44 protein-coding genes (1 of these 44 only partly in view) are annotated in these 52,838 nt (G+C 45.4%); 20 read left to right on the plus strand and 24 right to left on the minus strand.

Annotated features, from left to right (window positions below; all coding sequences use genetic code 11):
- The 8 genes from JGK36_RS04155 to JGK36_RS04190 all read right to left on the minus strand — a co-directional run.
- Positions 1-155, minus strand: partial view of a DUF4079 domain-containing protein gene (locus JGK36_RS04155; protein ID WP_293196150.1) — the beginning only. Its footprint begins 289 nt before the window's first position; the window shows 155 of its 444 coding nt (coding positions 1-155); it begins with the start codon at positions 153-155; its stop codon lies beyond the left edge, outside the window.
- A gap of 224 nt (positions 156-379) precedes the next feature.
- A complete protein-coding gene (locus JGK36_RS04160) occupies positions 380-1,141 on the minus strand; it encodes a WecB/TagA/CpsF family glycosyltransferase (RefSeq protein ID WP_293184416.1) in 762 nt (253 codons plus the stop codon).
- A 432-nt stretch (positions 1,142-1,573) separates the two neighbouring features.
- Entirely contained in the window at positions 1,574-2,947 is a 1,374-nt protein-coding gene (locus JGK36_RS04165) for an O-antigen ligase domain-containing protein (protein WP_293196152.1), read from the minus strand.
- Between the two features lie 213 nt (positions 2,948-3,160).
- Positions 3,161-4,288, minus strand: a complete 1,128-nt coding sequence (locus tag JGK36_RS04170) for a glycosyltransferase family 4 protein (protein WP_293178827.1) — start codon at positions 4,286-4,288, stop codon at positions 3,161-3,163.
- Positions 4,289-4,750: 462 nt separating this feature from the next.
- Positions 4,751-5,923, minus strand: a complete 1,173-nt coding sequence (locus JGK36_RS04175) for a glycosyltransferase family 4 protein (RefSeq protein WP_293178824.1) — start codon at positions 5,921-5,923, stop codon at positions 4,751-4,753.
- Positions 5,924-7,544: 1,621 nt separating this feature from the next.
- A complete protein-coding gene (locus JGK36_RS04180; protein ID WP_293196154.1) occupies positions 7,545-8,234 on the minus strand; it encodes a CPBP family intramembrane glutamic endopeptidase in 690 nt (229 codons plus the stop codon).
- Between the two features lie 351 nt (positions 8,235-8,585).
- The gene (locus JGK36_RS04185) at positions 8,586-9,044 is read right to left on the minus strand and encodes a hypothetical protein (RefSeq protein WP_293196156.1); all 459 of its coding nucleotides are present in this window, start codon (positions 9,042-9,044) and stop codon (positions 8,586-8,588) included.
- A gap of 1 nt (position 9,045) precedes the next feature.
- The gene (locus tag JGK36_RS04190) at positions 9,046-10,377 is read right to left on the minus strand and encodes an AAA family ATPase (protein ID WP_293189951.1); all 1,332 of its coding nucleotides are present in this window, start codon (positions 10,375-10,377) and stop codon (positions 9,046-9,048) included.
- A 77-nt stretch (positions 10,378-10,454) separates the two neighbouring features.
- Here JGK36_RS04190 and JGK36_RS04195 point away from each other — a divergent pair, with 77 nt between their 5' ends.
- Entirely contained in the window at positions 10,455-12,044 is a 1,590-nt protein-coding gene (locus tag JGK36_RS04195; RefSeq protein ID WP_293196158.1) for an Hsp70 family protein, read from the plus strand.
- A gap of 201 nt (positions 12,045-12,245) precedes the next feature.
- Here JGK36_RS04195 and JGK36_RS04200 read toward each other — a convergent pair whose 3' ends face one another.
- Together JGK36_RS04200 and JGK36_RS04205 are read right to left on the minus strand one after the other, a co-directional pair.
- Positions 12,246-12,767: a L,D-transpeptidase gene (locus JGK36_RS04200; protein WP_293178839.1), complete on the minus strand. Its 522-nt coding sequence runs from the start codon at positions 12,765-12,767 to the stop codon at positions 12,246-12,248.
- Positions 12,768-12,884: 117 nt separating this feature from the next.
- Positions 12,885-13,523 (minus strand): bifunctional 4-hydroxy-2-oxoglutarate aldolase/2-dehydro-3-deoxy-phosphogluconate aldolase, encoded by a 639-nt coding sequence (locus JGK36_RS04205; protein ID WP_293178812.1) that lies wholly within the window; start codon positions 13,521-13,523, stop codon positions 12,885-12,887.
- A gap of 54 nt (positions 13,524-13,577) precedes the next feature.
- Here JGK36_RS04205 and JGK36_RS04210 point away from each other — a divergent pair, with 54 nt between their 5' ends.
- Positions 13,578-13,895: a hypothetical protein gene (locus JGK36_RS04210; RefSeq protein WP_293178809.1), complete on the plus strand. Its 318-nt coding sequence runs from the start codon at positions 13,578-13,580 to the stop codon at positions 13,893-13,895.
- Complete coding sequence (locus tag JGK36_RS04215) at positions 13,888-14,151, plus strand: type II toxin-antitoxin system RelE/ParE family toxin (protein WP_293178806.1); 264 nt, start codon at positions 13,888-13,890, stop codon at positions 14,149-14,151. The genes JGK36_RS04210 and JGK36_RS04215 overlap by 8 nt, the downstream gene beginning before the upstream one ends.
- Before the next feature lie 67 nt (positions 14,152-14,218).
- Here the strand turns inward: JGK36_RS04215 and iscB are convergent, their stop codons facing one another.
- Both iscB and ftsH3 read right to left on the minus strand, forming a co-directional pair.
- Complete coding sequence (gene iscB / locus JGK36_RS04220) at positions 14,219-15,511, minus strand: RNA-guided endonuclease IscB (RefSeq protein WP_293178803.1); 1,293 nt, start codon at positions 15,509-15,511, stop codon at positions 14,219-14,221.
- 372 nt (positions 15,512-15,883) lie between these two features.
- A complete protein-coding gene (gene ftsH3 / locus JGK36_RS04225) occupies positions 15,884-17,722 on the minus strand; it encodes an ATP-dependent zinc metalloprotease FtsH3 (RefSeq protein WP_293178800.1) in 1,839 nt (612 codons plus the stop codon).
- A gap of 613 nt (positions 17,723-18,335) precedes the next feature.
- On the opposite strand from ftsH3, the gene JGK36_RS04230 reads away from it, so the two are divergent.
- Positions 18,336-25,064, plus strand: coding sequence for a glycosyltransferase (locus JGK36_RS04230; RefSeq protein WP_293196160.1), 6,729 nt, complete (start codon positions 18,336-18,338; stop codon positions 25,062-25,064).
- A gap of 87 nt (positions 25,065-25,151) precedes the next feature.
- On the opposite strand, the gene JGK36_RS04235 is transcribed toward JGK36_RS04230, so the two are convergent.
- From JGK36_RS04235 to JGK36_RS04245, 3 genes are all read right to left on the minus strand, one after another.
- Entirely contained in the window at positions 25,152-25,481 is a 330-nt protein-coding gene (locus JGK36_RS04235) for a type II toxin-antitoxin system PemK/MazF family toxin (protein WP_293178794.1), read from the minus strand.
- Complete coding sequence (locus tag JGK36_RS04240; RefSeq protein ID WP_293178791.1) at positions 25,465-25,662, minus strand: hypothetical protein; 198 nt, start codon at positions 25,660-25,662, stop codon at positions 25,465-25,467. The genes JGK36_RS04235 and JGK36_RS04240 overlap by 17 nt, the downstream gene beginning before the upstream one ends.
- Positions 25,663-25,771: 109 nt before the next feature.
- Positions 25,772-26,665: a CNNM domain-containing protein gene (locus JGK36_RS04245; RefSeq protein ID WP_293178788.1), complete on the minus strand. Its 894-nt coding sequence runs from the start codon at positions 26,663-26,665 to the stop codon at positions 25,772-25,774.
- A 246-nt stretch (positions 26,666-26,911) separates the two neighbouring features.
- On the opposite strand from JGK36_RS04245, the gene JGK36_RS04250 reads away from it, so the two are divergent.
- From JGK36_RS04250 to JGK36_RS04265, 4 genes are all read left to right on the plus strand, one after another.
- Entirely contained in the window at positions 26,912-27,829 is a 918-nt protein-coding gene (locus JGK36_RS04250) for a YihY/virulence factor BrkB family protein (protein ID WP_293178785.1), read from the plus strand.
- A 19-nt stretch (positions 27,830-27,848) separates the two neighbouring features.
- Positions 27,849-28,169, plus strand: a complete 321-nt coding sequence (locus JGK36_RS04255) for a hypothetical protein (RefSeq protein ID WP_293196162.1) — start codon at positions 27,849-27,851, stop codon at positions 28,167-28,169.
- A gap of 336 nt (positions 28,170-28,505) precedes the next feature.
- On the plus strand, positions 28,506-29,774 hold the full coding sequence (locus tag JGK36_RS04260; protein WP_293189962.1) for a glycosyltransferase family 1 protein: 1,269 nt from the start codon (positions 28,506-28,508) through the stop codon (positions 29,772-29,774).
- A 139-nt stretch (positions 29,775-29,913) separates the two neighbouring features.
- Complete coding sequence (locus tag JGK36_RS04265) at positions 29,914-30,915, plus strand: glycoside hydrolase family 104 protein (protein WP_293196164.1); 1,002 nt, start codon at positions 29,914-29,916, stop codon at positions 30,913-30,915.
- Positions 30,916-31,106: 191 nt separating this feature from the next.
- On the opposite strand, the gene JGK36_RS04270 is transcribed toward JGK36_RS04265, so the two are convergent.
- The 3 genes from JGK36_RS04270 to JGK36_RS04280 form a co-directional block, all read right to left on the minus strand.
- Positions 31,107-31,823, minus strand: a complete 717-nt coding sequence (locus tag JGK36_RS04270; protein WP_293178773.1) for a DevA family ABC transporter ATP-binding protein — start codon at positions 31,821-31,823, stop codon at positions 31,107-31,109.
- Positions 31,824-31,903: 80 nt separating this feature from the next.
- The gene (devC, locus tag JGK36_RS04275; RefSeq protein WP_293178770.1) at positions 31,904-33,088 is read right to left on the minus strand and encodes an ABC transporter permease DevC; all 1,185 of its coding nucleotides are present in this window, start codon (positions 33,086-33,088) and stop codon (positions 31,904-31,906) included.
- Between the two features lie 68 nt (positions 33,089-33,156).
- Positions 33,157-34,578 carry a biotin/lipoyl-binding protein gene (locus tag JGK36_RS04280; protein ID WP_293178767.1) on the minus strand — a complete coding sequence of 474 codons (1,422 nt, stop codon included), beginning with the start codon at positions 34,576-34,578 and terminating at the stop codon, positions 33,157-33,159.
- 114 nt (positions 34,579-34,692) lie between these two features.
- Here JGK36_RS04280 and JGK36_RS04285 point away from each other — a divergent pair, with 114 nt between their 5' ends.
- Entirely contained in the window at positions 34,693-35,301 is a 609-nt protein-coding gene (locus JGK36_RS04285; RefSeq protein ID WP_293178764.1) for a TetR/AcrR family transcriptional regulator, read from the plus strand.
- 266 nt (positions 35,302-35,567) lie between these two features.
- On the opposite strand, the gene JGK36_RS04290 is transcribed toward JGK36_RS04285, so the two are convergent.
- The 3 genes from JGK36_RS04290 to hpsU all read right to left on the minus strand — a co-directional run bounded on the left by JGK36_RS04290 (position 35,568) and on the right by hpsU (position 38,970).
- Entirely contained in the window at positions 35,568-36,722 is a 1,155-nt protein-coding gene (locus JGK36_RS04290) for a flagellar assembly protein H (RefSeq protein ID WP_293196166.1), read from the minus strand.
- Positions 36,723-36,786: 64 nt separating this feature from the next.
- Positions 36,787-38,190 (minus strand): mechanosensitive ion channel domain-containing protein, encoded by a 1,404-nt coding sequence (locus tag JGK36_RS04295; RefSeq protein WP_293196168.1) that lies wholly within the window; start codon positions 38,188-38,190, stop codon positions 36,787-36,789.
- A 102-nt stretch (positions 38,191-38,292) separates the two neighbouring features.
- Positions 38,293-38,970, minus strand: a complete 678-nt coding sequence (gene hpsU / locus JGK36_RS04300; RefSeq protein ID WP_293178755.1) for a hormogonium polysaccharide biosynthesis acetyltransferase HpsU — start codon at positions 38,968-38,970, stop codon at positions 38,293-38,295.
- A 44-nt stretch (positions 38,971-39,014) separates the two neighbouring features.
- Between hpsU and JGK36_RS04305 the strand changes: the two genes are divergently transcribed.
- The 5 genes from JGK36_RS04305 to JGK36_RS04325 all read left to right on the plus strand — a co-directional run bounded on the left by JGK36_RS04305 (position 39,015) and on the right by JGK36_RS04325 (position 43,873).
- Positions 39,015-39,878, plus strand: a complete 864-nt coding sequence (locus JGK36_RS04305) for a cation diffusion facilitator family transporter (RefSeq protein WP_293196170.1) — start codon at positions 39,015-39,017, stop codon at positions 39,876-39,878.
- Between the two features lie 144 nt (positions 39,879-40,022).
- A complete protein-coding gene (locus JGK36_RS04310; protein ID WP_293178750.1) occupies positions 40,023-40,247 on the plus strand; it encodes a DUF2281 domain-containing protein in 225 nt (74 codons plus the stop codon).
- Positions 40,247-40,651, plus strand: coding sequence for a type II toxin-antitoxin system VapC family toxin (locus JGK36_RS04315; RefSeq protein ID WP_293178748.1), 405 nt, complete (start codon positions 40,247-40,249; stop codon positions 40,649-40,651). The genes JGK36_RS04310 and JGK36_RS04315 overlap by 1 nt, the downstream gene beginning before the upstream one ends.
- 316 nt (positions 40,652-40,967) lie before the next feature.
- A complete protein-coding gene (locus JGK36_RS04320; protein ID WP_293178746.1) occupies positions 40,968-41,192 on the plus strand; it encodes a hypothetical protein in 225 nt (74 codons plus the stop codon).
- Positions 41,189-43,873: a CHAT domain-containing protein gene (locus JGK36_RS04325; protein ID WP_293178744.1), complete on the plus strand. Its 2,685-nt coding sequence runs from the start codon at positions 41,189-41,191 to the stop codon at positions 43,871-43,873. The genes JGK36_RS04320 and JGK36_RS04325 overlap by 4 nt, the downstream gene beginning before the upstream one ends.
- On the opposite strand, the gene JGK36_RS04330 is transcribed toward JGK36_RS04325, so the two are convergent.
- The 3 genes from JGK36_RS04330 to JGK36_RS04340 all read right to left on the minus strand — a co-directional run bounded on the left by JGK36_RS04330 (position 43,870) and on the right by JGK36_RS04340 (position 46,464).
- On the minus strand, positions 43,870-44,250 hold the full coding sequence (locus JGK36_RS04330; protein ID WP_293178742.1) for a hypothetical protein: 381 nt from the start codon (positions 44,248-44,250) through the stop codon (positions 43,870-43,872). The two genes, JGK36_RS04325 and JGK36_RS04330, sit on opposite strands and share 4 nt — an antisense overlap.
- Positions 44,251-44,438: 188 nt before the next feature.
- Positions 44,439-45,392, minus strand: coding sequence for a glycosyltransferase family 2 protein (locus tag JGK36_RS04335; RefSeq protein ID WP_293196172.1), 954 nt, complete (start codon positions 45,390-45,392; stop codon positions 44,439-44,441).
- A gap of 103 nt (positions 45,393-45,495) precedes the next feature.
- Positions 45,496-46,464, minus strand: a complete 969-nt coding sequence (locus JGK36_RS04340) for a glycosyltransferase family 2 protein (protein WP_293178833.1) — start codon at positions 46,462-46,464, stop codon at positions 45,496-45,498.
- Positions 46,465-46,898: 434 nt separating this feature from the next.
- Between JGK36_RS04340 and cobU the strand changes: the two genes are divergently transcribed.
- The 6 genes from cobU to JGK36_RS04370 all read left to right on the plus strand — a co-directional run bounded on the left by cobU (position 46,899) and on the right by JGK36_RS04370 (position 52,816).
- A complete protein-coding gene (gene cobU / locus JGK36_RS04345) occupies positions 46,899-47,447 on the plus strand; it encodes a bifunctional adenosylcobinamide kinase/adenosylcobinamide-phosphate guanylyltransferase (RefSeq protein ID WP_293178740.1) in 549 nt (182 codons plus the stop codon).
- Positions 47,448-47,725: 278 nt separating this feature from the next.
- Positions 47,726-48,148: a hypothetical protein gene (locus JGK36_RS04350; protein WP_293196174.1), complete on the plus strand. Its 423-nt coding sequence runs from the start codon at positions 47,726-47,728 to the stop codon at positions 48,146-48,148.
- 266 nt (positions 48,149-48,414) lie between these two features.
- A complete protein-coding gene (locus JGK36_RS04355) occupies positions 48,415-50,484 on the plus strand; it encodes an AarF/ABC1/UbiB kinase family protein (protein WP_293178830.1) in 2,070 nt (689 codons plus the stop codon).
- Between the two features lie 672 nt (positions 50,485-51,156).
- Positions 51,157-51,429, plus strand: coding sequence for a hypothetical protein (locus tag JGK36_RS04360; protein ID WP_293178736.1), 273 nt, complete (start codon positions 51,157-51,159; stop codon positions 51,427-51,429).
- 11 nt (positions 51,430-51,440) lie between these two features.
- Entirely contained in the window at positions 51,441-51,791 is a 351-nt protein-coding gene (locus JGK36_RS04365; protein WP_293196176.1) for a clan AA aspartic protease, read from the plus strand.
- A gap of 317 nt (positions 51,792-52,108) precedes the next feature.
- Complete coding sequence (locus JGK36_RS04370) at positions 52,109-52,816, plus strand: hypothetical protein (protein ID WP_293178732.1); 708 nt, start codon at positions 52,109-52,111, stop codon at positions 52,814-52,816.
- Positions 52,817-52,838 lie beyond the last annotated feature (22 nt).

Here is a 52,838-nt window from a genome sequence, read left to right on the forward strand (position 1 = left end):
TGAAAGGGACGCAGCCATTTTGGGCGTGGCTGTTTCGTGCTGCGGGCGGCAAACATCCACGTTCCAGTAACGGCCAACAACAGGTAAGCCAAAAGCGCCACACCCATTGACCACGCCGCTATTTTCCACAACCACAAGAAAGAAGGCAGATTCATGATTTAAATCCCGAGTTAGGGATTTGCAACAAAGGTTTCTTTCCGATTTTACCTGCACCTGAAACCAAAAATGAATATTATTGGCAGAAAGTGCGATCGCACTTTCCACAGATTCCATCTATCAGGACTCAATTCAAACGCCGGATATCACACTCAGATTCATTGACGTTATTGATTTGTAAATAAGAGTGTTTCCCAAGCGCCTTCCCTTCTAGCTTCGTGGTTTAACTGTCAACAAAAGGCATTTTATAAAACCCTAATTTTTGTTCTACGATCAAGCGGAAAAACGGCAGACCTTCTATCAAATATCTTCTCCACAACCTTCTCGGTTCGCTTAACAGTCGGTACGCCCATTCGATGCCGACTTCGCTCATCCATTTCGGAGATCTTGCTTTGCAACCAGCTTCAAAATCAATGGTTGCACCTACGGCCAAGAAAACTTTCACGTGTGTGAATTTACTCCTGTATTTAACCAGCCACTTCTCTTGCTTCGGCGCTCCCACTCCTATCGCCAGAACTGTAGCTCCTGATTTATTGATCGTGTCAATTATTGCTTCACACTCCTCCTCATTTTTTTCAAAGCCAAAAGAAGGAGAAAGTGCTTCAACAACTATTTCTCTACCAATTTTTTGATTGATTTTTTCCTGAGCTTTCCTGGCAATTCCTTCAGCCGCTCCTAGCAAAAATATTTTAACGTCCTCGTTATCCTTGTGATACATATAAAATGCCGGAAACAAGTCAGAACCCGAAATCTTTTCCTTGATAGGAGTACCCAAAAATTTTGAGGCATACATCAAGATTTGACTGTCGCAGACTCTATAACTAGATGTATTGTAAGCTTCATAAAAGTCGCGGTCATATTGCAACTTAATTAAGTGGTCTACATTGGGTGTAAATACGACACCACCTTCGTCATCTAGTTTTTCAAACAACTCTGTAATTGTAAAGTTATCTATCGCTACATTCAATAAATTAACTGTTTTCATTTTTTTATTCCCATCTAGCCTTGATATTCAACTACAACTCAAACCATAAACCCACAATACAGCAAGAGTGTTTTCACTACTTGGGCGTGGGTGTGAATATACTTTTTTTAGTATATCGCCCTACACCCTACCTGTCCAGTCAGAATGTTTAAAGATTGTGTAAAGAATCTGCTGCTTTTAGGAAAAAGTGTATAAAGCTAATTTGGTTTACAACTCGCAACACAGTTTTAATCAAAACACAATCCGGTGCTAATGTTTGAAACCTTGCCAATTAATGTCGATATTTTATTTTATTACATTAATTTTCAGCCAACTGAGAAAGAGATTGCAACTTCCCAACTAGATTTAATACAAACATAGTAGATTCTTAAATTTTTGTATCTAGAGAATGCAATATATTTTCAAGCTTTGAGCGCGCTCAAAGCTTGAAAATCATCCTGATTTTTGGTGAACCAGCGACTGTCTTCTTGGTGGCGAAGGCGAAATGGTTTTCTTGGCCTTCAGACTTTCTGGAGCTTTTAAAGCCAGACCCGATATTCCTCCAGCAATGACCGCAAAAATCGGGTTAGCCATAGCGTTCAAAACACAGTCAAACATATACATAGTTACGGCTACTCCCAGGGCCGCAGCGGGCGCTACTTTCGGATGAGACCAGGTTCTGGCGGGATACTTGAACGCAAAGACGACAACAGGAAGTAAAAATGAAGCAAATAAACTAACTAAACCGACTGCACCGTTGATGCCAAATGCAATAATCCACAAGCTATCGGTGACCGAGATATCTTTACCGTACCCGTCGTATACGCGGTTTCCGCCCGAATCCCCCCAGCCAAAAATAAATCTTTGTCGCGCTTTATCTCCTAATATCTCTTCCATGTCAAATCTAAACTTCAGAGAGGCGGCCCGTTCTTCGCCAAATATGGGATTGATTACGCTCATCACGTCGTGGCTCGAGAATTGACCAGATGCAGCTACGTACAGATAAAACGCTATATATCCAATTACGAATAGTAGTGGCAAAGAAGTGCGAAACCACTTGGCACAAAATAATATGAGTAACGCGATAAAAAATAAAGTATAGGCACCTGTAGAACGGCAGAGGAAAAAAGCGATAGTTAATACAATTGCTAGAGTCTTAATGTTTTTGCCCTGAAACTTTTTGAGCGTCCCAGTTTGCCAGAGCCAAATTCCGATTAAGGCTGCTGTCATCATCCACACGCCCACCATCAAACCGTGCTGCATAAATACTACAGGTCTCCACCCCCCCATGCGCCTTGCTTGACCCCAGTCCTCAAAGGCGTTGACGCCGTAAACCATTTGGTGCAGAAGTGGGCCCTTAACCCCTTCCAATAAAGTAAAAGGAACGTAGGCTAAACCACCTGCAAAAATCCCGATCGCCAATTGTCGCAGCCCGTCTAAACTACCCAGATACAACCGTCCAAAAAAATAAGGCAGACCCCAAGTAACGATTTGGTTGAAAGTCGGAGAAATTGGGCTACCGCCATTAGTAAGTTGTGAAATAATTGGAGACAAACAGCAAATTACGATTGGCACGTCCAGCCAGCCAGGCTTAAATTTGGTGAGGCGCTCAGTGTCGTAGATAATAACACCCAGCAAAATGGCGTAGCAAGATGCGGAAACTTTGGTATAGGCGGGCAATATGGGGATGGGATAAGAAACTTGTGGTAAAAATAGCCACGCTGCCACAAAAGTGATAATTACCGCCCGCTGAGTCGGAAACCTCACAAACAAGTAAAGAACGATCGGGATCAAACCGAACATCGTCAATGGGATTAATGCAGCCATAGGTTTTTTTGGCAGTAAAATGGTGGTAGAAAGACTACTTTATTTCCCGGATCTGAATTCTCGCTCCTACGATCGCCTCTTTACCCGATCTTGATAAAGCGGTTCTCAAGCGTGGTGAGGTATGCCCACGGAGACCTATGACGGAGGCCAATGCCCTATGCCCTATGCCCATGAGTACCTCATATGAAAGCTCGAAAGGCTATAAATAGATCTCTATTTGTACAGCTTGTCCGTTAATTGTGGCTGACGTTCGACTGCGGTGTACAGTGCAGCCTCGAAGATATCGGTTGCATCCTCCCAGGTATAATGTATCACCGTGTCCAAAGCAGTCTCAGACATGGCCCGCCATTCGGCATCTGACAACTGACAAATCTGCTCGATCGCTTTTGCCATATCCTCTGGGTCTTCTGGTTTCACAAGTATTCCACCCCCGCCAGCGAGGAGTTCCGGAGCCGCGCCAGCAGGAGTGCCGATCACTGGAGTGCCACAAGCCATCGCTTCTAAAATTGGCAAGCCGAAGCCTTCGGTTTGGCTGGCAAACAGCCAAGCATCGCATTTGCTGTAAAGTTCTTTGAGTTCGTCTTGACTAGGTATCTTGTAATACTCAATATTATGCTGCAACAAATCCGGAGGAGCAGTTTCGCCGGAACCAAAGGCAACTAAACGAAGATTAGGGATTCTTTTGGCCGCTAGATTGAAAGCTTCAATGGCAAGAGCACAGCCTTTCCAAGGAGCTATAGAATAGTACATCCCGACTGTGGGAACTGACTGCTTGCCCCGCGGCTGCCCCGATCGCGATCGGGGGTCGTAAAACTGTGTGGTGTCAACAGTGGGAGGCACGAGAGATACAGACAAATTACCAAATTCATCCCTAGCCTTGTCTTCCAGCCACTTAGCGACGGCAATTTTGTGCATCGGCAGCCGCCAAGTTGCATCTACTCGAGCTTTTGGTGTGTAGTCAAAAGCCTCGTAGTGTTGGAGAAAATATACTTTCGCTCCTTTGCTGGGGGAGAGTTTAGACACCCACTCGGCAGTTTCCCACCAAGTAGCCATGATAATATCGGCATCAGGTACGTCCCTGTCGGTAATTGGACGGTAGGTTTCGGTAACTCGACTTTCGACATCTATACGGTCAAAGTGAGACGGCCCTCTCGCCTGAGCGGGTTCCCAACCCTTACCTCTGACCACAGAGCGCAATTGTTGCATTAAAGTTGGTCGTTCGTGAGGTGTAGAGACGATACATATTGTGTGTCCTCGCTGTTGGAGAATTTGTGTGTAGATAGACAAAACCCTCATGCCACCTGTAAGAGCAAGGGTAGGAAGGACAAAAGTAATTCTCATAGTATAGGTAGATGTGAAAGATCAAAACTGGTCGATCGAACTTCTCCATCCTAATCCATTCGCACTTACCAGTCTCTTTTTGGGTTTGGCGCAGGGTTTAGGTCAATGATCGAGGCGATCGTTACTTGATGTCGAGCCGGCCGTACTTTGTCGTCAGGGACTTTTGCCAATGACAAATCAGGAGATGTGTGAGGATTAGACAAGTCTAACCTTTAACAGCCTGAGCTTTCAAACATCCGTTGAACTCGGGTTGAGATTTTGGCCGGCAGTAACAGGAAACCAGTATTTGAGGTAGATGCGGTCAGAATTAGTGTCGAAACTGCTGGGTATAAAACAGGACACCGCCGATGTGAGTTTTACTAGAAGCACCCTACCAAACGATAATTGAGTTCCTACGCAGAATCCCGCGATCGCTGGCATCACTAGCGCAGAATTTCAAATTGCCGCTGTTAACATCAAAGCTTAACTTTTTCCGGCGCCGGTGGGAACCGCGCATGGTAATGGGCCCCGCACATAGTAGGGAGAACAGGAAACTATGTTAACTTCACGCTGTTGAGATTTCTCTACAGCAACTTTCAATCCTGCTTCAAAATGCTCCGTGGCATCTTTCCAAGAGTAATTGGTCACCTTAGCATAGGCGGCTTCCGACATGGCTTGCCACTGGGCATTCGACAAATGACACATAGATTCTATGGCTTTTGCCATTTCTTCGGGATCTTCTGGGCTTACAAGTATGCCAGTACCGCCGCTCAAAATTTCAGGAGCAGCGCCTGCTGTGGTACTGATGACGGGAGTGCGGCACGCCATCGCTTCGATAATTGGCAAGCCGAAGCCTTCAGAGCGACTCGCCAGCAGCCACGCATCGCATTTGCTGTAATAATCTTTGAGTTTGTCTTGGTCGGGTCTAATTACATACTCGGCATTGGCTGGTAGCGGCAATTCCGGGGATGGGGCCTCTGTACCGAAGGCAACCAGACGCAGGTTGGGAATTTTTTCAGCGGCTAGGGAAAAAGCTTTGAGTGCGATGTCGGTTCCTTTCCAGTAAATTGCAGAGTACATCATGCCAATGGTAGGAACCGATTGTTTGTGGCGAGGGCAGGCATAAAATTGCTTGGTGTCAACGCTCGGAGGAGCTGAGGAAACTTGGCGATCGCCATATTTAGTCCGAGCTAGGTCAACTAACCAGTCAGAGATCGTAATTTTGTGCATGGGTAGCTTCCAGGTTGCTTCGACTCTACCTTCAGGTAGATAGTCAAAAACTTCATGGTGCTGGATAAAATAAGCTTTAGCTCCTTTGCTCGGGGAGAGTTTTGCTACCCACTCGGCGGTTTCCCACCAGGTGGCAACTACTACGTCAGCGTCAGGCACATCTTTGTCTTCTATTGGGCGCGAGCGATCGATAATTTTGCTTTCTACACTGAGATTATCGAAAAATGATGGCTCATTTTCAGGTGTGGAAATCCAACCCCTTCCCCGCAGCAGCGACTTGACTTGCTGGCGCAGACTCGCTTGCTCATGGGGTACAGAGATGACGAACACGGAGTGTCCTCGTTGTTTCAAGAGTTCTGCGAAAATAGATATTACTCGAATTCCACCAGTCAGACACAGAGTAGGAAGAACAAAGGTGATTTTCATGTTTAACTCCCGCTGAATAATCCGACTCGGTTTCGACGCTGCGATGAGCGCGCTTTGTGAGAGCCGACAGGAAAGAGGGGCGGGTGAATCTTAATTACCGCTTTCCCGGTGTGGGCATAGAATCAAACCTAGCGACTGTTCGCAACACCCCAGTATAGATCCACAATTTCGCTGTCATTCAATCTATAGTAATGATGGATTCGATTCACCAACAGTTCCCTGCGGGATATTTTTTCGGGTCTGCGAAAGTTACTTCTCAAGACAGATACGCGATCTAACATCAGCTTTTTTCGCCCCACACACGAAGCTCTACAACACTTCCTGCCTAACATAACATCATTTGCTGATCTTACCGACACAGAGTTACGGTTTACCGTAACTCTCCAAACTTTAGTGTTGGGGAAAGGTAGCCAGCGTAACAATATTCCGGAGATTGACAATCGCCGTCCGGAAAAATTTGTTATAAAATTCTATTAAATTAAATTATTAGTTATAAAATATTAATTCGCGATAGCTATCATCGCTAGAAATACTGATGCTTGACTGTGTGTTTTAAGTTACTATACGCTCTGTATCGCTTAAAAAATATATTATTTATTCTGAATTCAGAGATGTAATTTGCTCAAACACCTGCACGGACGCGAGCTGATTCTGAAAGGGAATCGCAGAAATCACAGTCATGGATAGGTTAATCAGGAAAAACTGGTTTTTTTTAACTATTGCTCGATCTTGTTGCCGTAAATGTCTTAAAAAACCGTTTGATGCGTCTGGACTGCTGAAAAAGGTAGGTTTGTCGATCGCTACAGAATATATAATTTGATTGGTATCAATTTAATTAACTGCCTGAGTTTTAAATTTTTTAATGGCAGGCGATCGCCTGAAAGTATCCCCAAAAGTGACTGCCACTTCTCCACCGAGTATGTAGCGTGCCCAACAGATGTCTAAGTAATTACCGTAAAATTCAAGTTCCCCCAATTACCTAACGATCGTGTAAATATCACAACAATTGTCATGGTGCAGTGATATAGATCGTGGCAACCTTGACTCTTAATTGGTAGCCGCAGCTTAGCGGTATGTATCAAGCGAGTTCGCTTACAAAAAAAATCCTGCTATGAAAAAATCATATTTCCTGAGTTGACGATTCCGAAGGACAATCGGTGTACTTTTGAGCGTTGTGGTGCCCAGGGTGGCAACGATATGGTTTGCCAGTTTTCACGCAGTAAAAATTATGCGATCGCCAGCGCAACAAAATCTCTAACTTTAAATAGATGTCTTCACACAAAGCATTTCTCGGTGGGAATACATGAACTTTCAATTGTTGTACAGCATCAGTCAAAATCCCAGCAGCGTCCAATACGGTTGAGTTAAGAGAGTCCCGCAGTCATAACGATTTGAAAAATAGACACTGAGATTGCTCTGGGGCGCGATCGCTGCGGACAAAAAGTGTTAGCCCAAGCGTATTGGGCTATAGTTTAATACGGTTCACTTAAGAAGATAATTGCTCAGCGCCCACCTGACTTAACCGAGAAATGTCATAGTCTCTGCGATTGCCGCGCTCGATCGCTCGCAATGACAAAAACGTTAAGTGAACCGTATTTGGCTATAGTTGCTAAAAAAGTGGCTAGTTAAAGAGGATTTGCCAAGCAATCATTGCGAGGGCTAAATCTGCGATCGCGTGGCTGATATAACTAGGCCACAGCGAACGGTAAGTTAGATAACAGTGCGACCAAATTATCCCGGCGGTGAAGACGGCGAATGAGCCTAAAATCACAGCGCGCCAGTCGCTGTAGGCTGCGATTACAAAAATGTGGTGGAGGGTGAAAAATAGTGAACTGAGAAATATGGCTGGTTTTCCTGGTATCAGAATCTGGCATTTGTTGCAGACAAACCACCGCCAAGTAAATTCTTCAATCAGCGAGTTAACTAGCACGAAATATGCTTCAACAATTAAGTAAATATTTTGGCTGTTGGTTCCCAATTGGCGAGCTTTTTCTTTGGCCGCTACAGGATCGATCCAGTGCTGGCCGAAAAGGCTGTAGATACCCACAATTACCGCAAACATGGCTATTCCCCAAATGGCTCCAGCCCGCAATTCTCGCCGCTTGGGGAGGGATAAATGCAGTTTTTGCCGATCGACTAAAACAGACCAGGCGATCGGGAAAAGGAGCAACCACACTTGACACAAGGCTGATACTGTTTTTCCCCAGCCTCCGGGGGCAATATACAAGCCTGTTATTATACCAATACTCGCAGCGGGGACGAGCAGTGTGAGAGCTAAGAGTGCTGTTTTGCGATCGCCAATTTCCAGCATTTTTTACGCCACCTTTGAAAATTTGGATTGACATCAAAGGTAAAAGCTTGGCCGGTTCCCAGAGGTGATACCAGTTTTACAAAAATTTAACTTTAGCCAAACCTGAAATTCTGATGCCGTCAGTCATGCCCAATATAAAATATAAAATATAAAATAGTATGATTTTTGTGCCACTTATCAAAGTGGTGCGTCTTTGTGGCATCGGAAAATTGGTATAATGGCGATCGCACTTCCGATCCTAATCAGGAATTACTCTAAATTAACTCAGTTGTCGGCTTTTTGAAATCCGAGCGATCTTTCTATTTCGGGTTCAGCACCATTTTGCAGCCAATCAAGAGGTTTTTCTGCTATTTAGGCTGGATTTACCCATATAATATCTTTAAGCTCATCAACCTCTACTGCTACTTTAGCAAAACATTGTCTGACTTTGTTATCAAGTGAAATTACTGTGCGATCGGTAGCGATCGCAGCTTCCACCAACCGCAAATCTTTAACCATTATTTCCCGCTCTTTATCGCTTTCGGCAATCGATTCAACTTGAGACCACAAATTATCATCTACCGCGATATCGCAGGGGCATAGTTTCTTCTTTGCCACCATCCGGCGCAGCCATATACGAGCGGATTTTGATTGATGCTTGTTCCACTCATCTCTAATATTTGGAGTCATCACAACTCTGTGAGAAATATCCAAGACAGCTTGGAGAAAATCGCGACAGTAAACGGATATTGGATAGGTAGCATCTTCTCCACCAGCAGCACGCGCAACTGAAGCATCAATTACCAGGCGTTTAGAAATTTTATCTGCCATGTTAATGCTTCCACAAAACAGCTTCGGCTGCATCCAAATAGCGGTTTTCTAGATGCAAAGAGACATCGCCAAAATCTTCCGGCCACTCTCCAAAAGCTCCTGTTTCATCTAGATCGGCACTGCTGACTTCTGTAACACCATCGTCGCGCCGTTTAAACCAGTGAAGTTTGACTAAATCAGGTAATATTTTACCCTCGGCAACTAACGATTGAACTGCTAAAAGCAGCAATTCACTGTGAGTTTCTAGAACTACTCGCACACCTCGATTTGCAGCATCAACTAATATCTCTGCTAAAGCAGCTTGAGCGCGAGGATGCAAGTGAATTTCCGGCTGTTCTAGGTAAACTAATTGTCCTGGTTCTGCTACAAGCAAGGCAACTAAAATAGGCAAAGTTTGCGATACCCCAAAGCCAACATCAGCAATACTAACCGTATCGATTGCACTCCCGCTGCGGGATAAACGACCTACCAGCAGTTCAATTTGTACGTCATTAATCTGTCTGGCTTCAACTTTCCAGTTGAGTCCCAGGAACTCTAAGGCTTGACCCAATTTTATCAGTCGATCGTCCTTGGTTTCTTGCCAGGAATTAACTATACTAGCAACATAATTTTCAAAAATTCCAGTAAATTCACTGCCAAATGCTGCGATATTATAGGTGCGTTCTGGATTGCCTCTCGATCCGGGAACATGAATTATCTGGCGAATATATTGTTGAAAGTTGATTGCCAAATGGGATGAATCAAAATGACTTTCACCAAGTCGTAAGTCTAAAAAACCTCGAACATTACTTACGCTCCATAGTGGCGGTTCTTCGTCAATATTGTCTAATAAAATATAGTAATTTTCCGCAAAGTTTTCTGGAAGAACCTCAATCACTTCTTGATGTCGCATTCCCGGATAAATAGTAATAATTTTATCATTGTCAGGAAAACAGTAAATTGCCTTGACAATTCTAATGCCAGGTTTTGGCTGCTTGCTGAAAACGTTTTTCAAAAAATTATCTCTCTCTAGATTAACCCTGACATAAAACTCATCGTTGTATTTTTCAGGTGACAGTTTAGACAATATCTGTTCTGCGGATGTAAACTTAACATTCGGCCCGTCAAGTTTCAAACCACCCGGATCGTAAGGGGCTTCTAGCGTTTGCTTCATCAGCAATAGCGGCTGCATAATGCTAGACTTACCAGAACTGTTGGCACCGGCTAAAATTGTCAGCGATCGCACTTCAATTTGGCACTCTTCATAAATAGACTTGTACCCGCATACTGCAATTTCACTAATTCCCGATACAGGCTCTTTGTTCTGTGTTGCAAAGGAAGTGGATTGAGTCATAATATTATGTTTGCATTGTCAGCTCTAAATACCATAATATTATAAGATAATCTTTAGTAGCTGTGTATTTTGGCCCAATGACGATCGCAATTGACTTTGGAACTAGCAACACCGTCGTCGCTCGCTGGAATCAGGCTCTCCAGCAGCCCGAAACTTTGAAATTACCGGGATTGTCGGCAATCTCGGTTCAAAATCCACCCCTAATTCCCAGTTTACTCTACGTTGAGGACGCTGCTCAAAATAAAGTCATCCTCGGTCAGCAAGTCCGCGACAAAGGCCTCGATCTGAGTGGAGATTCTCGGTTTTTTCGCAATTTTAAGCGGGGAATTGGCACTTTTGTGCAGGGTTTTGTGCCGGAACTTGACGGGCAAATTGTTGATTTTGAACGAGTCGGTGAGTGGTATTTGAGCCAAATTGTGAACTCAATTCGCGAATTGCCTTTGTCGGTAGATTCTTTGGTTTTTACTGTGCCGGTAGATAGTTTTGAAGCTTACCGCCATTGGTTGGGTAAAGTTTCTGAATCTCTGCAAGTGGAACAGGTGCGGATGTTGGATGAGCCTACGGCGGCTGCTTTGGGTTACGGTTTGGCCGATCGCGAAATTCTATTAGTGATTGATTTCGGCGGCGGCACTCTCGATATTTCATTGGTACGCCTCGATGTTAATGCCAACAAAAAGCCTTTGGGGTTTTTGCTGAAATGGGGCGAAAAGTTGTTAGCTGAATCTTCTGCACAAAAGACAAAAGTTGCCAGGGTTTTGGCTAAAGCCGGACAAAATTTAGGCGGTTCTGATATTGATAATTGGTTGGTTGACTATTTTGTTAAAACGAAAAAGTTGGCAAAATCTCCGATTACGACGAGGTTGGCAGAAAGGTTAAAGATTCAGTTATCTTTGCTAAATAATGCGGCTGAGGTTTATTTTGATGACGAAACTTTTGAGAGTTACGAATTAGAATTAGACCGATCGGGCTTTGAATCTATCCTTGCCGAACATCAGTTTTTTGAGAACCTCGACGAGTGCATGAATCAAGTATTGCAGCAAGCGCGGCGCCAAGGCTTAGAAATTGGCGATATCAATGCAGTTTTGCTCGTTGGCGGTACTGTCCAAATTCCAGCGGTGCAGCGTTGGGTGCAGCAATATTTCGATCCGGCAAAAATTCGGTGCGACAAACCCTTTGAGGCGATCGCCCAAGGTGCTCTACAATTAAGTCAAGGCATAGAAATCAAAGATTTTCTCTATCACAGTTACGGCATTCGCTACTGGAACCGCCGCGAAAATTGCCACAGTTGGCACAGTTTAATCAAATCCGGTCAGTCTTATCCGATGACCGAACCGGTAGAATTAGTCTTGGGAGCTTCTTTGGAAAATCAGCCCAGCATAGAATTAATTATCGGCGAATTGGGAGCGGAAACTGGTGGGACGGAGATCTATTTTGACGGCGACAGGCTAATTACTCGCCAACTCGCGGGCGAAAGATCCGTACAGCCGCTAAATGACAAAGACGGAGCTCGCAGTATCGCGCAATTGACGCCGCCTGGGTATCCGGGGAGCGATCGCATAAAAATCTTTTTCCGCGTTGACGAACAGCGCTTTTTGCGGATTACTGTGGAAGATTTGCTAACCAATGAAACTTTGTTAGAGGATAAACCAGTGGTGCAGTTAAGTTAAATATAGGACGTACGGTTGAAACCGCGTCTAGACAAAGGAAGTCCGCCTCCGCGGACTGAATGAAATCAAAAATTCCCACGCCCTTGAAGTGAATTTTGTCTCCATAAATGTAATTTTAACCGCTCACTCTTCAACCTGCGGAGGCAGGTTTTGTCTGTATAGACGCGGTTTCAACCGCCGTTTGATCTACGAACCTATTAGTTAAATTTCAGATTTGTGCACCACTACAGGCGTCCCCACCGAGGCCCAATTGAACAGCCATTTAGCGTGATTTACAGCTACATTTGTGCAGCCGTGAGTGACGGGATTTCCAAACAAATTGTGCCAGTAAGCGCCGTGAATTGCATTACCGCCATCGTAATACATTGTATAGGGAACGTCGGGCACGTCGTAGTCTTCCCCAGTCATTCTAGTAACGCGATATTTGGTTTGGATGGCAAAGGTTCCCGTGCGGGTGGGAGTCGATGATTTGCCGCTGGAAATAGTCACCGCATAAACGGGTGTATTTCCTTCCCAAGCTATGAGTTTTTGTCTTGACAAATCAATTTCAATCCAGCGCTGACTGGATTGCTGCAACTGCATGATTCTATTGGCAATTATGTTGCGCTGTTCGCCTGCAAATGCAGGAATTTGTCCGCCACAAAATGCAGCAACTGTTAGGGCGCAGGCAACACATAAAGTTCCTGCGCGACGCAAGTAAGTTGAGTTGATAATCATGTTTATTCCTCACACCCAAGACGATTTGATAGTTTTAGATTGAAAAATTGAAGAATTGGGAAACTTTCACACCTGGTACTATTTTAAATTGTAGATTATAGATTTTAAATTGGGAAAGAGGGCTTAACAAGTTGTTAAGTTTTGGGTGAGAGTTTTGGCAATTTCGACGATCGCCCGCCAATCTCGATTTTGCACTAAGTGTTTGGGAAATAAGTCTCCGGCTAAACCAACGGCGATCGCCCCAGCGTCAATAAATACCTTGGCATTTTCCAGCGTCACCCCGCCCGTGGGAATCAAAGGAATGTCGCCCAGAGGGCCTTGCAGGCTTTTCAGGTAAGCAGCGCCTCCCAAGCCTGCGATCGGAAAAACTTTCACGCAGGTAGCACCTGCTTGCCACGCCGTCATAATTTCTGTGGGAGAAAAAGCACCAGGGACGATCGGCACTCTCGCATCAACTGCTGCTTGAATCATGCCTACATCGGTGTGCGGAGTAAACAGGAATTGAGCCCCGCAATCTATGGCTTGCTGCAACTGTTCTAAGTGTAATAAAGTGCCAGTACCAATACTAAAATCTGGCAATTCTGAGCGGAGTTGCGAAATTAATTCAGCGGCTTTGTGGGTATTCCAGGTAATTTCAATAAATTGGATTCCTCCTGCTGCTACAGATTTTGCCATCTGCCAAGCGACTTCCTGTTCGGATGAACGGATCACGGCGATCGCTCGGTGTTTTTTTAGTAGTGTCAACCAAGATTGATGATTCATGCTAACTCATTCTGACTAGGATATAATTTTAGTACACATTACAAAATTCGATATATGCCAAACTACAATATGCGCGGCGTTCAATTTTTAACAGACAATGAAGGCAACAAAACCGCTGCAATTGTTGACCTCAAAGAACACAGCGAATTTTGGGTTGACGTGTTGGCTGAATGTGGCGAACCGACAGACTTTCAGTTTTTAGTTGACGGCCAAGGCGAAAAAATTGCGGTGCTGCTTGACTTCGAGAAGCACGGCGAACTCTGGGAGGATGTTTATGACTCTTTGACTATTGAATCTAGACAAGATGAACCAAGAGTTCCCTGGGAAGAAGTTAAGCGCCAGCTTGAGGAAAAGGGTATGTTGAATGTCTGATTACTTGGTCATTACTGCACGTTCGGCTCAAAAAGACCTGGACGCTCTGCCCGTTGAAATCAGCAGTCGCATTTATCCCCAGATAAATGCTTTAGCCAGTGTGCCCCGTCCCCCAGGCTGTCTCAAGTTAAAGGGGAAGAAAAACGGCTGGCGAATTCGGGTGGGCGATTACAGGGTAATATACACCATAGATGACGACAGCCGCACGATCGATATCAGTAAAGTGCGTCACCGGCGAGAAGTTTACCAAGGGTGATATCAAGTCCGGTTATATCGAAATGATGCAGTGCGATCGCCCGATCGCTACCCCTCTAATCGCTGATTCATTGGACATTTGTGGAAAAAGCATACATATATCCATCGTTGCGGTGGATTGATTTACAGTATTTATGACGTACTGGACTAACCTTGCCGAGTGGCGTTCTCATTTCAAAAACTCCGCTTTCTCTGACCGTCAGCCTGCCGACGTGAGTGCCTGCAAACCTCCCAGAGGGGAGAATCGCACTTACCATGTCGCCAGTCCCAAACCCAAAAAACGTTTTGCACCGCGTTCTGTGCTTGACAGGAAATCCGTATTTATTGGTTGTACACATTTGACGGCTGCCCCATCCTTTAGCTGCAATTAACAACGGTTGATCCGTTAAAACTTGCAGCACTTCTACATTTCCTACACAAGCTGCATCCAGCCAATGAGTTTTAGCTAGTCCTAAACGAGTCCGATTGTACTTTGTTCTACCTCCAGTTGAAACTTCTATGGGCAATCCTGTTTGTTTAAGTTGTTGGAACAATGCCCAGCCGGTTGAATTCACAGCAGTTGCATCTTTCAAAGGTTGTGAGGCCTGTTTCAAAATACGGGACAGGATGTCAGGCTTTTTGAACAAGAAATCCCGAATATCTTGATTGCCTTTGGCTTGGTTGCACCCACGGCAGGCTAGGGTAAGATTGGAAACGCGATCGCTTCCCCCTTTTGATTTGGGGTGGATATGTTCTACCTCAAAAGGTACGTTTTCAACACCGCAATAGGCGCACTTTCTCCCCCACTTCGCTAACAAGTATTCTTTGACTTCATAGCCCGCAAGTTCCCCTTGCTGATACTCTTTGCCGGATATTTCGGGATTCTGCATTGCAAGTAAGTCAAATTTAACTAACTCTTGGGATATGCCTGTAATTGCGACGTATCGACGGATGCGGTTGACCCAAGTCACGATGTTTTTCACCCTAGATTCTAAGCTTGGTGGCAACCATCCAGGTGCTCTTGTGCGGTTCAGAAAACGTGGTTTGCGGTAACGAGTTTTGCGGTTGCGACGATTGCGACGAAGGTTGCGACGTGACTCTAAGTCATTTTTAATTTGTTGCCCGCGATGGCTCAAATGAGCCCCCCAGAGAACTTTATTACCGCTAACGATCGCCAGCCCAGTAGTTTTAGAACCTGGATCAATTTTTAATTGAGTCGGTTGCGTTTTTGGGTGAGAAACCGCATATTTCAGAATAATTGTGAACGGGTAACGGAGATACACAGCAGCTTGGGCTAGTTTTAACAATCGTCTTGCTTGTCCTGGTGCTACTAGCTCAAGTGGTTGTTTGTTGGTATCTAAAACGAATACAAAGTTAGACATGAAAGTCCTCTGATTGCTCAGGTTATGTTTTCCTCGCCAATGTTTTGATGGCTTGTTGGGTTAGAGACACTGACTTAACCAAATACATCTGTTTAATCTCTAACGACAGAGCTACAAGCTGGAAAGCACCCGTAGGTGTCATCACCCTCAAAACGTAGTATTCAAGATACTTAGGCTGGCTATTTGTCCAGTGTATGAACTAGCTGTTGAGTCTTGTCCACTGTTTGGTGAATAGCATTGCACAATGAAATTAAACAGCCGATCGCACCACAAAAAAATCGGGGCGATTCCAGACAATACCAGAAGCACCCCAATTATCGATTTTAAGCTTTAGATTAAATCTAAAATCTAAAATCCAAAATCTAAAATCAATTAGGCAATTGTCGCCATCTTGACATCGCTGTTAGCTAACAAATTTTGCAATTCATCAGCATCGACAGTTTCCTTGTCAACTAGCATATCTGCCAAGGCGTTCAGCACGTGGCGGTTGCCGACGAGCACGTCTTTAGCGCGCAGGTAAGCTTGCTCTACCAACAAGCGGACTTCATCGTCGATCGTAGCTGCGGTTTCTTCAGAAAAGTCCCGTTCGGCCATGATATCGCGACCCATGAACATATTCCCTTGTTGGCGACCGAGAGCTACAGGCCCTAGCCGATCGCTCATTCCGAAGCGAGTTACCATTTGGCGTGCTACTCTTGCCACTTGTTGCAAGTCGTTGGAAGCGCCAGTTGTGACTTCTTCCTCACCGAAGACAATCTCTTCAGCAATGCGGCCGCCCAAGGCTACCGCCATTTGATTTTGCAAGTAAGAGCGAGAATACAAGCCAGAATCCATGCGATCTTCGCTAGGTGTGAACCAAGTCAAACCACCAGCGCGGCCGCGGGGGATAATGCTGATTTTCTGTACGGGATCGTAGTCGGGCATCAGGGCACCGACTAAAGCGTGACCGGCTTCGTGGTAAGCTACTAAGGTTTTGCGTTTTTCGCTCATCACGCGGTCTTTCTTTTCGGGGCCGGCGAGGACGCGATCGATCGCATCGTTGACTTCATCCATCGAGACTTCGGTCAAATTGCGACGGGCTGCCAAAATTGCTGATTCGTTGAGCAAGTTAGCCAAATCCGCACCTGTGAAACCGGGTGTCCGGCGGGCGATTTTTTCCAAATCCACATCTTTTGACAAGGTTTTGCCGCGGGCGTGAACGTTGAGAATTTCCAGGCGGCCGGAGAAATCGGGGCGATCGACCACAACTTGGCGATCGAAGCGACCTGGACGTAGCAGCGCAGCATCCAGCACGTCGGGGCGGTTAGTAGCAGCAATCAAAATGATGCCAGTATTGCCTTCAAAACCGTCCATTTCGGTCAGTAACTGGTTCAGGGTTTGTTCCCGTTCATCGTTACCACCGCCCAAACCAGCTCCGCGCTGGCGGCCTACGGCGTCAATTTCATCAATAAATACGATACAAGGAGCGTTTGTTTTAGCTTGTTCAAACAAGTCGCGGACGCGGGAAGCACCGACACCGACGAACATTTCGACAAATTCCGAACCGGAAATGCTGAAGAAAGGAACACCTGCTTCTCCGGCGACTGCTTTGGCGAGCAAGGTTTTGCCTGTTCCGGGAGGGCCGACTAACAGCACGCCTTTGGGGATTTTAGCTCCGACTGCGGTGAAGCGATCGGCATTTTTCAGGAAGTCCACGACTTCAGCGAGTTCTAGCTTGGCTTGTTCGATGCCGGCTACATCGCCGAAAGTCACCTGAGTTTGAGGCTCCATTTGGACTCTAGCTTTCGATTTGCCGAAGTTCATGGCTTGATTGCCGGGCCCGTTTTGGGCGCGCCGCACCAGGAAAAACAGTCCCACCAAGAGCAGGATCGGGAAGAACAGGCTGCTGAGGGCTTTTACCCAGAAGCCTTCGTCGTTTTGGGGCAGAACTGAAATATCTACCTTATTTTTGGTCAGGATGTTAATCAGTTCGGGGTCGTTAGGCAGGTTGACAATTACCTTGCTGCCGTCCTGAGCCGTTACGAGAGCTTTACTGCGATCGGAACTGATATTTATTTTGTCTACTCTGTTGCCTTCGACTTCCTGAATGAATTGACTGTACTTCCAAACTTCCCTACTTGGGGGCTGTTTGTCAAAAAATGCAGTGGCTAGGGCAATGACTACAATAGCCAGCAGTGCGTACAGTCCAGCGTTTCTCCAGCGTTTATTCACCGAGGTCGATCCTCCTAATTATTTAGTCCCTGTGATTTGGGAATTTTTATTTATGTTCATCAATCTTAACGTATTTGTAACTTGTTTTTGTGTTGTCAGGAATCCCGGCAAGGGCGATCGCTCGTCTGAAGTAGTGGAAACCGAACTGCCCTGAAAGCCGTCAGGAGATGGGAGTGCTTTACTAAGGAGTCACATATAGCATAAATTAAAACTTGTCAAGCCTTTAGTCGAAGTAATCTTGAGGGGGCGGACTCCTGATAAGATCAGTCCTGGACGCACGGGTGGCCAGAAACCGGGTTTTTTTACGAAAATCCTTCGTTGGAGTCGCGAGATTAGGCAAAAAACCCGGTTTCTTTGGTAGGAATACGTCCAGGACTAAAGATATCTGAGTCAGGGCTGCATTGGTGTAGGATGTTCCTGTTTATTCACTCTTCATATATAACGATCGACCCTTGAGAAACCGTCTGAAGATTTCAAGACTCAGCATTAAAACAGTCTAGCCTACCCCATTGCCATCACTTGGCAACATTAAAAATTGAGTAAAGCGGGAGAGATATTCGGCCTTCCAATACAGACAGTCAATTAAACAACCTTGTAAGTTTAGATAATCAAAATGAAGTGCAATATTTGTGATTCTCCAACAAACAGCTTGGCTGCGGCTACGGTACTAAAAAAATATAACGTTGAGTATTTTCAATGCTCAAATTGTGGATTTGTTCAAACCGAGGAACCGTACTGGCTTGAGGAGGCTTATTCAGAAGCCATAGCTAGCAGCGACGTGGGAATGTTATCCAGAAGCACGATGTTCTCCACCGCAGCCAATAATATTATTTTTAATTTGTTTAATCACCGCGCTAATTTTTTAGACTACGGGGCCGGCTACGGTGTATTTGTTCGGATGATGAGAGATTTAGGATTTGATTTTTCATGGCATGATAAATATTGCAAAAATATATTTGCACAAGGATTTGAGGCTGACGAAAATAGCAGATTACCCTACGAATTAGTCACAGCATTTGAAGTATTTGAGCATTTTGTTGACCCGCTGTCGGAGATCGAAAAAATCTTCAAATATTCTCGCAATATTTTATTCAGTACCAGATTGCTGCCAGCCAACAATCCCCAGCCCAGCGAATGGTGGTACTATGCCCTAGATGAAGGTCAGCACATTTCTATTTATACCACCAAGGCACTGTCTATAATTGCCGAGAAATTCAATTTAAATTTTTACTCTAACGGCGATTCTTTGCACCTCTTGACAGAAAAGGAAATCCCGCATCAACTTTTTCAAAGCTTATCATATTGCCAAGAGCCGGAATTGAAAAAAGCCTCATTACTCCAACATGATTACGAGGCAGCTTTGAGAAAAATTGCCGACAGAGAGAACCGCAAATCAATGATAACTCCAGCAGCCCTATCTCCTAAAAATTTAAAAAAGATTGTGATTGACGGCGTATTTTATCAGCTTAACAGCACCGGCATTGGTCGCGTCTGGACATCGCTGCTAGAAAACTGGGCAGAAAATGGTTTTGCTAAACAAATTCTAGTTCTTGACAGAGCGGGAACCGCCCCCAAAATTCCCGGCATCCAGTACCGGAATGTAGCCCGCTACGACTACAGCCAAACCGATGCAGACCGCCAAATGCTACAGCAAATCTGCGATGAAGAAAATGCAGACTTGTTTATTTCTACTTATTATACAACGCCTTTGTCAACGCGATCGGTATTCATGACCTATGACATGATTCCCGAGTTGATGGGACAAAATCTTGCTCATTCCGAGTGGAGAGAAAAGCATTCCGGTATCCGCCACGCCTCAGCCTACATAGCTATTTCAGCAAATACAGCCCGCGATTTAGTTAAGGTTTTTCCGCAGATATCCTCAGCTTCTGTAGCTGTAGCGCACTGCGGAATAGACGCCAATTTCTCGCCAGCCGATAGAGAAGAAATCGCAGGTTTTAAGTCAAAGTACGGCATTGCTAAACCCTATTTTCTTTTGGTAGGCGAGAGGGTAGGCTGGCATGGTTACAAGAATGGGATATTATTCTTCAAAGCCTTTTCTCAACTTGCCAATAAGTTTGACTTTGATCTAGTCTGCACAGGCGGCAAACCTGTATTAGAACCCGATCTGCAATTGTATTGTTCTGGAATCACTGTCCGCACGCTGCAACTAAGCGATAGCGAATTGAGAGTTGCTTATTCGGGTGCTGCGGTATTAGTTTATCCGTCGAAATATGAAGGCTTTGGATTGCCAGTCGTCGAAGCCATGGCTTGCGGTTGTCCAGTCATCACTTGTCCAAACGGTTCGATTCCAGAAGTAGCAGGAAAAGCAGCGGTTTATGTAGATGGCGATGATGTCAGCGGGCTTGTCAATGCTTTGCGGGAAATACAGAAGCCTGCTGTCCGCAACTCATTAATTGCGGCGGGGTTAGAGCAAGCTAAGAAGTTTTCCTGGTCGAAAATGGCTGCAACTGTTAGCTCTGTTTTGGTTCAAGTAGCTGAGCATTCCCTTCAACCGCAAGCCGATCCAGCCTTACAGAGCGAATTATCGAATTATGACACATCGCAGCCTGTCCCGTCAGCTTTCAAAGTATCTGCGATCGTTTCTACCTACAATTCCGAAAAATTTATTCGCGGCTGCTTGCAAGACTTGGTAGATCAAACGCTGTACAAACAAGGCGAACTGGAAATCATTGTAATTAACAGCAACTCCGAACAGAACGAAGGAGAAATTGCACGGGAGTTTCAATCGAGATATCCCAACATAATTTATTGCCGGATACCACAGCGAGAAACCATTTATGCAGCTTGGAATAGAGGAATCGAGATGTCGCGCGGCAGATACATTACTAATGCGAACGCCGACGACAGACACCGCCCCGACGCATTGGAAATCATGGCTAATTATTTGGACTCGCAACCAAAAACTGCTCTGGTTTACGGCGATCAATTAATTACGAATGTTGTTAATGATACCTGGGTTGCGACGCAAGCTCAAACGCGGTGGAATTGGCCGGACTTTTCCTATGGGGAACTGGAACGACGCTGCATCATGGGTTCTGCGCCAATGTGGAGAAAATCGCTACACGAAAAACACGGCTATTTCCGAGCAGAATTGACGGCGGCTGGCGATTACGAATTTTGGTTGCGGGTGGGAAAAACCGAAAATATGTTCCGCATCCCGGAAATAATTGGGCTTTACTACCACAACGAGCAAGGTTTAGAACATGGTTCAGGGCGATCGCAACAAGAAACGCTTAAGATATGGAATGAATACGGCATCATCCGCCGAGGTATCAAACCCGCCACTACCCTCCCCGTTGCAATCTCTCCGTCACAGCTAAACGCCATGCCCTACCGCACGCCCGAACCAGCACTCGTCAGCATCATCATCCCCTGCTACAACCACGCAAATCTACTCAGAGAAGCTGTAGAAAGTGTTGTCAATCAAACCTATCAAAATTGGGAGTGCATCATTGTCAACGACGGTAGCACCGATGATACCAGCAACTTCGCAAATTATTTAATTCAATTGTATCCTCAAAAAGCGCTGCGCCTCATCGACAAACCCAACACGGGGCCCGCTGATTCCAGAAATATTGGTGTTCAAAATTCCTCAGGAAAATTCATTTTATTCCTAGATGCTGATGATAAAATTCATCCCAAATTTCTAGAGGAGTGCGTTGAAGTTTTATCAGCGAAACCGGAGGTGGGTTTTGTCTATACAGATGTGCAGCACTTCGGAGCAAACTGCGATTTAGTCAACCACGGGGATTTTGACCCCAATAAATTTTTGAGAGACAATCAAGCCCCCGCTACTTCCTTATTTAGAAGAGAAATTTACGAGCAAGTTGGCGGCTTGAAAAAAGTGATGAAGCTGGGATGCGAAGATTGGGAATTTTGGATTTCTGCCTATGAAAAAGGCTGGTTAGGCGATCGTTTTCCTCAGCCTTATCTGTACTACAGGCAACATGGCGACGGCTCTAGCAGAACCCAAAAAATGGCGGGAGAACGCGAAAAGTTAGACTTGATGAGGGCTACAATTGTTCGCCTGCACTCTCAACTTTACAAACCCGAAGAAGTGCGTTGGTCAGAAAAAGTTTTGCAGCAACACGGTAACTTAATTGCTGATGAATTAGCTCAGCTTAATACACCCGAACAGTTTTTAGCTTCCCTTCCTCAATACTTGGGAGAGTATCAAAAAGACCAAACTAATCAAGTTGCTCTCGCTCATATCCGCCAACTGCGCCGACAACTTGCCGATTATTTTGTGAATCTGCCCGCAGAGCAACTAGAAAAATGCTACTCCGGTGAGGCAGGTAAGGCATATCAAATGCTGGTTAACAGCACGATCAAATATGAAGCAATCACAGATACTGAACAAAGTTTAATCGGTCAACTAGAAACACATCTATCCCAGGGAATTAAAACTCTGAAAGATGTTGGCTACTTACTAGCAGCCTCTCTCTACCGTCGTGCCGATCAGTTATTGCTAAAGTATGAAAATGCAGCTATACCCAATTGGTTTGTTAACGACTATCTGAAGTTTATGTTTGCCGCACCGACGCTCTTTCAAGAACTAGGAGAGGCTGACAATTATTGCCGCTACGTTCAGGGATGGGTTAGTTACGTGCACCGCAATATATTCCAAAACCAAAATTCACAAATTTGGCAGGACATCGCCTGGTTTTTCACTCAAACTGCTAACTTTATCCCTTTGTATTTCAATAGCGAAAACCTCAAGCAAGTCTACACCAAACGGGCAGAAATTATTGAATTTGCGATGAAAAATCGCGGGGCTGCCATTGATTGCATTTTTCCGGCGAGGCCTGCAAACAGACAGAAAATTCGCGTCGGAGTTCTGACTAAGCATTTCGGGGCGATGACGGAAACTTTCGCGACTTTGCCTGCTTTTGAATATCTGAATCGAGAACAGTTTGAAATTATTTTGTATGCTATCAATTTGGATGGTAATAAATTAGAACAGTATTGCCAGAGTCGCGCGGATAGGCTGGTGCAATTGCCGAGTGATTTGCCGAGTCAAGTTCAGGCTATCCGCGCTGATGACTTAGATATTCTGTTGGTTGCTACGAATATTACTGCTGTCACTCATCCGATTAGTTTGCTGGCGCAGCATCGATTGGCGCGGGTACAAACTACTTGTTTTAATTCTCCTGTGACTACGGGAATGCGCCACGTTGACTATTATATTGCTGGCAAGTTGATGGAACCTGGCATTGAGGGATGCGCGCATTATCGCGAGGAATTAGCCACTGTTGACGGCTTGGGTTGCTGTTTTAGCTATACCCTCGAACCCTATACTCCTAATGTTCAACTGACTAGAAATAGCCTGGGGATTTCTGAGGAATCGGTTGTGTTTATTTCCAGCGCTAATTTGTATAAGTTGGTGCCGGAGTTAAGGGAAACTTGGGCGAAGATTTTGGCTGCTGTTCCTAATTCTCTGCTGTTTTTAATGCCTTTTGGCCCTAGCTGGACTAATTATTATCCTGGTGCGGCTTTTGTGAATAATATGCAAGGGATTTTTGCGAAGTATGGGATTGATAGTAAGCGTTTGCGGGTGGTGAAGGCTTTGCCGAATCGTGCGGATGTCAAGGAAGTTTTGAAGTTGGGTGATGTTTATTTGGATTCTTATCCCTATGCGGGGACTACTTCTCTTGTGGATCCGCTGGAGGTGGGATTACCGACTGTTGTCAGGGATGGTGATACTTTACGATCGCGCATGGGAGCAGCAGTGGTACGATCGCTCTTGATGCCCGATTTAATCGCCCGTGACGAGGCATCCTACATTCAGCTAGCCGTCAATCTCGCCACAAACCCGCAACTGCGGCAGCAAAAACGCCAGGAAATTCAGGAAAAAATGCAGGGCAATCCCGCCTGTTTTGACAGTGTGGCATACTCGGGGGCGATCGCGAAACTATTCCAAGAACTCTTTAGCAACTGGCAAACTAGCCACCTAGAAGCCTCCCGCAGCTTACAGGATAGCATTCCCAAACAGCCAGACTTGGGCGATAAACTCTTGCATAACGTCCAGCTTTACCAAAGAAACTCATCAAACATCTCAGCAATATCCGAACTCCGCCAAATCCGCAAACAAATCGCTGATTTCTGGCTAAATGTTCCCACCGAAAACCTAGAAGCCACCTATAAAAGTGCTGACGGTAAAAGCTATCAAATGCTGCTGCATAGCTACTTTCAACATCAAGCGATGATGGAAGGCGAACAAATATTTTTGCAGCAACTAACCCAGATTAGCAAAGGATTAGTCCATCCTAAAGCTGTCAACGCCTTGCTCGCAGCAATGCTATATTTCCCGCCGGGAACCATGCGGATTCCCGACGCTCGCAACCGCTTGCCGCACTGGTTAATCGGCGATTACGAACAAGTTTTTGAAACAGAAGATACCGTCGAGAAGGAGTCAAGTTCTGACTTACTCGCTCAATACATTCAATCCCCGCAATTTGCAAATCAACTATTAGGATGCGTCAATCTTTACCGGATCGATCCGTCAGACGAATCGGTAGTTTTGGAACTCCGCCAAATCCGCAAACAACTGGCTGATTTTTGGCTAATTGTTCCCACAGAAAAACTAGAAAATGTTTACCGAGGGGAAGTTCGCAAAGCATATCAAGCAATACTTAGCTGCGGCTTGCAAGCCAAATCAATGACTGAAGCCGAACACAACTTTTTGCAGCAAGTGACCGAAATTAGCAAAGGGTTAGTGCATCCTCAAGCTATCAATGCTTTGCTGGGTGGAATGCTGTACTTTGTACCAGGAAAAATGCGGGTTGCTGACGCTCACACCCGCTTGCCACACTGGTTGATTGACGATTACGAAAAAATCTTTGAAATCCCATTCGCGGACAATCAACAAACGATTGTCAACCAAGATTATCTCCCGCAGTTTCTCAATCAATTAACTGCTGCTGTGAATCTTTATGAAATTGACCCGACGGCGGAAATGGTAATAGCAGATTTGCGGGAAATTCGCAAGCAAATTGCTGATGTGTGGCTGAAGGTTTCCGGCGAACAACTTGAACTTTTGTACCGGAGCGATTTCGGTAAAGGTTACAAGGCAATGCTCGGGAGCGGATTTATTAACGAGCCGCTTACTGATACTGAACGTGCTGTTTTGAATTCGTTGGTGGGTGAGTTGAGTAAAGGGTTTGGAATGCCTCAGGCTGTGAATTATTTGTTGGCGGCGAGGCTGTTTTGTCGCGCTGGACAGTTGCAAGTTCAGGATGCGGATAGTTGTTTGCCTGAATGGTTGTTTGAGGATTACGAGCAGTTTGTTGGGGGTGCGATCGAGCTTGCTGTGAAGTAAACGGCTCTACAGCAGATTGCAGGTGCATGGAGTACAATTTAAATCTTAAGCACCTGCGAAACTCGTTGACAAACTGTCGCTGCTGCACTAAAACCCTAACCAACCTCGGAGAGATTTCTCCAGTCGCTCAGCATCAGAATCTGCTAATTTGCCAATCGTTCTTACAACTAAGCTTTCATGTACTGTATACAAACCTCGCTTGACTGCTGTAGCCACATTTAACCCTGCTATTGACCATTCAGCGAGTACGAACTCACCCTCAATTAAGGATGCAGTTTTGCTTGTCAATGGCACAATCATAATGTCTTGAGATACGTGTGGCGCACTCAAAACAATTGCTGGTCTTACCTTAGAACTAGACAAGTCTGAAAAGGGATATATAACCAAAATTATGTCATTTTTAGAGTAGCTGGGCATAGACATCATCCTCAGTATTATCCCAAACTGTATCTAGTGATGTTTGACTGGCTTGAAGCCAAAACTCAGCTTCTTCATCAGGTAAGAGTGTTACTAATACTTTTGCCCCTTCGGGTAACTCTGATAACTCCAGCAGTTCAATTTTCCCTTGTCGAACAGTAGCCCAAAGTGTTTTCAGCATATCCACCTCATAAACTGTGCTTTACGCAATTTGCAGATTTCTGATACATTGTCGCACAATTACAACCTAAAACACATAGATCGAGGAAGTATTTAAGCCTGATTTAGGATTAATTCAAGACGAGTTCTGGACGTTGTGGCTCAAACAAAGGGCGAGTTACCTGACGCAGCAGCACTGTTTCTAAACTACCTTCTACTACATCTGCTGCTTCTATTTCTAATTCGCCCCACAAAAATCGATCGCCTTTATTTGGTATTTTACCGAAATTGTGGATCGCGAATCCGGCGATTGTTTGGTACGCTTGGTTGGTTGGCAGGTTTAACCCGAGTTTTTCGTTAACTGCTGTTACTTCCCAGACGCCGGAAATTATGGCTGAATGAGCATCTTTTTGAACGAGAGTTGCTTCGGAAGCTGGTAGCAGCGATTCTGACTGTTTACTGGTAATCCAACCTGTCAGCAGCCGCACCGTACCGTTGAGAATTGCTAGCAGCGGCCAGAGTATTTTCGAGCAGATTTCGAGGGCGGGCATCAGTAACAAAGCTGTGCGTTCTGGGGCGTGGGTTGCTAATACTTTGGGGATGAGTTCTCCTAATACTATCTCGATGTATGTAACGAAGATGAAAGCTACGGGAACTGCGATCGAATGCGCCGTCAGCATCGCGGGAAAATGACCGATCGGCAATTTGTCGATCCAGGGCTCGATCCAGTGTACAGTCGCACCCTCGCCCAACCATCCCAACAGCAGACTTCCGGCTGTTGTGCCTGTTTGAGTCACCGACAGGTAATGCGGTATGTTGTTCTGCGCTTGATGGACGAGTTCGGCGGTTTTCGCGTTTGGGCGATCGCGCAACTGGGCGAGTTGGCGGATTTGATGGCGATCGGCTGATACTAATGCTAGTTCTGACGCCACAAAAAACGCGATTAAAAGTGTTAAGCCCAGCAACATTGCTAATCTCAGCAGTGTTTCGGCGACTTCTATTTCCAGACAAGTAAGGTTATTCAAGATAGATATCTAATCTGATAGATGTTTAGGTTAATCATTTCATCTTAGCTTGCAATTCAGATAGATTGACGGCTCCACATATCGGATATCCGCACTACGGGTCTTCGTAAGGTGTGCATTGCACACCCTACAAATAGATAAAAAAAGCAATTTGCCATCCATAAATCTATCTTCTGGCCGACGAGAAAAAACTCATAACATATTACAATGCCTTTGTGAAGCATAAGTATAAGGAAACCAAAGGTAGTGAACTTAAAAACAGTCATATCGCTGCTAAAACAAACTTTTACTGAATGGCAAGAAGATAAAGCACCAACCCTAGCCGCCGCCCTAGCCTATTACACAGTTTTTTCCCTCGCCCCGCTGCTAATTATCGTAATTGCGATCGTCGGTTTAGTCTTTGGTGCAGACGCAGCCCAAGGTCAAATCGTCGCCCAACTCCAAAGTTTAATCGGCAAAGATGGCGCTCAAACTGTCCAAGAACTAATCCTTAAAGCTTCCGAACCCAAGTCGGGAATGATTGCTACTATAGTTGGTCTCGCTACACTTTTGTGGGGCGCTTCCAACGTATTTACTAACCTCAAAGAAGCTCTCAATACTATTTGGAATGTTTCACCGCCTCCGGGACGCGGCATTTGGGGATTTTTGCAAGACCGCGTATTGTCTTTTGCGATGATTTTAGGCATCGGTTTTTTACTGCTAGTATCTTTAGTCCTTAGCGCCATTTTAGCTGCCGTCAGCTATTGGTTGAACGGCTGGTTGCAGTTACCTGTTGGTATTTGGCAGATTGTGGACTTTGCTATCTCGTTTGGCGTAGTTACGCTGCTTTTTGCCTTAATTTACAAACTTTTGCCCGATGTCGATCTTGCCTGGAATGATGTTTGGATCGGCGCCGCCATCACCTCAATGCTGTTTACGATCGGCAAATCCCTAATAGGAGTTTACCTGGGAGGTAGCGGTATTGCCTCTACCTACGGTGCTGCTGGATCGTTCGTAATTATCCTGCTTTGGATTAATTATTCCGCTCAAATTCTGTTCTTAGGTGCCGAGTTTACCCAAGTTTGGGCTAACCGATACGGCTCTCGAATGCGAGGTTCGCGAAATAATACCCTGCACAGCGAAAAGGGGGAATCCTCCACACGCAAACATCGAAAAAATTCTTAACATTTGACAATTGGGAAATTTGAGGTTAAAGTCTATCCCCGGCTTTGATAAAAGCAAGAGCGAAGCAGCCAGAAAGCGGAAGGCGGAAGGAAATAAAAATTTTGAAGGCAATAATTTATCTTTCTCTTCGAGCGCCATGTCAAATTCTGTCTTTGGGAAGATTTACTTCTGCTTTCTCCACAGTTCAAATTATTTATCGCGACAGGTGAAAATTTTACCTCCGACTGACTGGATCGGCTCGAACAGCAAGCTGAAAGCTGGTTCGAGTTTGACAACTGCTCAAATCCGGGAAATTATCTTCACCCTCGTTCATTTCCATTTAGATTATCTAGAGTTTTAGCTGCTGCTGGTCTCTGTCAGCAGAAGGAAGTCGTTTGTCAATTTTTCCAGTGAAATTATCCCTGAGGGATGATTTATCGATCGCCTATTTTGACTTTAATAACAATTAGCAGCTACATTTCATTCCCCGCGCAGTAGCCAAAATCGCACATTAATCGGCTTTCAACAGTTGACAGTTGACAGTTGACAGTTGACAGTTGACCCCAAGAGAGCAACGTCTACCTAAAAGGAAAAGGATTGGAGTAATGAATAGTCTGATTTTAATTTCTCCCTCACTCGTGTTCCGGCTTTCAACCAATTCTTTCTGGTAAGTTTTTTTAAATTTTGGTAAACAATCATGATTTCATTAACAAAAAAACGCATCGCCCTGATCTCGGTACACGGCGATCCGGCTGTGGAAATTGGCAAAGAAGAAGCGGGCGGGCAAAACGTTTACGTGCGTCAAGTAGGAGAATCTTTGGCGAAACAAGGATGGCAAGTTGATATGTTCACCCGCTCATCCGATCGCGAACAAGCAAGCATTGTCCAGCACAGCCCCAATTGCCGGACAATTCGCCTCGTAGCAGGGCCGCAAGAATTTATTCCCCGCGATGCACTTTACGGATATTTGCCAATTTTTGTTCGCGAATTTCAGAAGTTTCAGTTAGAGTCAGGCTTTCAATATCCCTTAGTTCACACGAATTACTGGCTGTCTTCTTGGGTGGGAATGGCGTTGAAAAAATCGCAACCCCTGCGACAAGTTCATACTTACCATTCTTTGGCAGCAGTAAAATATAAGTCGGTTTCGACAATTCCGATGATTGCCAAAACCAGGCTGCACGTGGAAAAAACTCTTCTGGAAACAGCCGATCGCGTGGTGGCTACCAGTCCCCAAGAAAAAGAGCACATGAGGTCTCTGGTGTCCTCAAAAGGCAATATAGACATCATTCCCTGCGGTACCGACACTCAGCAGTTTGGGTCGATCGCGCGATCGGAGGCCCGCCGCCAGTTGGGAATAGCGCCAGAAACCAAAGTGGTGTTGTACGTCGGCCGTTTCGACCTCCGCAAGGGCATCGAAACCTTAGTCCGCGCCGTAAGTATGTCGGCGCTGCGAGGCAAAGGGGATTTAAAACTGATCGTTGGCGGTGGCTGGCGCGAGGGGGAATGCGACGGAAAAGAGCGCGATCGTATCGGCAGCATCGTTGAAGAATTAGGCTTAAGCGACATTACCAGCTTTCCGGGCGGCTTGAGCCGAGACATTCTCCCCGCCTACTACGCCGCCGCCGATGTCTGCGTCGTTCCCAGCCACTACGAACCCTTCGGTTTAGTCGCCATTGAAGCGATGGCCTGCCGCACGCCCGTAGTCGCCTCCGACGTGGGAGGGCTGAAATATACCGTAGTGCCGCGAGAAACCGGTTTGCTGGCGCCGCCGAAAAATGAAGCAGCCTTTGCAAGTGCGATCGATCGGCTGTTAGTTGACTCAGTATGGCGCCAGCAACTCGGACAAGCAGGCAGAATGCGCGTCCAAGCCAATTTCAGTTGGGACGGTGTGGCCTCCCAACTCGGTCAACTTTACACTCAACTGCTCGAAAAAGCGGCGATGAAACTTGACCCCGTGAGCGCTTAGTAGTATCACTTAGTATGGTTGAAGCCTGTTTCCCTCGATCCCTATCCATCTCATCTATAAACTGGGAACCTTCAACTAGAAGTGATATGAGGAGGTACTCTTGTACGCATCAGAACATCTGGGAAGACATCTGCTTCGTATGTCCGACCAAGAGCTAATTCGTCTGTGGGTAAACCGCAAATCTACCCCCAGCAAGCGCTTTAGCTGGCAGGCCGCCAACGGTTTTCAACTGTTTGTAGAAAAACCTTTGGCAGAAGTGACTCTGACAGATATCCAGACTTTCGCCGCAGCGATGAGGGCTCGCAAAGTTCCACCCCGTTTCTACAAGCAAACCTTGCTAGCTCTAAAATCGCTGTTCGCCTTCGGCCAGCAAACCGGAATCTTGCCCGCAGCTATCCCCCTCTACGCGTGGCCGGTGCGAGAGCACAGCCAGCAGTCCAAACGACTCCGTTTGAGGCTGGGGTGGGGTTTGTGCATTTGTTTGTGCTTTTTTTTGGGTAGAATGACCCCAAAACTTTGGGGGCAAACAGTCTCGGCAGAAATGTCGCCACCTCCAAAACGCCTGACTGCCTCGGCAGAAAGCTCGCCGGCTTCAGCATCAGAAGCGTTGCCGAAAGTTGCAACTGACGAGCCACCAGACAAAGGAGATCGGAACGACGATAACGAGGATAATATTGAGCGCGATCGGGTAAAAGCATTTCTCGACACCATCGCCAGCGCCGAAGGCACCGCTGCTGCCGATGGCTACCACACCCAGTACACAGGAACCAAATTTGCCAGTTTCAGCGACCATCCCAGGGAAATGAGATGCGGCCGTCGCTACGGCAAAAAACTCTGTTCCGACGCTGCGGGGCGGTATCAGTTTCTCAGCACAACTTGGGACAGATTCGCCAAAAAATTCGGTGTCAAGGATTTCAGTCCAGAAAATCAAGACCTAATGGCTATAGAGTTAATTCGAGAACGAGGTGCATTAGAAGATATAAAAGCGGGTCGATTGGAGCCAGCAGTCAGAAAACTCGCTTACATCTGGCCTTCTTTTCGGCGTTTTGGCGGTTCCGTGGACTCGTCGCTGCCCAAACTCGAAAAAATGTACCTGCACAATTTAGGGATTTATCGCCCAGAATTGGTTGTTAGCAATTAGTTGACAGTCCGAGGACGAGTTGGAATTTGCGATTTTGGATAAAATTTTGAGTTCCAAAATTCAAATTTGGGGAGTTATGGGTGATGTCTATTTTTGGGGAAACTAGAGGGAAGAATGAGCAATTCCCATTACCTATTATCAATATAATTTATCTGTCAACTGTCAACTGTCAACTGTCAACTGTCAACTGTTTAAGCTAATTTTCCATCTTCCATGTTAACGATGCGATCGGCAATATCCAAAATTCGGTTATCGTGGGTCACTAACAAAATAGTACAACCTTGCTCTTTAGCAAGTTTCTGCATCAAATTGACCACTTCGCGCCCGGATTTGCTGTCCAGGGCGGCTGTCGGTTCATCAGCTAAGACAATTTGCGGGCGACTAACTAAGGCACGGGCGATCGCAATTCTTTGTTTTTGTCCGCCCGACAAGTCATCGGGATAATAGTTCAGCCTATCTTCTAGTCCTACTAATTCTAGCATTTGCCCAGAGCGATCGCGCATTTCGACACGGGACAAATTGCCGTGAACTTCCAAACCCATTTGGACATTTTGCAGCGCCGTCAAACTGCGGTGCAAGTTGTGGGCTTGGAAAATATAGCCAATGTTACGCCGCGTCTTTACTAATTTATCTTGGCTGGCATTGCACATCTCTTGACCGAGAATTTTCAGACTGCCAGATTGACCCGATCGCAATCCGCCAATCAATGTCAAAAGCGTGGTTTTTCCCGAACCGGAAGGCCCGGTCATCAGGACAATTTCACCTGCATATATTTCTAGGTTGATATCAAAAAGTACCTGTTTTTGCAGTTGACCTTGACCAAAGTAGTGGTCGAGTTTGTGCATGGAAATTACAGGCTCGGAAATCTGTAGGTTGGTGGTTGTGGGGTTAACAAGAGTGGATTTCATAAGTTAAGGATTCGGATTTTTTTAACCACAGAGGGCGCAGAGAACACAGAGAAAGATCAGAGAGAGATGAATAATTGGGATTAAAAAATGTCGGCGGGGTCGGCTGCTTGCAGTTTACGAGTGGCAATAGCTCCTGAAATACTGCACATAACCATGTTCAAAATTAATACTGCTAATGCTCGACCTATGGTCATGTATAAGGGTAAATTTGTAGCTTGACGAGTCACATGATATAGTGCTACAGAGACTCCTACTCCAGGTAAAAAACCGAGGACAGAAAGAATAATAGCTTCTTCAAAAACAATGCCGAGCAAGTAAATATTGCGGTAGCCCATTGCTTTGAAAGTAGCGTATTCTGCCATATGGTCGCTGACATCGGTTGACAGAACTTGATAAACGATAATTACTCCTACTACGAAACCCATCGCTACACCCAAGTTAAAGACAAAGCCGATCGCAGTATTTTTAGCCCAATAATTTTTCTCGAACTCGATAAATTCTTGTTTGGTCAAAACCTTGACATCCGACGGCAAATATGCTTTTAAAACTTGTTGGACTTGCAGCGAGTCGGCACCGGGTTGCAGTTGAATTAATCCGGCATTTACGCTTGCAGAATCCTGTCGGGGAAACAGGCGTAGATAATTTTGATCGCTGGTGATTAAAGCTCCGTCAGCGGCAAAAGATGCTCCAACTGTAAATAAACCGCCGATCGCAATTGTGCGCCGATCGATCTCAGTTTTAACAGATTGTCCCTGATTAATTTGGGCGATAGACCCTTGATAATCTCCCCTTGAAGCTCGGTCAAATAACACAGTATCCGGCAATTTAATCAAGTTCAAATTTTTGTTGACTTCTGGCAGGTCAAATGCAGGGCGATCGGGATTAAATCCCAACACCATAATCGACGTTTCCTGCCTAGTTTCGGGATTTTTCCAGTTGGCAATTTTCACGTAAAGTGGATCGGCTGATTTCACACCAGGTACATTCATCGCCTGATATAATCTGCGTCTTGGGAAAGAAGATAAATTCAGCAAATTCCGGCCTTGGGGATTCATCAAAACTAAGTCTGTTTGCAAAGTTTGGTGCAGGCGCGTATTGCTACTGTAAAGCGCATTTTGAAATCCCAACTGCATGAACATCAAAACGTCAGCAAAAGCAATTCCTGCTACTGCAACCGCCATTCGTCCTTTGTCGTGACTCAGTTGCAACCATCCGAGAGGAGTTCTGTTTCTTAACTGTTGTAAAGGTTTAATTAGTCCAATCATATCTCTCTTCTCTTCCTCTGTTTTCTCTGTGTCCTCTGCGCTCTCTGCGGTTAAAAAAATCTTAATTCTTAATTCCCGCCGATCGCAACTTTGACTTGCAAATTGGTCAATCCCGCTACTTTCTGACTGGAAGCGGCATCCAAACGCACTTTCACTTCCACAATTCGAGCATCAATATTCGCAGAAGGATCGGTGTTAACAATGTTTTGCCGCTGCACCTGCAAACCGATATATTCTACTTTTCCCTGCAATTCGCCCTGGAAAGAATCGCTAGTAATTTTGGCTGGCTGTCCAATCCGTACTTTGTCCACATCGCTTTGGTAGATTTCAGCCACCGCCAGCATTTCGCGAGTTTGTCCAAGTTCGACAATGCCATCGTTTCCCACTTTTTCCCCAGGATACGTGTGAATTTTCAGGACTTGAGCATCTCTGGGAGCGTGGATGTAAGCTAGAGCTAAATTGGCTTTGGCTTGTTTGGCGGCGGCTTGGGCGGAACCGACTTCGGCGGCGGCTGCTTCTATGTCAACGGGGCGCACTTCGGCGATGCGATCGAGATTTGCTTCCGCTTCGCCGATTTGCTGCTGTCGAGATTCCTGAATTTGGCTGAGTTTCGCTTGCGCTTCATTAATTTGTTGTTGGCGAGATTGCTGAATTTGATTCAGTTTGGCTTGCGCTTCGTTAATTTGTTGTTGGCGAGATTGCTGAATTTGATTCAGTTTGGCTTTTCCTTCGTTGAGTTGCTGTTGGGCTGTTTCGGTGGCGAGGGTTTTGCTGTCGCTAGTTGAGGCAGAAATTGCTCCTTGTTGGTACAGTTGCGAGTAGCGTCGCTGTTCGTTTGTAGCGTTGCGGAGTTCGGCTTCTATGCGAGCAATTGCTGCTTGTTGGGTTTGAATTTCCCCTTGCTGTTCGGCTTTTAGGCGCGCAATGGTGGCTTGTTGGGCTGTAATTTCGGTGCTGCGATCGACTTCTAAGCGAGCAACGATCGCCTGTTGTGCTGCGATCTCGTTACTGCGATCGGCTTCTAAGCGGCCAATAGTGGCTTTCTGGGCTTGAATTTCGCCATTTTTGGCTCCTGCTTTCACTTTTGCGAGATTTGCCTGGGAAACGCGTACTTGTTGTTGAGCTTGGTCAAAGGCTGCTTGCTGGCGATCGCGATTGTCGAGAATTGCGATCGTCTCACCTGTTTTCACTCTGTCTCCTTCTTTTACCAGGAGTCGATCGATCCTGCTTCCATCCGCCGCCCCAGATCCCGAAACTTTAATCACTTCTCCCCTCGGTTCCAATCGCCCCAAAGCTGTCACTGTGGTTAATTGGGATGCTGCGACGGCTGCTGCTGCGGTTGCTGCGTTGGGATCGGGAAGGCGCGATCGCCAGATCGTGTAACCAGTAGTTCCCCCAGCCGCCAGAGTGAAGAACGCTGCTACAACTAGGAGTTGTTTAACTAAGGGTGAATTGGAAGATAAGCTTTCTGCTGTTAATCGGTGTACCATGACACACCTCATGATTTGGGTAGGTAAAAACTAAACGGTTTAGTTTCTATTTGAATACTAAACCGTTCAGTATAATGATGTCAATACCCGAAGCAAAAATTACAGAAACCAGAGATGGCAAGGACAAAACCAATCGAACCCGACGGAACATTAGGTGACAAAAGCGAGCAAATCCTGCAAGGTGCGATGCAAGAATTTTTAACCCACGGCTACGCGGGTACGAGTATGGACAAGGTAGCCAAGACGGGGGGAGTTTCCAAAGCCACGGTTTACAGCTACTTTCAAGATAAGGAGGGATTGTTTGCAGCCTTGGTGCAGTGGCTGGCGCGAAAAAAAGTCCATTTTACAATTCTGGATGAAGAACCCGCCGTAGCGCTGCGATTCATTGCCACAACTATATTGGATCAGGCGACGCACGAACCCGAATTTCTCAATTTCGTCAGGCTAGTGATTGCGGAGTCGGGGCGTTTTCCCCAGCTAGCGCAGACTTTTGTGAGAAACTTAGCTAAACCGGGTATCGATCGGCTGACTGAATATTTAACATTGCATCCAGAGTTAAAATTGTCCGATCCGGAGGCGACGGCGCGGATTTTTATTGGCTCTCTGGTATATTTCCAGTTAACGCAGGAGATGATGCACGGTAAAGATATTATGCCCATGGAGCGCGATCGAGCGATCGACGCTCTGCTGCACTTGATTTTGCCTGCGGAGTTAAATTCCTAGTGCGATCGAATGTTGATGGGAAGATGGGTGATGGGGTTAATTTTTGAGGTTTTGAGTAGTCGCTTTGGGAGTATCTCAGTTTAGCATTTCATAGTGCGAGCGGGGACGCTCGCTAGCCTTGCACCGATCGCGAGCGGGGACGCTCGCACTATAATAAAAATGCTTTTTTCAAAAAAGAGATGCTCCCGTCGCTTTCCCTCTCCCTTTCCCCCATCATTTGAGCTTTCAAACTTTGCTGTCAACTGTCAACTGTCAACTGTCAACTGTCAACTGTCAACCAACCTTTCCCTCAATTCAGCATCCGATAACTGTGGCAGTTGTTCTACAAACAATGTCAATTCTGCGATCGGCAAAGCCAATAAATTAGTCACAGCCTGGGGCCGAATCTCCTCCAAGTTAGTAACAAACATTTTCAAGACACTTTCAGCTAACAACTTGACCGCTTCTTCCCGCCCCGATTCATCGACTGTTAGCATCGATATTGCCAGCAACAAAACCGTAAAATCCGCAGCAAACAACTTGGATATTGGAGATAGAAAAACAGTCATTTTCGGGCTTAAGTCTCCAAATCGAACTCGCAGAAAATTTTCCAAGATTAACCGCTGTTGTTCTTGTCTGCCTCGTTCTAGCCCTCGTTCTAGCCCTTGTTCCAGTCCTCGTTCTAGCCCTCGTTCTAGCCCTTGTTCTAATCCTTCTTCCCTAGCTTGTTGCTGTGCAGCTTGTATTTGTTCTCGAAAAAGTGGTGCAATTGCCATAATTAACTCCCGCTCTTCTGGCTCTAATTTCTGTGGGATATCAGCTACTAAATTTGACTGTAACCGATACAATAATTCTAGCGCAGTAATCCGCAACGGATCGTCCGTTGCTAAAACGCTCATTTGGGCGATCGCCCTTTCCTGCACTTTCCCTTTGCCCAAAATCCTCAACCACAGAGTTTCGGGAGTTTCTGGCAACTGGTGAATCACCACAATTACCGATTCCCAATGCCCCGGCAAAAAATAAATTCCTTCAACCCAATTTTGCGAGTTCGGTATCGCACCAAAACCCTCTACCAATGCTTTCGATGCTGTAGGTGTTAAAATCCACAGTCTGGGCAACTCAGCATCATCAGAGGGAGTATTTTTTCTTTTAGCCCCCCGCTGCAATTCACCTCGCAAATTCCACAGCTTAATGATACAGCTAATCGCCTCGACCACATTTACTGGATTGCGAAACGGTTCAAAAATAGCAGTTGTACCAGCCATTTTCCCCAACAATCCTAGATTTTCGGAGTATTCGGGAATTGGGGTACCAGGAGTGAAGTAAACATCGATTTCTCGGACTTCGCTTGTCACATCGCGACCGACATTCACCGTACCGATCGGCGACAGCAATTCTTCCAGAAATTCTTTAGCAAAGCGATCGTGAATAAATCGCGTCATATAATTAAGACAATTTTTTATGAGTTGATTTTAGCATATTTCCAAGATATTTATTAAGCGAATTTCAACTTGAAACAATAAATAAATTCTTGAGTCTTTTTCTCACCCAATCTACAGGATTTACCTCATCTTCTTCTTGTACATCTACCAATTCCATTTCTCGCAGTTGCTGCTGTTTCTCCTTTAGTTCTTCATGTTTGACTATTTCTTGAATAATCCGTTCGGATAAATATGGCCGTTCTAAAATCTTTTGTAATCCTTCTTTATTGATAGCAAACACAATAGTTTCTTCCAAAGCTTTCACCGAAGTAGTTCTAGGAATTCCCAGTATCAAAGAAAGTGTGCCAAAAAACTTGCCCCTACCCAGATGAGTCAGTTCCTTATCAGTTGCTGCGATAAACACTTCTACTGAACCAGAAAGAATCATATAAAAAGCATCTCCTGGGTCGTTTTCTCGGAACAAAAATTCTTGCGATTGCAGCCGTTGCCGATAGCCAACTTCCATGAGTTGTCGCAATTCTATATCGTTCAAAGTTTCAAAGTATTTTACCTGTCGCAACAAACTACTGAGGGAAGATAACTGTTTGCTTTCCTCTCCAACAAAAAGCATTCTTTTTGCGAGTTTATTAGATGTTTTGACATTGAATGGAAAATTGATTTCCTCCTGGCGAAAATGATACTCGATCGCAAAATTCAAAGAACTTTTAATAACTTCTCGATCCGTTGGTCGATCGGTCCACACTAAAAGTTCAAATTTAAAGCAATCATTGCCAAACTCGGCAAATAATACTTTCGGATTGGGTTCGTACAATACTCCTGCTTCTGTATAAGCAATGTTTAAAAGAGTTTCTGTTACTAACAGCGGGTCACTATTTCCGTCTACTTTTATCGAAAGTCGCAGGCAAAGTGTCGAATTTTCGTAACTCCTATTAACAATTTTGTTGCTAATCATATTACTGTTGGGAACTATGACGCTGGAGTCGTCGTTGGTTTTGATAATAGTCGATCGAATCGAGATTTTTTTGACTACTCCCATCAATCCTTCTAATTCCACGAAGTCTCCCACTTTGACAGGTCGATCTAAAAGCAGCGTTAGTCCGCTGACAAAATTGGTGGTTAAATCTTGTATTCCGAAACCAATTCCTACTCCCAATCCGCCCGCAATTACTGCAAAAGAAGCAAGGTTAAATCCTATTCCTTGGATCGCAATTATCACTCCCAGTGCTATGATTAAATAGCGCAAAATAACTGCTATGGCTTCCTGATTCCCCTCATCAATTCCTAGTTTTACGAGCAAGCGCTCTTTCAGAAAATCAGTAAAAGTTCGCGATACGATCAGCACAATCATGAATGATATTATCAGTTCCAGAAGCGATCGCAGCGATACAGAATTTTCCCCTATCTTAAATAAGGTTGCTGTAAAGAGCTGGAAAAGATTAGTCAGTAGTTCTTGGGGTACTGTATTCATTCTTATTTCAGAAAAATATTTGTATAACCAGCATTAAACCAGCTTGTAGTAAGGACTCAAGTCCTTAGTCCCAAGTTAGACAAAAAAGGAATGAAGTCCTGACTACAAACTTTTATTAATTTCTCGCCGATCGCGCGGGCGACAGGGTGTTCCCGTGCAAACAAAGCCGGCTGGCATATTTTCAAACACGCTGCTGCGAGCTCCGATTAAGGCATTTGCACCGATCGCAACACCAGGGCCAATGAAACAGTCGGCGGCAATCCAAACGCCGTTATTAATGATAACAGATGCTGTTATTAACCCAAAGGCTGGGTCTTGGGGGTCGTGAGTGCCGGTGCAGAGGTAACTTTTTTGAGAAATGACGCAGTGTTTGCCGATCGCAATTCGATCCAAACTGTACAATACAACATCATCTCCGATCCAACTATAATCACCGATTTCAATTTTCCAGGGATAGGTAAAACGAGCCGTAGGGCGGATAATTACCCCAAAACCTATTTTCGCACCAAATAACCGCAACAACGCGCTTCTGATGCTATTACAAGGATGTGGAGTGAGGGGAAATGCGATCGCCTGCACCAACCACCAAAGCAAAATTAGCCAACCACGTCTTCCGCGATCGAAATTTGATTGGTTGTACAGCCGCAAATCAATTAAAGATTCGCCTGTTAAAATATTTGGTTGGTTGTCGCCAATTGGACGATCGTTGATTTCAGGATTTGGGGAATTTGCGATCGGATGCGGCGGTTCCGGGTCGGGACTTGGCGTATAATGAGTCATCTAATGTTTGATTGAAAATCGAGTTTAGCTGTAAGGATTGCTGCATGATATTTCCAGTTGGGGACAATTTTAACCCTGAAAACACCAAGAATCTCGCACAATGCGACAATCCCAATCCCAGAATTGCCAAAGTGCGACTTTTACAAACAGCTTTGGTACTGCTTAGTAGCTTTTTTGTCGCAGAGTTAATCGCTGCGACGAGCTCTCACAGTTTATCCCTATTGGCAGATGCTGGTCATGTTTTGTCTGATGTAGCAGCTTTAGCGATCACTTTAACAGCTACTTGGTACTCGTCAGTAAAAAGAAGTAAATCGGTGGATTGCGCGATCGAATTGACTGCGGACACTATTGTTAAGAACAGGCAAGATGCCTGTTCCACAAAGAGTGAGTTTTCTGGTGGGGTGGGCATCCTGCCTGCTCGTGGAGAAATCATAGCAGCCTTAGTTAATAGTATCAGTTTAGTAGCGATCGCGCTTTGGATTGCAGCAGAGTCGATCGCCCGTTTGCAGTCCCCAACCCCCGAAGTAGAAGGACTCCCGATGTTAATTACCGCAATAGTCGGTTTAAGCATCAACTCAATCAATGCTTGCTGCTTGCACTCCTGCTGTCACGGCGACTTGAACCTCAAAAGCGCCTTTCTGCACGCAGTCGCCGACATATTTTCGTCGGTTGGAGTAATTTTAGCTGCGATCGCCGTAGCGTGGCTGCATTGGAATTGGGCTGACGGCTTAATTAGCTTGCTGGTATCGGCATCAATCATTTTATTAACTCTACCATTGCTAATTGAAAGCATCCAGTTGCTGCTAGGAAATGTATCAGCAATATCCGCAATTCAAGAACCTTGCGATTGCGAAAAAGTGAGCGCCGAAAAATTGCTGTTTCCATCTCTCGAAGAACTAATTAAATGATGTCTCCTCATCTGCGTTCATCAGCGTACATCCGCCACCATCTGCGGTTAATATCCAAAGTATAAAAGATAGGTATATAATGAAAATAGAACAGAGCAAAATCAAAGTTATGTCAACTACACCAAAAACAGAGGAAAAAAGACAATGGATTTAGAGCAAGCAGTTTTAGATAAATTGCGGGAATTACCCCCGAATCACCAGCAAGAAGTTTTAGACTTTGCTGAATTTCTTCATCAAAAAAACATTCTCAAGCGACCTCTGAAAAGCGTCAAAGGAATGTGGGCTCATTTAGATATGGATATCACCGAAGAAGATATTGCCCAAGCTAGAAAAGAAATGTGGGGAAATTTTCCGAGAGGCGATATTTAATGACAGCCGTTGTCGCCGACACTCATACAATTATCTGGTATTTGCGGGAGAATGCTCGATTATCGCAAGCAGCAATGACTGCTTTGGATACAGCATTAGCAGGAGGGAATTCGATTTATGTGTCCGCAATTTCTGTGGTAGAATTAGGTTATTTAGTGGAAAGGTATCGATTGCCCGAAGAGGCATTTGAGCAGTTAATCAATGCCTTATTCGATCGGGGGACTGGGTTAGCCATCGCCCCTTTGGATTTAATCACAGCACAAACTCTGCGTCAGATTCCCCGCGATGTGGTACCAGATATGCCAGACAGGATTATTGCCGCCACTGCTTTATCTTTAAGTCTTCCGTTAGTCACCCGCGACGCAAAAATTCAAGCGTTAACCACTATTCAGACAATTTGGTGAGTATGGGTGGAATTGACAGTGCAATCTAAGAAACCGGGTTTTTTCCGAAATCTTTCATACATCCTGTAGGGGCGGGTTCGCCAACCATAATCGCCTGAAACAAACAATTTCAAAAACCCGCCCCCACCCAACCAACAATCATCATGTACATTTTTGCGATGCGATGCAAATTTCAGGTTGATGTGGGTTATCGGTGGTGTGGGGGCGGGTTTATATAGATGGTTGGTAATTGTTATGTATTGTTGGTGAACCCGCCCTACAAAATATCGTAAAATCATGATAAAATAAACATCGGTGTTATTGACAACTCCCCACAATGGACGAAACCCGCGCCCAAGCCTATCTGCAACTAATTCAAACACTCCTGACTTGCCCCAACGGTGAGAAACAGCAAATTTTACAGGCTAACTTAGAATTGGTAGATTCGGGGTTTCTGCAATTTTGCGAGGTAGTAGCAGAAAACTGGGCAGAGGAAGGACAGGAAAATCAGGCTAATTATTTACGAAATCTTGCCAGTCAGCTAGGGGAATTATTGGGATGAATGATGAGGGAGATAGCGATAACTCTGAAGGTGAAAATTCACCAGAGTATGCAAACTTTATCCTAGACTTATTGCAAGCAGAAGAAGAGAGCAACAGCGATATTAAAGTAATTTACCCCATGCTGGCCGGGCGGCAACATCTCCTCAATGACCGTTTTGCCGAGATTTTACAGCAAGTGGCCCGGAATTTAATTGCCGAACATCCCGAAGCAATTGAATCTATTCTCGGCCTCATTGGAAACTTGAGTAATCATATTAGTAACTTTGCGCTGGGAAAAAGAGCGAATAATCTTGAAATTGCCATTACTGGTTATCAAATACTTTTAAATAATTGGGAACCGGGAAGCGAAAATTGGGCAACGACGCAAAATAATCTGGCACTTGCCTACACTTACAGAATCAGGGGAGAGAAATCAGAGAATATCGAAAGTGCGATCGCATATTTCACTGCTGCATTAACTATCCGCACCCCCGATGCCTTTCCCGAAGATTGGGCGGCGACGCAAAATAATCTGGCAATTGCCTACAGTGACAGAATCAGGGGAGAGAAAGCAGAGAATATCGAACTGGCGATCGCATCTTTCACTGCTGCATTAACCGTCTACACCCGCGATGCCTTTCCCGAAAAATGGGCTATGACGCAAAATAATCTGGCAGTAGCCTACACTTACAGAATCAGGGGAGAGAAAGCTCAGAATATCGAACTGGCGATCACATCTTACAACAAGGCATTAGAAGTACGCACCCGCGATGCCTTTCCCCAAAATTGGGCAACGACGCAAAATAATCTGGCGGCTGCCTACTGTAACAGAATCAGGGGAGAGAAAGCAGAGAATATCGAACTGGCGATCGCACTTTATCACAAGGCTTTAACTATTAGCACTCGCGAGGCTTTCCCACAAGAACATACAGAGACTTTATCTAATTTAGGTAATTTTTACCGAAGTAACCAGCAATGGCAACTCGCTTATGATACCTATGCCGCAGCGATTGAAACAGTAGAATTTTTACGGGGCGAGATTCAATCTGGCGATGAAAGCAAACAGAAATTAGCCGAAGAATGGAATCAACTTTATCTGGGCATGGTGGAAGTTTGCATAGAACTCGAACACTACACCGAAGCGATCGAATACGTCGAACGCAGCAAAGCCCGCAACCTTGTAGAACTCTTTGCCAACCGTGACATCAAACCTAAAGGCAATATCCCAGAAACTGTTCTAAACGAATTGTCGCGCCTCAGTCGAGAAATTGAGGCCCAAAAGCGCCGACTGGAAATCGAACAAATAAACCGTAACAGCAAAGGTGGCATGATATCAGAAACCCGGCTTCTTGAAGAAACCCAGTTTCTGGGCAAGCGCACTCATATCAATCAATTACAGCAACAACTCGATGAATTGATTACCCACGATATCAAACCCATCGATCCTAACTTCAGCCTCACCCAAAAAGTTGAACCGATTCCCTACAGCGATATTCAAGCCCTCACAGCAGAAAATACTGCTATCCTTCAGTGGTACATCCTGGGCGACAAATTCCTCACATTCATCATCACCTCTCAATCACCAACTCCTATAGTCTGGCAATCTTCAACAGAAGACTTTGAAGCCTTAATAAATTGGGATAACGAGTATCGGAAAGACTACAAAGAGATAAAACCCCAATGGAAGCAAAAACTAGCCTCCCGCCTCCAAAACCTAGCTGAGATTTTGCATCTTGATCAGATTTTAAAGAGTATTCCGAAACCGTGCGATCGACTGATTTTAATTCCCCATCGCTTCCTGCATCTTTTCCCCCTTCATGCGTTGCCAATCTCCCACGAAAGGGATTTTGAAAGCGGATACACCGATGAAATCGATTCTTCTATCACTGTATCCCTATCTAAATCAGAATCGTGCCTTCTCGACTTATTCCCTGGTGGAGTCAGCTATGCCCCCAGTTGCCAACTACTGCAACAGGCGAAACAGCGACAACGCCCTAATTTCTCTCACCTATTTGCTATTGCCAATCCTACCAAAGACCGCTACTTACTTGAACTGCAAGCCGCTAACATCCGTCACAAATTCAAATCTAATGATTTCTTGGCAAAAGATGATGCTAATAAGAACGCAATTATAAACGCGAAACTCAGCTTTGCCAACTGCGCCCATTTCGGTTGTCACGGCGAATTTGAGCCTGACTCGCCTTTGGAATCATCCCTGGTATTCGCAAATAAAGAACGTTTGACACTCTTGGAAATCTTGAATCTTGACCTAAATCAATGTCGTCTTGTCACTCTCTCCGCCTGCGAAACTGGATTGACAGAATCCAAAACCAGCGATGAATATATCGGCTTACCTTTCGGATTTCTCTTAGCAGGTAGCCCTAGTATGGTCAGTACCCTTTGGAAAGTGGATGAACTCGCCAGCACTTTGTTACTGATTCGGTTCTATGAAAACCTAGAAACTCTATCAACGGTTACTGCTCTCAATGAGGCGCAGCAATGGCTGCGTAATTTGACCTCAGAAGGGCTAGAAGTCTTATTAGAAGACCTCAAACCCCAAATCGACCAAATATTTGAACAACTGCCTCTAAAGGAACGCACACGCTATGTTAATGCACCTCTGAAGGCTGCAAGTAACCGCAAGCCGTTTCCTTTTGTTGAACCTCATTACTGGGCTGGCTTCGCTGCGATCGGCGTTTAGCAATCCTGACAAAACTTGTCCAAATTTTTCGTGCTTATGTAAATAAGTACCAGTATTAATGGTACTCCTGCGTAAACGCCAGCAGTTATTAGCGAACCCAATACAACAGCAAAACCTTGACTCAATACGTCTTTAAAGGCTTGCGTACAAATATGAGGACGCAATTTATCTGCTGATTTTTCTAACCTGCTAGGTTCATTCGGGTCTTTTGCACCTAGATCGTTGTCTAATTCTCCTGACTCAATTGCTAAGGTTTCGGCTGCATATTCTAAATCGCCTTCACACTCTTGAAGTACATCAAGGGCTTTTAGAGCATCGGGATATTCTTGTAATTGGGAGCGATACTGTTCAATTTCTGATTGGGTAATGGTAGTCATTGGGATAATGGCGATCGATTAAATGAATAATTCTTATTTTGCCATAATTATCATACTTATTTTGTGCAGAAACCCGGCGGTTGAAATAGCATTGATACAAATGAAGAAATCCGGCGGTTAGAAACCGCGTCTACACAAACAATGTCCGCCTCCGCGGACTAATACAAAATTCGGCTGAAATATCCTGTTTATTTCTTAGTTTCAACCGCCGAATCACTAACTACCGGCAGCGACAAAGTAGATTCAGATTCTGCAACATTCAACTGACCGCCGCAAGAGCGCAATTCGTACAGTTTTGCATTAATTTGATACTCATATTGACTCAATAACCTTGCATAAATATAGCCAGCTTTTCCATCCAAAAAGCCTAGCTGAATAAAGTAAAATAAAATAAATCTGAGCATTGGTTTAAAAGGCAGCCTCACCCAAACTTTTTTGAGAAATCGCTTCCGCTGCACGGCATCTCCAAATAGGTGAGCGCCAATAGTGCCGCTGTCGTCGCGGCCTTCAATAATATTGTAATAAACGCGGGCTTCCCAATTTGAATATCTGTTGTGCCGTTCTATCCAATGAAATAAATCGCGATAATCCTCGTGGATCATATCATGTTTTAAGTAGCCGACTTGACCTGCTAAAATGACGTGTTCGTGAACTTCATTGTCACCTGTGTTGGGGACGGATTCAGTGCCGAGATTTTCGTAACGGCCTTTTTGATGCTTGAACAAACGCAAATTCCAGTCGGGATATCGGCCGCCGTAACGCAGCCATTGACCTAAAAAGAAGACTTTGCGGTTGAGGTAGTAGCCGTCAAAATTCGGATCGGCGATCGCCCGCGCGATTTCGTCCCAAAGTTCCGGGGGGATGCGCTCGTCGCAATCGACAATTAATACCCATTCGTTGCGAAAGGGCAGGTTGTCCAAAGACCAATTTTTCTTTTTCGGCCAGCGGTTGTCGAAGTAGAATTGTACTACTTTGGCACCGCTACTGATGGCAATTTCTACCGTGCGATCGCTGCTTTGGGAATCAACCATGAAAACTTCATCTGCCCTGGCAATGCTGGCCAGACACGCAGGTAGATTAAGTTCTTCGTCTTTTGCCGGAATGAGAACTGAAACCGGAATCTTTGATGAACTAGATGTCATAATCGAGTGCTTGAACCTGAATGCGGTCGAGTTATTGTGGATGAAGTGCGATCGGCCTTTTATAGCGCCGACGACTTTAACAGCGAGGGATATTGCCTATAGCCTAATGCCTGCTGGTCGATTTCGGTGGAAAGATCAGGCCCTGAAGGGCTGCACTTAAATAACCGATTTGACCCCAAGCAAAAACGAAATTTTCAAAGCGCAGCCCTGGATCTCTAATGTATTTAAAAGACTTGTATACACCCCTCAGTATTCTTTCACCGCCCCGTCCAAGCTGAGCAATACCTGCTCGATCGGACAATTGTTCCCGATAACACTCGCTGATGCCTTGCCACCAACCGCGATCGAGAAACCAAGCTTGCTTGAGCCTTTCTACAGCCACATTGTGCAGAACCAGGGCCTCGGGCAGATAAACCACTTGCCAGCCTAACTCTAATGCTAATTCTGTCGCGCGCAATTCTTCATTTGACAGCAACTTTGTGCCGACTCTACCGAGTTTGACATCGAAGCCACCAATTTGTTCGAGAAAAGCACGCCGGATCGAGTAGTTTACACCCCTGGGAGTCAAACCGGCAGCAGTTACGTACTGGCAAGTATCCCCTAAATCGTAAACTCCCAAGTTTTGGGCCAATCCGGGCGATAGCCATTTGGGTGCACAGACTCCACAAGGCCACAGCAAGTTAACTTTGCCGCCGGCTACGGCTAGTTTTTGATTGCTTTGATAGGCGGCGTGCAGCACCCTGAGCCAATTCGGCTCAGCAATAGCGTCGTCGTCGAGATAAGCTAATATTTCGCTGCGAGCTTCCTTGGCGCCGGTGTTCCGCGCTACTGACAGACCGATTTTGGGTTCCCAGACATACTTGAGGCGGCAGTCGGAGAGTCTTGCTTCTACCACCTCGCGAGTGCTTGTCGTGGTACTTTTGGGGCTGGCATAATCGTTAGAACCGTTATCCACTACTACTACTTCAAAGTTATCGGGAAAATCTTGTACCAGCAAGCTGTCGATCGCCCCAGCTAAATAGCTGGCGCGATTGTGAGTGCAAATTATGGCTGATATCTGAGGTTTGGGCATGGGGCATGGGGCATTGGGCATTGGGAAGAAGGCCCGCGCAGGGCATTGGGCATTGGGGATAGTCTCTATTTTTTGCTTCTTTTCTTCTCTCTGCAAATTGGTAAGGGCGTAACTCACTTGCTGGAAAACGGCTATGTTGGGAAATTTGATGTAGTTATTCTGATATTGTCCTATCAATGCTATTATCGCCTAAAAATCATTGGTAATCAAACAAATAACTAATAACCAGCAACCAATAACCAGCAACCAATAACCAGTAACCAGTAACCAATAACCAATAACCAGTAACCAGTAACCAATAACCAGTAACCAATAACCCTTCGACCCTTCGACTACGCTCAGGGAACCGCAAATAACCAATAACCCTTCGACCCTTCGACTACGCTCAGGGAACCGCAAATAACCAATAACCAATAACAAATAACCAATAACCAATGACTAAAATAATCTTAGTAACTGGGCCGGCTCGAAGTGGTAAAAGTGAATGGGCCGAAACTCTGGCTGCTGCTTCGGGAAAACAAGTAATCTATGTGGCTACTGGCATGGTTGATGAAACAGATTTGGAGTGGCTGCGCCGCCTCGAACAACACCGAAATCGCCGCCCGGTTCATTGGAAAACTCTAGAAGTGCCGATCGACTTACCGACATTTGTCCGCACTGGTAAACCATCGGATTGCTTGTTAATTGATTCCCTCGGAACTTGGACGGCGAATCTTTTAGAACAAGAAGCCACACTGTGGACTGCTGCACAGCAAGATTTGCTAGCGAGTTTGAAGTCAACTGCGGCCGATGCAATTTTTGTAGGAGAGGAAACAGGATGGGGTGTTGTGCCTGCTTATCCGGCGGGGCGGCTGTTTCGCGATCGCCTCGGCACACTCGTCCGTCAAATCGGGGCGATCGCCGATACTGTTTATCTCGCCACCGGAGGTTACGCCTTGAACCTGTCCGCTTTGGGTACGCCACTACCGCCCGCCAAGAATTAACAGACGGAAGCGCGATCGACTTTTAGAGCAAAAAGCTCGGTTTGCCCGCAGACAATTTTAACTAAAAATCAGCTATAATTATAATTAAGCTCGAAAACTCAAAAATCACATCAATCACTCCAAAAAAATACTCCATCGGGCAACCAGCACAACAATTTGACACCTAAAATAGTCGGCTTTTGAAAGAATGTCAAATATCAAATGTCTCTTGAGATAGAGATCAAATTTAAAGTTTAAAGTCTAAAATTACCAATGAATTGCAGGATTGAGTAAAAGCTATGGCATCAGAAAGTGAAGTCAGAAAATATATTGCTTACTGGTTTCAGTTAGGCAAAAAAGTATTTATTCGCAACGGTTCCGAAGCGCTGCTACCAAAATCGGTAATTGCGGGCGATCGCTACAGCAGGGAATTTGAAGAATGCTGGCAAAAAATCATCTCCTCCGACAGCGGAGACTCCTACCTGCAAGGCACCAACGAAACAATTGCCCAACTGCTGACACCAGCATGGGAAATCAGTCCCTGTGCGCGCTGCGCCATGCCCGTACCGTTGCGCGATGCTGGAATGCCGCCGGAGTTGTGTCCCTGTAACGACTTAGCCAACTGGCCCGATACCGAAATGCCCCGACCCCGATCGCCCGTCAGCACCAAATCGCAACTTTCAAGCATTCGCGATCGACTCCTCAGAACCGGCAGGGAGTGAAAATCGCGATAGGAGGGGAATCGGAGAGGGGGTGGCCAGAAATGGGGTTTTTCGCCAAAACAAGCGTTACAACCTTAGATACTCCACTAAAAAACCCGGTTTCTTTAGTCCTTTGCCAACTGACAACTGTCAACTGCCAACTGTCAACTGTCAACTGTCAACTGCCAACTGACTAACCAATTCGGTTTTCTCTATCTCACAATAGTGGCGAGAAGGCCACAAATTGTTACAATGTCTTTACAATGCTTCACACTAGGTCTGAGTTTATGGATGTCAAGACGGTATCGCCAGCCTCCCCGCCAACTTACTCAAATTCAGGGACTCACACTGCAATCGGCAATCTCAAAGAGGTAGAAACAGTTCCCCTGCAAGCAGTACAAGTAGAAATAGAAAGTCCCGCAGCGACTCCCGAACCGCTCAAATCAGCCAAAGATATCGCCTATGAGTTGGCCGGAGAAGCTGTGCGCTACGATCCAGTTGCGATCGCAGCCCAATACAAAAATCGCCCCCTGCAAGTCTGGAAAAGGCTGTTGAGCGTTGTTTGGACATTTTTTAGCTTCGCCTTCAGTTTGTGGTTTGACGGCAAAACAGGCCGCGTCGCCAAGAACCAAAAACGTCGCGCCGCCCGACTCAGAGACATTCTCGCCCAACTCGGCCCAGCTTTCATCAAAATCGGACAAGCACTTTCAACTCGCCCCGACTTAGTACCGCCGGTATATTTAGAAGAACTAACCACGCTGCAAGACCAATTACCAGCGTTTCCCAACGAAGTAGCATATCAATTTATACAAGAAGAATTGGGCGCACACCCCAAGGATATTTACGCCGAAATCACCGCAGATCCGATCGCAGCAGCATCCCTCGGACAAGTCTACAAAGGCAAACTCAAAACCGGCGAAACCGTCGCCATCAAAGTGCAACGACCCGGTTTAGCCGAAAACATCGGCTTAGATATTTACATCCTGCGGCGCGTCGCAGTTTGGGCGCAAAACAACTTCAAAATCATTCGCAGCGACCTCGCCGGAATTATGGACGAGTTGGGCGAGCGCATTTACGAAGAAATGGACTACACCCACGAAGGACACAATGCCGAACGCTTCGCCGAACTCTACGGGAATCTGAAGGATATTTACGTTCCCAAAATCTACTGGGAATATACCCGCCGCCGCGTCTTGACCATGGAGTGGATTACCGGCATCAAACTCACTAATTTAGAAGCCGTCAAGGCTCAAGGAATTGACGCTCCTTACTTAATTGAAGTGGGGGTGCAGTGTTCTCTCAGACAGCTTCTAGAACACGGTTTCTTTCACGCTGACCCGCATCCCGGCAATCTTTTGGCAACTCCTGACGGTCAGTTGGCTTATCTCGATTTCGGGATGATGAGCGAAGTCAAACCTTATCAGCGGTACGGCTTGTTGGAAGCTGTGGTGCATTTGGTAAACCGCGACTTTGAAGGTTTGGCCAGAGATTACGTGAAGTTGGAGTTTTTAACGCCAGACACGGATTTGACGCCAATTATTCCGGCTTTGGCTGGGGTGTTTAACAATGCTTTGGGTGCTAGCGTTGCCGAACTCAATTTCAAAAGCATTACTGACGAACTTTCGGCGGTGATGTACGAGTATCCTTTCCGAGTTCCCGCTTACTATGCTTTGATTATTCGATCGCTCGTTACGCTAGAAGGGATTGCCATTAATGTCGATCCAGAATTCAAAGTGCTGAGTAAAGCTTATCCTTACGTAGCAAAACGGCTGTTGAGCGACCCTGCACCGGAATTGAGAGCATCCCTGCAAGATTTATTGTTCAAACAAGGCGAATTCCGCTGGAATCGCTTAGAAAACTTGCTGAACAATGCCCGCGAAAGCGACGATTACGATGTGAGCAAAATCCTCAACCAAGCGTTAGAGTATTTATTTTCTCAAAGAGGAGATTATATTCGCGATCGGATTGTTGCTGAATTGGTGAAAAGTCTCGACACACTTTCGAGCAATGCTGTTGCTAACGCCAAAGCAGTCGTCGGCGAATGGTTTGGAGTCAAAGCAAATCAACCTGTAGTTTCACAAACCGAACAAAAAAACCTCGAACACATCAAGCGGATTTGGGATATTTTGCAATCAACTCCGGGTTTTGACGGCATGAAAGTATTGCAACTACTGCCGCAATTATTAGTGAAACCAGAAGTGCAGAATATGGGCCAGCAAGTCGTCGGCGGTTTAGCTCAAAGAGCAGTTGCTAGATTAATTCGCGAGTTTTTGCTTTCCGAAAAACCGGCAGCTATTCCTGAAAATGGCAGCTATCCTCATACTTCGCCTCAATTGTCTTTGCCGGCGGCGAAGTAGTTAGATCGGGAGTTGGGAACCGCAGATGTTAGCGGATGAATACGGATGAACGCAGATGAAATGATATCAATTCCGGCTGCACCGTCAGGTGATGTTGACTGTAGACTGTAGACTGTTAACTGTTGACGGTTTAAACAATACCGATGCAACCGGAAACGATATCAGCTCATAGTGCGATCGTAAAAAAAAGAAAGTCCAGGCGCAACAATCAGATAAAAAAAGGTACGTAGTTGCGCTTAAGCGCTGTTCTATCTATGAAAGTCCAGGCGCAACAATCAGATAAAAAAGGTACGTAGTTGCGCTTAAGATCTGTTCTATCTATGAAAGTCCAGGCGCAACAATCAGATAAAAAAGGTACGTAGTTGCGCTTAAGCGCTCTTATCTTATATACAAGAGTTCGGACAGTTTTAGCTTTGATATAGTGTCCGAAACCATTACTGGCTATGTAGTGGACTATTTTTTTAAGGTTTAAGTCGATCGCACTCGTTGCTTAAAATGCGTTAAAAATGGCAGGGCTTCCTCGCCATCGGCTTACAGGGCCGTTAAAAAACTGTCCGAACTATTTTTTTCAGAAAATAAACAAATTTATTGAATTAACTGCAACGATCGCCCTGCTTGTGCGTGCGCTATCATGGACGGATTCACAGAAAAGCCTCGATGGGGAGTCAACCTATGCAAGCAATCCTTTTAAGCCGTGAAGAAGTTGCGAAACGTGCCAAGCAATTGTATGAAAGCACCATCCGCGAAAAGGTAGAAGTGGAAAAGAACATCGGCAAGATGGTAATCATCGACATTGAAACAGGTGATTATGAAGTCGATAAAACTGGATTGCAAGCCTCCCGTAACCTTAGCAAGAAGCACCCAAACGCTAGACTATTTGGTATTCGTATTGGATATAACGTTGCTGTCTCATTTGGTGGTGTCATGGAGCGTGTATACAAGTGATTTCTGGGATTGTGACAAATAGACACGCAACTGTAACGCTGACTTTCTTGCTACCGAATGGCTCAAGCCTCCCTATTGAGTTTGTGATAGATACAGGCTTCACTGGGGAATTATGTCTTCCTCTAGAAGCTGTTTTATTGATGGGCTTAACCTTTAGACACGACACTCCTGCAAATTTGGCAGATAACAGTGAAGTCTTGCTACCAGTTCACGAAGCGATCGTCCTTTGGGATGGTGAAGAGCGAGAAGTCCTTGTCCTTGCCACAGGAAGGCGACCTTTACTTGGAACTTCCTTGCTGGATGAGCAAGAACTTGTTATTCAGTTTACAGAAGGTGGGTTGGTGACGATCGATGAGTTGTAGCTGTCGTCAAGGTTGCAAGTACGCTCTTTCCTCTAGCTCGACAATTTACCATTTACAAGTTTGACAAAATTATGTCACTTTTTCTCACCGACAGGGCGATCGGGGTGGTTTATTCTTTGAGTTAAAGCAGACAACAAGCTGTTCAGAATGTTCGGAGTTAAACCGCAGATGTGCGGGATAAGCCAACTAGGAATAGTATTGTACCGCATCTGCGACACAATTATAAGTTAGACAGCTTAGGTATTGGTAGGGACTAACTTCAAGGTTGTCAGAAAATTAGGTAAAATTAACGTTAGATCCCCTACACCTATGGACAGATGGCATCTCCCCAATCAGAAAGCGTTGGTTATACCAGTAGGATAGATAGTCAAGCCCTCTATTTTGAGGGTGCAATTCTCTTACAGCGTCAACTTTTATCAACAGGCATCGAGCTTGCTCATTTTCGTCATTCATCGGACAGCATACCCACTGGTGTTGAGCAACAGCACGTCATCTTAATTCATACAGAGGTATCAGCGGGTACACAAGTAGAGCAAACCATTGATGGGCAATATCAGACGGCAGAAATGAGAGTTGGGGATGTTATTATCGTTCCAGCTCACTCTACATGCAGTAGTTCTTGGAATCGAGAACACTCATACTTGGCTCTCATGATTAAACCTGATGTGTTTGAGAAGCGGCTTAGAGAACACGTTGCGGGAAATTCGATTGAACTCTTATCCCAATTCATGCTTTCAGACTCACTGCTGTTTGGAGTTGGGAACGCATTAAAGCAAGAGTTACAAACCTCTGGACTCGGTGGACAACTCTATATTGATGCGTTGCTAGGAGCATTGTTTGCCCATCTATTGCAGTACTACTGTGCTCAGAAACCGATTCATGAATCGTATGTCGGTGGACTACCAAAGTATAAACTGCAACAAGTTGTGGATTACATCCATGCTCATCTCGATCGGGAGCATCCCACTTTTGCAATCAGTATAAATACTCAGACAATTGTCTGTCTGACTAAGTTGATGGCATAATAGAAAGCAAATAAATTACCAT

Source organism: Microcoleus sp. PH2017_35_SFW_U_B (genome assembly GCF_020737865.1).
Classification (GTDB): domain Bacteria; phylum Cyanobacteriota; class Cyanobacteriia; order Cyanobacteriales; family Microcoleaceae; genus Microcoleus.

Bases quoted from the DNA above. Each gene is read 5' to 3' on its own strand.
- JGK36_RS04160 (WP_293184416.1), bottom strand. From the start codon at position 1,141: ATGAAAACAGTTAATTTATTGAATGTAGCGATAGATAACTTTACAATT.
- JGK36_RS04165 (WP_293196152.1), bottom strand. From the start codon at position 2,947: ATGGCTGCATTAATCCCATTGACGATGTTCGGTTTGATCCCGATCGTT.
- JGK36_RS04170 (WP_293178827.1), bottom strand. From the start codon at position 4,288: ATGAGAATTACTTTTGTCCTTCCTACCCTTGCTCTTACAGGTGGCATG.
- JGK36_RS04175 (WP_293178824.1), bottom strand. From the start codon at position 5,923: ATGAAAATCACCTTTGTTCTTCCTACTCTGTGTCTGACTGGTGGAATT.
- JGK36_RS04180 (WP_293196154.1), bottom strand. From the start codon at position 8,234: ATGCTGGAAATTGGCGATCGCAAAACAGCACTCTTAGCTCTCACACTG.
- JGK36_RS04185 (WP_293196156.1), bottom strand. From the start codon at position 9,044: ATGGCAGATAAAATTTCTAAACGCCTGGTAATTGATGCTTCAGTTGCG.
- JGK36_RS04190 (WP_293189951.1), bottom strand. From the start codon at position 10,377: ATGACTCAATCCACTTCCTTTGCAACACAGAACAAAGAGCCTGTATCG.
- JGK36_RS04195 (WP_293196158.1), top strand. From the start codon at position 10,455: ATGACGATCGCAATTGACTTTGGAACTAGCAACACCGTCGTCGCTCGC.
- JGK36_RS04205 (WP_293178812.1), bottom strand. From the start codon at position 13,523: ATGAATCATCAATCTTGGTTGACACTACTAAAAAAACACCGAGCGATC.
- JGK36_RS04210 (WP_293178809.1), top strand. From the start codon at position 13,578: ATGCCAAACTACAATATGCGCGGCGTTCAATTTTTAACAGACAATGAA.
- JGK36_RS04215 (WP_293178806.1), top strand. From the start codon at position 13,888: ATGTCTGATTACTTGGTCATTACTGCACGTTCGGCTCAAAAAGACCTG.
- iscB (WP_293178803.1), bottom strand. From the start codon at position 15,511: ATGTCTAACTTTGTATTCGTTTTAGATACCAACAAACAACCACTTGAG.
- JGK36_RS04230 (WP_293196160.1), top strand. From the start codon at position 18,336: ATGAAGTGCAATATTTGTGATTCTCCAACAAACAGCTTGGCTGCGGCT.
- JGK36_RS04235 (WP_293178794.1), bottom strand. From the start codon at position 25,481: ATGCCCAGCTACTCTAAAAATGACATAATTTTGGTTATATATCCCTTT.
- JGK36_RS04240 (WP_293178791.1), bottom strand. From the start codon at position 25,662: ATGCTGAAAACACTTTGGGCTACTGTTCGACAAGGGAAAATTGAACTG.
- JGK36_RS04260 (WP_293189962.1), top strand. From the start codon at position 28,506: ATGATTTCATTAACAAAAAAACGCATCGCCCTGATCTCGGTACACGGC.
- JGK36_RS04265 (WP_293196164.1), top strand. From the start codon at position 29,914: ATGTCCGACCAAGAGCTAATTCGTCTGTGGGTAAACCGCAAATCTACC.
- JGK36_RS04270 (WP_293178773.1), bottom strand. From the start codon at position 31,823: ATGAAATCCACTCTTGTTAACCCCACAACCACCAACCTACAGATTTCC.
- devC (WP_293178770.1), bottom strand. From the start codon at position 33,088: ATGATTGGACTAATTAAACCTTTACAACAGTTAAGAAACAGAACTCCT.
- JGK36_RS04280 (WP_293178767.1), bottom strand. From the start codon at position 34,578: ATGGTACACCGATTAACAGCAGAAAGCTTATCTTCCAATTCACCCTTA.
- JGK36_RS04285 (WP_293178764.1), top strand. From the start codon at position 34,693: ATGGCAAGGACAAAACCAATCGAACCCGACGGAACATTAGGTGACAAA.
- JGK36_RS04290 (WP_293196166.1), bottom strand. From the start codon at position 36,722: ATGACGCGATTTATTCACGATCGCTTTGCTAAAGAATTTCTGGAAGAA.
- JGK36_RS04295 (WP_293196168.1), bottom strand. From the start codon at position 38,190: ATGAATACAGTACCCCAAGAACTACTGACTAATCTTTTCCAGCTCTTT.
- hpsU (WP_293178755.1), bottom strand. From the start codon at position 38,970: ATGACTCATTATACGCCAAGTCCCGACCCGGAACCGCCGCATCCGATC.
- JGK36_RS04305 (WP_293196170.1), top strand. From the start codon at position 39,015: ATGATATTTCCAGTTGGGGACAATTTTAACCCTGAAAACACCAAGAAT.
- JGK36_RS04310 (WP_293178750.1), top strand. From the start codon at position 40,023: ATGGATTTAGAGCAAGCAGTTTTAGATAAATTGCGGGAATTACCCCCG.
- JGK36_RS04315 (WP_293178748.1), top strand. From the start codon at position 40,247: ATGACAGCCGTTGTCGCCGACACTCATACAATTATCTGGTATTTGCGG.
- JGK36_RS04320 (WP_293178746.1), top strand. From the start codon at position 40,968: ATGGACGAAACCCGCGCCCAAGCCTATCTGCAACTAATTCAAACACTC.
- JGK36_RS04325 (WP_293178744.1), top strand. From the start codon at position 41,189: ATGAATGATGAGGGAGATAGCGATAACTCTGAAGGTGAAAATTCACCA.
- JGK36_RS04330 (WP_293178742.1), bottom strand. From the start codon at position 44,250: ATGACTACCATTACCCAATCAGAAATTGAACAGTATCGCTCCCAATTA.
- JGK36_RS04335 (WP_293196172.1), bottom strand. From the start codon at position 45,392: ATGACATCTAGTTCATCAAAGATTCCGGTTTCAGTTCTCATTCCGGCA.
- JGK36_RS04340 (WP_293178833.1), bottom strand. From the start codon at position 46,464: ATGCCCAAACCTCAGATATCAGCCATAATTTGCACTCACAATCGCGCC.
- cobU (WP_293178740.1), top strand. From the start codon at position 46,899: ATGACTAAAATAATCTTAGTAACTGGGCCGGCTCGAAGTGGTAAAAGT.
- JGK36_RS04350 (WP_293196174.1), top strand. From the start codon at position 47,726: ATGGCATCAGAAAGTGAAGTCAGAAAATATATTGCTTACTGGTTTCAG.
- JGK36_RS04355 (WP_293178830.1), top strand. From the start codon at position 48,415: ATGGATGTCAAGACGGTATCGCCAGCCTCCCCGCCAACTTACTCAAAT.
- JGK36_RS04360 (WP_293178736.1), top strand. From the start codon at position 51,157: ATGCAAGCAATCCTTTTAAGCCGTGAAGAAGTTGCGAAACGTGCCAAG.
- JGK36_RS04370 (WP_293178732.1), top strand. From the start codon at position 52,109: ATGGCATCTCCCCAATCAGAAAGCGTTGGTTATACCAGTAGGATAGAT.